The 57,671-nt window shown below is 41.2% G+C and carries 45 protein-coding genes (1 of these 45 running past the window's edge); 25 read left to right on the top strand and 20 right to left on the bottom strand.

Features of this window, described 5'->3' with window-relative positions:
* Positions 1-242 precede the first annotated feature (242 nt).
* Both ACE1AT_RS12815 and ACE1AT_RS12820 read left to right on the top strand, forming a co-directional pair.
* Positions 243-1,106 (top strand): tetratricopeptide repeat protein, encoded by an 864-nt coding sequence (locus tag ACE1AT_RS12815; protein WP_374868827.1) that lies wholly within the window; start codon positions 243-245, stop codon positions 1,104-1,106.
* 31 nt (positions 1,107-1,137) lie between these two features.
* Positions 1,138-1,500 carry a DUF2237 family protein gene (locus ACE1AT_RS12820; RefSeq protein ID WP_374868829.1) on the top strand — a complete coding sequence of 121 codons (363 nt, stop codon included), beginning with the start codon at positions 1,138-1,140 and terminating at the stop codon, positions 1,498-1,500.
* Positions 1,501-1,828: 328 nt separating this feature from the next.
* Here ACE1AT_RS12820 and ACE1AT_RS12825 read toward each other — a convergent pair whose 3' ends face one another.
* Together ACE1AT_RS12825 and ACE1AT_RS12830 are read right to left on the bottom strand one after the other, a co-directional pair.
* The gene (locus tag ACE1AT_RS12825; RefSeq protein WP_374868913.1) at positions 1,829-2,860 is read right to left on the bottom strand and encodes a hypothetical protein; all 1,032 of its coding nucleotides are present in this window, start codon (positions 2,858-2,860) and stop codon (positions 1,829-1,831) included.
* A gap of 410 nt (positions 2,861-3,270) precedes the next feature.
* Positions 3,271-4,449 (bottom strand): phosphoserine transaminase, encoded by a 1,179-nt coding sequence (locus tag ACE1AT_RS12830; protein WP_374868831.1) that lies wholly within the window; start codon positions 4,447-4,449, stop codon positions 3,271-3,273.
* Positions 4,450-4,671: 222 nt separating this feature from the next.
* On the opposite strand from ACE1AT_RS12830, the gene moaA reads away from it, so the two are divergent.
* Entirely contained in the window at positions 4,672-5,658 is a 987-nt protein-coding gene (moaA, locus tag ACE1AT_RS12835; protein ID WP_374868833.1) for a GTP 3',8-cyclase MoaA, read from the top strand.
* Positions 5,659-5,855: 197 nt separating this feature from the next.
* Here the strand turns inward: moaA and ACE1AT_RS12840 are convergent, their stop codons facing one another.
* Complete coding sequence (locus tag ACE1AT_RS12840; protein ID WP_374868835.1) at positions 5,856-6,047, bottom strand: hypothetical protein; 192 nt, start codon at positions 6,045-6,047, stop codon at positions 5,856-5,858.
* A 59-nt stretch (positions 6,048-6,106) separates the two neighbouring features.
* On the opposite strand from ACE1AT_RS12840, the gene ACE1AT_RS12845 reads away from it, so the two are divergent.
* Positions 6,107-7,240: an RNA-guided endonuclease InsQ/TnpB family protein gene (locus ACE1AT_RS12845; protein ID WP_374868837.1), complete on the top strand. Its 1,134-nt coding sequence runs from the start codon at positions 6,107-6,109 to the stop codon at positions 7,238-7,240.
* 128 nt (positions 7,241-7,368) lie between these two features.
* Here ACE1AT_RS12845 and rpsD read toward each other — a convergent pair whose 3' ends face one another.
* The gene (gene rpsD / locus ACE1AT_RS12850; RefSeq protein ID WP_016861168.1) at positions 7,369-7,977 is read right to left on the bottom strand and encodes a 30S ribosomal protein S4; all 609 of its coding nucleotides are present in this window, start codon (positions 7,975-7,977) and stop codon (positions 7,369-7,371) included.
* Between the two features lie 541 nt (positions 7,978-8,518).
* Between rpsD and ACE1AT_RS12855 the strand changes: the two genes are divergently transcribed.
* Positions 8,519-9,238, top strand: a complete 720-nt coding sequence (locus ACE1AT_RS12855) for a hypothetical protein (protein WP_374868839.1) — start codon at positions 8,519-8,521, stop codon at positions 9,236-9,238.
* A 378-nt stretch (positions 9,239-9,616) separates the two neighbouring features.
* Here the strand turns inward: ACE1AT_RS12855 and hetR are convergent, their stop codons facing one another.
* The 5 genes from hetR to ACE1AT_RS12880 form a co-directional block, all read right to left on the bottom strand.
* On the bottom strand, positions 9,617-10,516 hold the full coding sequence (hetR, locus tag ACE1AT_RS12860; protein WP_374868841.1) for a heterocyst differentiation master regulator HetR: 900 nt from the start codon (positions 10,514-10,516) through the stop codon (positions 9,617-9,619).
* A gap of 1,011 nt (positions 10,517-11,527) precedes the next feature.
* Complete coding sequence (locus tag ACE1AT_RS12865; protein WP_374868843.1) at positions 11,528-13,777, bottom strand: EamA family transporter; 2,250 nt, start codon at positions 13,775-13,777, stop codon at positions 11,528-11,530.
* Between the two features lie 368 nt (positions 13,778-14,145).
* A complete protein-coding gene (locus ACE1AT_RS12870; protein WP_374868845.1) occupies positions 14,146-15,402 on the bottom strand; it encodes an inorganic phosphate transporter in 1,257 nt (418 codons plus the stop codon).
* A 99-nt stretch (positions 15,403-15,501) separates the two neighbouring features.
* Positions 15,502-16,548, bottom strand: a complete 1,047-nt coding sequence (locus tag ACE1AT_RS12875) for a zinc-dependent dehydrogenase (protein WP_374868847.1) — start codon at positions 16,546-16,548, stop codon at positions 15,502-15,504.
* Positions 16,549-16,657: 109 nt separating this feature from the next.
* A complete protein-coding gene (locus ACE1AT_RS12880; RefSeq protein WP_374868849.1) occupies positions 16,658-19,363 on the bottom strand; it encodes a chloride channel protein in 2,706 nt (901 codons plus the stop codon).
* Between the two features lie 190 nt (positions 19,364-19,553).
* Between ACE1AT_RS12880 and ACE1AT_RS12885 the strand changes: the two genes are divergently transcribed.
* The gene (locus ACE1AT_RS12885; RefSeq protein WP_374868851.1) at positions 19,554-20,366 is read left to right on the top strand and encodes a serine protease; all 813 of its coding nucleotides are present in this window, start codon (positions 19,554-19,556) and stop codon (positions 20,364-20,366) included.
* Here ACE1AT_RS12885 and ACE1AT_RS12890 read toward each other — a convergent pair.
* Positions 20,344-21,756: a protein kinase gene (locus ACE1AT_RS12890; protein ID WP_374868853.1), complete on the bottom strand. Its 1,413-nt coding sequence runs from the start codon at positions 21,754-21,756 to the stop codon at positions 20,344-20,346. The two genes, ACE1AT_RS12885 and ACE1AT_RS12890, sit on opposite strands and share 23 nt — an antisense overlap.
* Before the next feature lie 126 nt (positions 21,757-21,882).
* Complete coding sequence (locus tag ACE1AT_RS12895) at positions 21,883-22,917, bottom strand: DUF2891 domain-containing protein (protein WP_374868855.1); 1,035 nt, start codon at positions 22,915-22,917, stop codon at positions 21,883-21,885.
* Positions 22,918-23,080: 163 nt separating this feature from the next.
* Here ACE1AT_RS12895 and ACE1AT_RS12900 point away from each other — a divergent pair, with 163 nt between their 5' ends.
* On the top strand, positions 23,081-23,986 hold the full coding sequence (locus tag ACE1AT_RS12900) for a bestrophin family protein (RefSeq protein WP_374868857.1): 906 nt from the start codon (positions 23,081-23,083) through the stop codon (positions 23,984-23,986).
* Positions 23,987-24,095: 109 nt separating this feature from the next.
* Here the strand turns inward: ACE1AT_RS12900 and ACE1AT_RS12905 are convergent, their stop codons facing one another.
* Positions 24,096-24,944 (bottom strand): M28 family peptidase, encoded by an 849-nt coding sequence (locus tag ACE1AT_RS12905; RefSeq protein WP_374868859.1) that lies wholly within the window; start codon positions 24,942-24,944, stop codon positions 24,096-24,098.
* Positions 24,945-25,059: 115 nt separating this feature from the next.
* Between ACE1AT_RS12905 and dnaK the strand changes: the two genes are divergently transcribed.
* The 4 genes from dnaK (at position 25,060) to ACE1AT_RS12925 (ending at position 29,446) form a co-directional block, all read left to right on the top strand.
* Positions 25,060-27,180, top strand: a complete 2,121-nt coding sequence (dnaK, locus tag ACE1AT_RS12910; protein ID WP_374868861.1) for a molecular chaperone DnaK — start codon at positions 25,060-25,062, stop codon at positions 27,178-27,180.
* Between the two features lie 279 nt (positions 27,181-27,459).
* Positions 27,460-28,446 (top strand): DnaJ C-terminal domain-containing protein, encoded by a 987-nt coding sequence (locus ACE1AT_RS12915; protein WP_374868863.1) that lies wholly within the window; start codon positions 27,460-27,462, stop codon positions 28,444-28,446.
* A 225-nt stretch (positions 28,447-28,671) separates the two neighbouring features.
* Entirely contained in the window at positions 28,672-29,154 is a 483-nt protein-coding gene (locus ACE1AT_RS12920) for a J domain-containing protein (protein ID WP_374868865.1), read from the top strand.
* 19 nt (positions 29,155-29,173) lie between these two features.
* On the top strand, positions 29,174-29,446 hold the full coding sequence (locus ACE1AT_RS12925; RefSeq protein ID WP_374868867.1) for a DUF3143 domain-containing protein: 273 nt from the start codon (positions 29,174-29,176) through the stop codon (positions 29,444-29,446).
* 151 nt (positions 29,447-29,597) lie between these two features.
* On the opposite strand, the gene ACE1AT_RS12930 is transcribed toward ACE1AT_RS12925, so the two are convergent.
* From ACE1AT_RS12930 to lysA, 3 genes are all read right to left on the bottom strand, one after another.
* The gene (locus tag ACE1AT_RS12930) at positions 29,598-30,347 is read right to left on the bottom strand and encodes an isoprenyl transferase (protein ID WP_374868869.1); all 750 of its coding nucleotides are present in this window, start codon (positions 30,345-30,347) and stop codon (positions 29,598-29,600) included.
* Positions 30,344-31,267 (bottom strand): diadenylate cyclase CdaA, encoded by a 924-nt coding sequence (gene cdaA / locus ACE1AT_RS12935; protein WP_016863557.1) that lies wholly within the window; start codon positions 31,265-31,267, stop codon positions 30,344-30,346. The genes ACE1AT_RS12930 and cdaA overlap by 4 nt, the downstream gene beginning before the upstream one ends.
* Before the next feature lie 131 nt (positions 31,268-31,398).
* Complete coding sequence (gene lysA / locus ACE1AT_RS12940; protein ID WP_374868871.1) at positions 31,399-32,865, bottom strand: diaminopimelate decarboxylase; 1,467 nt, start codon at positions 32,863-32,865, stop codon at positions 31,399-31,401.
* A 260-nt stretch (positions 32,866-33,125) separates the two neighbouring features.
* On the opposite strand from lysA, the gene rimI reads away from it, so the two are divergent.
* The 7 genes from rimI (at position 33,126) to ACE1AT_RS12975 (ending at position 42,185) form a co-directional block, all read left to right on the top strand.
* A complete protein-coding gene (gene rimI, locus ACE1AT_RS12945; RefSeq protein WP_374868873.1) occupies positions 33,126-33,680 on the top strand; it encodes a ribosomal protein S18-alanine N-acetyltransferase in 555 nt (184 codons plus the stop codon).
* Between the two features lie 434 nt (positions 33,681-34,114).
* Complete coding sequence (locus ACE1AT_RS12950) at positions 34,115-36,583, top strand: ATP-dependent Clp protease ATP-binding subunit (RefSeq protein WP_374868875.1); 2,469 nt, start codon at positions 34,115-34,117, stop codon at positions 36,581-36,583.
* Between the two features lie 131 nt (positions 36,584-36,714).
* Complete coding sequence (locus tag ACE1AT_RS12955) at positions 36,715-36,900, top strand: DUF3096 domain-containing protein (RefSeq protein ID WP_374868877.1); 186 nt, start codon at positions 36,715-36,717, stop codon at positions 36,898-36,900.
* 461 nt (positions 36,901-37,361) lie between these two features.
* Positions 37,362-37,754 (top strand): hypothetical protein, encoded by a 393-nt coding sequence (locus ACE1AT_RS12960; protein ID WP_374868879.1) that lies wholly within the window; start codon positions 37,362-37,364, stop codon positions 37,752-37,754.
* Between the two features lie 82 nt (positions 37,755-37,836).
* The gene (locus tag ACE1AT_RS12965) at positions 37,837-40,035 is read left to right on the top strand and encodes a HEAT repeat domain-containing protein (RefSeq protein ID WP_374868881.1); all 2,199 of its coding nucleotides are present in this window, start codon (positions 37,837-37,839) and stop codon (positions 40,033-40,035) included.
* 13 nt (positions 40,036-40,048) lie between these two features.
* On the top strand, positions 40,049-41,266 hold the full coding sequence (locus ACE1AT_RS12970; protein WP_374868883.1) for a hypothetical protein: 1,218 nt from the start codon (positions 40,049-40,051) through the stop codon (positions 41,264-41,266).
* Positions 41,267-41,348: 82 nt separating this feature from the next.
* Positions 41,349-42,185 (top strand): hypothetical protein, encoded by an 837-nt coding sequence (locus ACE1AT_RS12975; RefSeq protein ID WP_374868885.1) that lies wholly within the window; start codon positions 41,349-41,351, stop codon positions 42,183-42,185.
* A gap of 52 nt (positions 42,186-42,237) precedes the next feature.
* Here ACE1AT_RS12975 and ACE1AT_RS12980 read toward each other — a convergent pair whose 3' ends face one another.
* Positions 42,238-45,444 (bottom strand): glycoside hydrolase family 15 protein, encoded by a 3,207-nt coding sequence (locus tag ACE1AT_RS12980; protein ID WP_374868887.1) that lies wholly within the window; start codon positions 45,442-45,444, stop codon positions 42,238-42,240.
* Between the two features lie 1,121 nt (positions 45,445-46,565).
* Here ACE1AT_RS12980 and mgtE point away from each other — a divergent pair.
* The gene (gene mgtE / locus ACE1AT_RS12985) at positions 46,566-47,921 is read left to right on the top strand and encodes a magnesium transporter (RefSeq protein ID WP_374868889.1); all 1,356 of its coding nucleotides are present in this window, start codon (positions 46,566-46,568) and stop codon (positions 47,919-47,921) included.
* Positions 47,922-48,051: 130 nt separating this feature from the next.
* Positions 48,052-48,639: a PadR family transcriptional regulator gene (locus ACE1AT_RS12990; RefSeq protein ID WP_374868891.1), complete on the top strand. Its 588-nt coding sequence runs from the start codon at positions 48,052-48,054 to the stop codon at positions 48,637-48,639.
* A gap of 126 nt (positions 48,640-48,765) precedes the next feature.
* Here ACE1AT_RS12990 and ACE1AT_RS12995 read toward each other — a convergent pair whose 3' ends face one another.
* Positions 48,766-49,869 carry a helix-turn-helix domain-containing protein gene (locus ACE1AT_RS12995; protein WP_374868893.1) on the bottom strand — a complete coding sequence of 368 codons (1,104 nt, stop codon included), beginning with the start codon at positions 49,867-49,869 and terminating at the stop codon, positions 48,766-48,768.
* A 239-nt stretch (positions 49,870-50,108) separates the two neighbouring features.
* Positions 50,109-50,987: an alpha/beta hydrolase gene (locus ACE1AT_RS13000; protein WP_374868915.1), complete on the bottom strand. Its 879-nt coding sequence runs from the start codon at positions 50,985-50,987 to the stop codon at positions 50,109-50,111.
* A gap of 152 nt (positions 50,988-51,139) precedes the next feature.
* Between ACE1AT_RS13000 and ACE1AT_RS13005 the strand changes: the two genes are divergently transcribed.
* Positions 51,140-52,039: a helix-turn-helix domain-containing protein gene (locus ACE1AT_RS13005; RefSeq protein ID WP_374868895.1), complete on the top strand. Its 900-nt coding sequence runs from the start codon at positions 51,140-51,142 to the stop codon at positions 52,037-52,039.
* 108 nt (positions 52,040-52,147) lie between these two features.
* Here ACE1AT_RS13005 and gatA read toward each other — a convergent pair whose 3' ends face one another.
* The gene (gene gatA, locus ACE1AT_RS13010) at positions 52,148-53,605 is read right to left on the bottom strand and encodes an Asp-tRNA(Asn)/Glu-tRNA(Gln) amidotransferase subunit GatA (protein ID WP_374868897.1); all 1,458 of its coding nucleotides are present in this window, start codon (positions 53,603-53,605) and stop codon (positions 52,148-52,150) included.
* A 301-nt stretch (positions 53,606-53,906) separates the two neighbouring features.
* Here gatA and ACE1AT_RS13015 point away from each other — a divergent pair, with 301 nt between their 5' ends.
* From ACE1AT_RS13015 to ACE1AT_RS13025, 3 genes are all read left to right on the top strand, one after another.
* Entirely contained in the window at positions 53,907-55,262 is a 1,356-nt protein-coding gene (locus ACE1AT_RS13015) for an OB-fold nucleic acid binding domain-containing protein (protein ID WP_374868899.1), read from the top strand.
* Positions 55,263-55,446: 184 nt separating this feature from the next.
* Positions 55,447-56,058 carry a hypothetical protein gene (locus ACE1AT_RS13020; RefSeq protein WP_374868917.1) on the top strand — a complete coding sequence of 204 codons (612 nt, stop codon included), beginning with the start codon at positions 55,447-55,449 and terminating at the stop codon, positions 56,056-56,058.
* A 93-nt stretch (positions 56,059-56,151) separates the two neighbouring features.
* Positions 56,152-56,463, top strand: coding sequence for a DUF6464 family protein (locus ACE1AT_RS13025; RefSeq protein WP_374868901.1), 312 nt, complete (start codon positions 56,152-56,154; stop codon positions 56,461-56,463).
* A gap of 22 nt (positions 56,464-56,485) precedes the next feature.
* Here the strand turns inward: ACE1AT_RS13025 and ACE1AT_RS13030 are convergent, their stop codons facing one another.
* On the bottom strand, positions 56,486-57,148 hold the full coding sequence (locus ACE1AT_RS13030) for a class I SAM-dependent methyltransferase (protein ID WP_374868903.1): 663 nt from the start codon (positions 57,146-57,148) through the stop codon (positions 56,486-56,488).
* A 139-nt stretch (positions 57,149-57,287) separates the two neighbouring features.
* Between ACE1AT_RS13030 and lepB the strand changes: the two genes are divergently transcribed.
* Positions 57,288-57,671 carry the 5' portion of a signal peptidase I gene (gene lepB, locus ACE1AT_RS13035; RefSeq protein WP_374868905.1) on the top strand. 189 nt of this gene lie beyond the right edge of the window, so 384 of the gene's 573 nt are visible here — the first part of the coding sequence; it begins with the start codon at positions 57,288-57,290; its stop codon lies off the right edge, out of view.

A 57,671-nucleotide genomic window follows, 5' to 3' on the forward strand; every position in this document is an offset into this window, starting at 1 on the left:
GATAACTGATAACTGATAACTGATAACTGATAACTGATAACTGATAACTGATAACTGATAACTGATAACTGATAACTGATAACTGATAACTGATAACTGATAACTGATAACTGATAACTGATAACTGATAACTGATTCATGCCCAATGCCCCATGCCCACTACCCAATGATGCCCCAACGCATTAATATAAAATAGTGCGTGTGTCTGTAGCAGTAGTAACTGTTTGGTTGGGGCAAAAACTATGAGTCAAGCAGCAGAGGCTAAGACAGATATTCGACTGCTGATCACAAGAGATAGCAGATACTGGTATCGACAGGGTAAACGGCTTGATAACCAAGAGCAATATGCGGAAGCAGTAGCATGTTATGACAGAGCATTGGAAAGTAGCCCTAATGCTTACTGGCTCTGGTATGACAGAGGCTGCGCTTTACGAGAATTGGGTGAGTATGAAACCGCAGTAGCCAGTTTTGAACAAGCATCAGCACTGCATCCAAATGATTATTGGGCTTGCTACAATCGAGCTTGCATCTTAATAGAAGATTTAGATCAATTTGAAGAAGCGATCGCCACTCTCAATCAAGCTTTAACAATTCGCCCAAATGATTATTGGGCTTATTTTCGGCGTGGAGATGCTAAAAGGCACTTAAAACGCTACGAAGATGCAATTTTTGACTATGATCAGGCTTTGTCAATTCGCCCAAATGATTACTGGGCATGGTTGCGTCGTGGAGATGCTTGCAGGCATTTAAAATACTACGAAGAAGCAATTAAGAGTTATGAGCAAGCCCAAGCCATTAATTCCGACGATTTTTGGTCTTATTACAAACTAGCGGATACTTTTAGATACACAGAAAACTTTGCAGCAGCGCTGAAGAACTATCAAAAAGCCATCGAAATCAAACCTAATGATGAGTATGCTTGGTACAACTGCGCCTGTTGTGCAGCCCGGATTGGGGATACTCCACTGGCGATGGAATACCTAGAGTCAGCCCTACTTATCAATCCCAAGTTTCAAGAATTACTAAAGAATGATCCTGATTTGGTTGTAGTTCGCGATCGCGGATTATTAGGAGATTTGTTACGCGAAATTAATTGTTTAAACTAAAGGGAAATGAATTGATTAACAAGCTATTGCCATGACACAGGCTAAAAACGTTCTTGGAGAACCCTTAGAGGTTTGTTGTACCTCGCCGATGACAGGCTTTTATCGCGATGGAGTATGCAGCACAGGCGCGGGTGATTTTGGCGCCCATGTCGTTTGTGCAGAAGTGACAGAAGAATTCTTAGCATTTACCAAGTCAAGGGGAAATGATTTAAGTACACCTGTTCCTGCGTTTGATTTTCCGGGTTTAAAACCAGGCGATCGCTGGTGTTTATGCGCCTCTCGCTGGAAAGAAGCCCTAGACGCTGGAGTTGTACTACCTGTGGTTTTGTCAGCAACCCATGCGTCGGCTATAGAACATGTTTCCTTAAATGAATTGAAACAACACGCGCTTTGAGGGAACTGGGGATTGGGGTTCAAAGCTAGAATTTTCGGGTTCAAAACTAGAACTTCCGAGTTCAAAGCTAGAATTTTCGGGTTCAAAACTAGAACTTCCGAGTTCAAAACTAGAACTTCCGAGTTCAAAACGAGAAACTTCGAGTTCAGAACGAGAACTTCCGAGTTCAGAACGAGAACTTCCGAGTTCAGAACGAGAACTTCCGAGTTCAGAACGAGAACTTCCGAGTTCAGAACTAGAACTTCCGAGTTCAGAACTAGAACTTCCGAGTTCAGAACTAGAACTTCCGAGATTGTGAATTGATTAACAACCAACCAATAACTACTAACTAGCCTGTTTCCTGAATTTGCAAGCGGATAGTGCGTTCCCCTGCACCACCGAGTTGCAATTCCATCACTTCACTACCGAGGGGTTCTAAGCAATCTAGGAGCGATCGCAATTCTGGTGTACTTGCACCTGTATCTACGTATAACCTGTCTGCTAAATTACCGATGCGTTTCCAAGTCATGTACAATTTGCCGATTGTTTGTTCTAGCTGGGATGCTTGATTTACTAAGTCCGCCGCTATGCTTAAGCAACCAACTCTTTGTGCTTCTATGAGTGCGGTTTCGATGTCAACTTCTTGTTCGTTCAACGCTTGGACTTGAGCTGCTGCTTTGAGATATTTTGCCAGACTACGCGCTTCTGAAGTTACTTGTTTGAGAGTATCGAGGTCGGGATTTTGGGCTATTTCTTTCTGTAAGCTTTGTTGATGCGATTCTGGCAGTTTTTCCATTTCTTTTACCAGAGGCGCAATATAACGGGGAGGAAGGACGTTTTCTGCTGCTTTTTGCTTGACTGGTTCGGGTAATAAATCTGACGACATAGCTGTCCATTCGTCAGTGAGTTGACGTACTTCTCTTCTGGTAATGCGATCGCCTTTTTGTGCAGCTTCACTCACCATGATTTGCACTTCTGGCGCTGATTTGGCGGTTTCCACAAAGGCACGTTTGCTGAAATTCTTAATAGCACTTGGATCTAGCTTGCCTTCTTCTAAAAGTGTATCGGCACTATTCGCCAGCTGAATCCAAGCATAAGCCTGACTTTTACTGATTTCTCGTTCCTTGAGCCATTTGAGAAATCCTGCACCCCGTCCGTCTCCGCCCTTTTTCTCTCGATCTCGGACTGCTCTTAAAATTCGCCCCCGCCAAATTTCTGTTTGTAAATCAAAGCGATCGCACACTTGCCAAGCTATATCTAGCTGCTGTTGAAATTCCTGCTCCGGAATTTCTTCGTCTTCTGGATCAGGTATCTCAAAATCCAGGTCTGCTGGCTGTTGTAACGCAGCAGCTAAGTCATCGAAATTATCAGTTGCTTGCACGGTTGGGAAAGTAATAGTGTATGCGATCGGTTTATTATTACACAATCTGCGAACTCTGAGTGTTACGGTCAAATGTTTGACTAAAAAACTCATCAAGCACTTACAGGTAATGCTTCTGGTAGATACAGCCAAAGGCAAGTGATGTATCTTTTGTTTCCAACTAATCCGAATTAACCCAATCGATGGGGACCCTCAAGAGTTTTAGGACTTACGCAATAACTCTCCCAAACTCCTATTTCTTCGTGTCCTTTGTGTCCTACTCTACGAGAAGCCGCTTGCGCGTCTATGTGGTTCGTTTTTTCATTATTTTGCGTAAGTCCTAAGTTTGATAATAGGCATAGGCGTGATAATTAAATATGCGTCAGCCAGAATCCTGGTAGAGACGCGTGTAATTTCGCGTCTCTACTACACTACGCTGCTTCTTTCATTTGGGCTTTCACAGTCGCATATGCCCAATCCAACCAGGGTAGTAGGGCTTCGATATCTGCGGTTTCAACTGTTGCACCACCCCAAATTCTGATTCCAGGAGGTGCAGACCGATAGGAAGCGATGTCGTAAGCAACTTGCTGTTTTTCTAAGGTTTTAGCCAGTTTTTTCGCACATTGTCCCTGTTGTTCTGGATTTAACTCATTAAACCAAGCATCAACAATCTTGAGACAAATTGATGTACAAGAGCGAGTTTCCGGCTTCTCAGCTAAAAAATCTGCCCAGCTACTTTGCTCCACCCATTTAGCAATAGCTGCTAGATTAGCTTGACTACGGTTAATTAAACCAGGAAGTCCACCAATACTTTCTGCCCACTTCAGCCCATCTAATGCATCTTCTACGCACAGCATTGATGGGGTGTTGATGGTATCTCCTTGAAAAATCCCTTCAATTAACTTGCCTTTTTGGGCGAGGCGAAATAGCTTTGGTAGTGGGCGTGGCGGTTTGTAGGTTTCTAACCGTTCTACAGCACGAGGTGAAAGGACGATGACACCATGCTGGGCTTCTCCACCCAAGACTTTTTGCCAAGAATAGGTAACTACATCTAATTTATCCCAAGGTATATCCATTGCGAAAACAGCTGATGTCGCATCGCAGATAGTTAACCCGGTGCGATCGCGCCGAATCCAATCGCCATTTGAAACACGAACACCGGAAGTAGTCCCATTCCACAAGAACACTACGTCGTGGCTAAAATCCACTTGTGCTAAATCCGGTAAACTCCCGTAAGGTGCTTTCAGGATGCGGGTATCTGGTAACTGTAGTTCATCCACGACGTCCTTGACCCATTCTTGACCAAAGCTTTCCCACGCCAAGATATCTAGGGGTAGTTTTCCCAGCAGTGACCACAGTGCCATTTCCACTGCACCAGTATCGGAAGCTGGTACGATACCCAGGCGATAATCTGCGGGTACACCCAAAATTTTCTTGGATAGCTCAATTACTTCTTTTAACTTGACTTTCCCACCTTCAGAACGGTGAGAGCGACCTACATAAGCATCTTGTAAAACAGAAACAGACCAGCCAGGGCGTTTTGCACAAGGACCAGAGGAAAAATGCGGACGGTGAGGCTTGATAATTGGAGGAGTAAGATTTTCTGACATAGGTGAATTGCAAAATTGCAGATGGGGATCACAGACCCGGTTTCTATTAGAAACTAGGTTTCTATGAATATTCAATAAAAAATTAGAAACTGATGAAATGATCATCCCAGATCAAATACACGTTAGGTTAAAAGAGTATAACTAAAATTCCGAAAGTAAAATGTATTTATAAATTGACAAAATATACTTATTGTGCTTCTTACACAATAAAATTATAAAATCATGAACCAGGTAGATTACCTCCGAATTAGTTTAATTGATCGCTGCAACTTTCGTTGTCAATACTGTATGCCAGAGGGTGCAGAATTAGACTATATCCTCAAGCAAAATTTATTGACTGATGAGGAACTAATCACGCTCATTCAAGAAGTTTTTATACCCGTAGGATTTACCCGGTTTCGTTTGACGGGGGGAGAACCTTTGTTACGTCCACGTGTGGTGGAGTTGGTGAGGGCGATCGCTTCTTTTAAGGAAACACAAGACCTCTCGATGACAACCAACGGCTTTTTACTCGCCCCAATGGCGCAAAGTCTCTATCATGCAGGTTTACGGCGAATTAATATTAGTTTGGATTCTCTCGACCCTGATGTTTTTGACCAAATTATTGGTAATCGTGGTCGTTCTCGTTGGCAAGATGTGTGGAAGGGAATTCAAGCTGCTTCTAGTGTAGGATTTGACCCGTTGAAACTAAATGTAGTGGTTATCCCTGATGTTAACGACCATGAAGTTTTGGATCTGGCAGCATTGACTATTGACAAACAATGGCACGTCCGTTTTATTGAGTTTATGCCAATTGGTAATCCAGAATTATTTGGCGATCGCGGTTGGATAGCTTCTGAAGAGATTCGGCAAAGTATCCGCGAACGCTGGGGATTGACAGAAGCGCAAGTTCGTGGTAATGGACCAGCCGATGTATTTAAAATTCCAGGGGCGAAGGGGACGCTGGGTTTTATCAGTCAGATGTCGGAATGTTTTTGCGATCGTTGTAACCGGATGCGTCTTGCTGCTGATGGTTGGTTGCGTCCGTGTTTACTAAACGAAGCTGGACAAATAGATTTAAAAACAGCTTTACGAACTGGAATTAGCACCACCGAACTTCGCCAACAGGTGAGAGAATTGCTCGCCATGAAGCCAGAAATCAACTTTAAGCTGCGTAACTCAGGTGCAACAGGTGGGTATACTCGCACCATGTCACAAATTGGTGGATAGTCATTAGTCATTTGCAAAGGACCCTTACGGGTACTCTACGAGAAGCCTATGAGCGCGTCTACATGGGGGAGACCCCCATAGGCGCGCTCATAGGCTTCCCGTAGGGTAGACCGCGCTGGCTCACAAATGACCAATAACTAAGGAAAAATGACCGGGGTTGCCGTGCCGGACAAGCCCCTAAATTCTATTTATGGGGGCTAGGCGCGGGCGTTGCTTATTCGCCTTCCCCATTCCTCAACTAATTCGCTGGCACTAATACCTCTATTTTTCGCTTCCTCTTTTATCTTTTCCCAAGCTGTTGGAGTTAAAAACACAGTTCTTTTAACCTTTATTTCATCATGGTAAACTGGTTGATTTTTAATTCTTTTTAACCCTTTTTTAGTTGCCATTTCTAGAACCAACTGCCATACTAAATATAGTTTAACAAATAGAAGGGGGTGATTCAAAAGTGTTGGTACTGGAGTACAAAGCTGTGGTTAAAAAATCTCAGTCAACCGCCATAGATGAAGCCATTCGTACAAGCCAGTTTGTGCGTAATAAAGTATTGCGTTATTGGATGGATAATCGCGGCGTTGGTAAAAAAGAACTGTACCAGTACAACACTCAGCTACGAGCAGAATTTGGATTTGTTAAGGACTTGAACAGTCATGCTTGCCAAGCGTCTGTAGAGAATGTAGAACGAGCTATTAATAAGTTTTTTGATAGCTGCAAAAACAATAAGCCGGGAAGAAAAAACTACCCAAAATTTAAAAAACATAGCCGTTCTGTTGAATACAAAGTTTCAGGGTGGAAGTTGCACCCATCGAAACGACGGATAACATTTACCGACAAAAAAGGTATTGGTGAACTCAAGCTATTGGGCAAGTGGGATATTCATTCCTACCCGATTGAATTAATTAAGCGAGTTCGGATTGTGCGTAGAGCCGATGGGTGTTATGTGCAGTTTTGCATCAAAGTAGATAACCAACAAGATGCACCACTAACTACCTCCGAAATAGGTATTGATGTGGGCTTGGAATATTTCTACTCTGATAGCAATGGCTATCATGAAGAAAACCCACGATATCTACGTAAGTCCGAACAAGATATCAAGCGGGTTCAACGTCATATTTACAAGAAGAAAAAGGGGTCATCTGGCAGAAGAAAAGCTCGTGGTGTTTATGCTCGTAAGCATTTAAGAGTAACAAGACAAAGGAATGAACATGCGAAGAGACTCGCACGTAACTTATGCCTAGCTAACGCTAAGGTAGTCTTGGAAGATTTAAATGTTTCCGGGTTGGTGAAAAACCACAAACTAGCCAAGAGTATCTCTGATGCTTCTTGGTACAACTTCCGTCAGTGGCTTGAATACTTTGGTGTGAAATTTGGTCGAGAAATCATTGCAATTCCTCCCCATTTCACCAGCCAAGAATGTAGTAACTGTAGTGCTAGAGTCCAAAAATCCCTTAGCACCAGGACTCATTCTTGCCCGCATTGCGGACACGTTGAGCAACGTGATGTGAATGCTGCCAAAGTAATTTTGAATCGTGTAAAGGCAAGGCAGTGCGGTCTTGGGGAGACCCCAAGACCGCACTGCCGCTAGGGGTGGGCAACCCCAAAGTAACGCCAGTCGAGACGTTCCCTCTACTTCTATTGGTCGCAAGACCTGTAAAAGCAAGGAACGTCAGTGACGCTGGAATCCCCCGCCTTTAGGCGTGGGGAGTGTCAAAATTACGCTTGACGTGAGTAGTACTCAACCACGAGTAGTTCGTTAATACTGAGTGCTATCCATTCACGTTCAATCACACTGTTGACTTTACCTTCCATCTTGTTTTTGTCAAATTCAAGATGACTGGGAAGGTTGGCTAAACCGGGATATTGTAAGTTAGCTTCTACTAACTTCCGGGATGCTTCTTTATTTTTAACAGCAATGACTTCTCCTGGACGACACTGGTAACTAGGAATATTCACCACGCGACCATTAATTGTGACATGGCCGTGATTTACCAATTGGCGTGCTGCTGGGATAGTGGGAGCCATACCTAAGCGGAAAACTGTATTATCCAAGCGCATTTCTAGCAATTGCAGTAGCACTTGTCCGGTAGAACCAGTCACACGTCTGGCTTTCCTTACGTACCGCAGCAGTTGCTTTTCTGTCAAACCGTAGTTGAAGCGGAGTTTTTGCTTTTCTTCAAGACGGACAGCGTACTCAGAGCGCTTCTTGCGGTTCTGACCATGCTGACCAGGAGGATAAGAGCGTCTGGCGCTTTTACGAGTTAGTCCTGGCAATTCACCCAGGCGACGTGTAATTCTTAATCGTGGTCCTCTGTATCGGGACATGAGCTTCCTAATCTAATCCTAATTTCAACTTTTACCCAGACATACCATTTTGACATTCCCTGCCCAAAAGTGCTAGAGATTCTTGGTTCACAGAACGCACATTATTATTTAAATGTAAGTTGCTTCTTTTACCAAGCTTTTACTCTGATTGCTCTAGAGTCAGTTTCGGCGTGTCTCGCCGTACTGTACTTGTCGTTTTAAGCTTTTAGTTGCGATCGCGCTGTTTACCCTGAGTCATTGCTTGAGTTTCAAGCCTCTACGGCAGCGCCAATGCCAGCAGCCAAGACATTTTTCGCTAACTCCACAGGGTATTATACAAGAAATCAGGCGAAATTGGTGATTGGGGATAAGGGAGACAAGGGAGAATAACCAATCCCCGATCCCCGATCCCCGTACTCTATGAGAAGCCGCTGACGCGTCTACGCGTAGCGTCTCCTCTGGAGAATCCCCGATCCCCGATCCAAACCTTCCTGCCAAAATAGGTGAAAACTAACTTTGAAGATGAGATAGCATTACTTTGCGTGATTGGAGTAGAACGGAAATGTCATTCAACAAAAGCAGTAAGTATTTATACATAACTATGCTAAAAACTCAACAATTCTTGGGTACTGGAGTAGCTGCACCAGCGTTAATTGTGATGGGATGGTTGGGAATGAATTTTTTACCTGGTACAGATGCGATCGCTGTCACTACAGGTGATTATAGGGCTTGTGCTTCTGAACTTCTCAAAGCGGGGATCACTGCGGAAGCTGCTGCACGCGGCTGTGCAAGAGCATTGCGTCCCAGAGATTTGTCCTCTTGTGTAGCCGAAATTAGGCAGAACACAGAAATCGCAGCAGTCGATGCGCTACCTACCTGTGTACAAGCATGGCGTCCTGAAGATGTAGGCGCATGTGTAGCTGGTATTAGTAAAAGTACTGAGGATAGCAAACAAGTTCTTGACAAACAGCTCTTTAACAGAACAGTCTTAAGTAACTGTGGTCTGAGTGTATTACCACGGCGCTATGCTCAGTGTGTGGTGGGTTTGCGATTGCAAATCGACAATTTAGCTCCCACTCAGGCTTTAAATAATTGTATTGATGCCAGTAATTATGTTAGTGGCTATTTGCCTACTTTTATACCTGCCAATAGAACAAATAACACGATTTTCCAGCCCTCTTTTCAAACTCAGCCAATTCCTAACAACCAGATTCCTAACAACCAGAATCCTAGCAACCAGAATCCTAGCAACCAGATTCCTAGCAACCAGAATGCTCAATAATATCAATTATTTTGATTGATTAATTAAGATAAAAGGGTGTAGGGGTGTAGGAGGATTGTGCGGGTGTGGGTAAAAATTTTGGGGTATTTTAAAGACGTAAATCTCAGAAAAATTCTTGTTTTCTCTTACACCCTTCCACCCTTACGTTTTAGTGATGATGAAAAGCAAATAATGGTGATCCCCTATGCAGTGAAATTATGAAATTATGCATATGAGTGTCAATCTACAAAATAATGTATTTTTATTCGGCTTTAATTTATCCCACACTAAGAACAATGTACTATTCAGTACTTGTTGTATAGTGTGGGACTGTCGTCTATGGTACTAGCTGCTAATTTTGCCCAGGAAAATCTGAAGACCATACCTATTTTTGGGATTCTAGTCTTCTTTTTTACCAAATACCATCTGTAATACCACAGGGACTCCATCATCTTGATGATACTTATCTGCCCAAGCACGGATAATTTCATCCAATTCGTCTTTGGCCTGCTGCATCTTTTCGGGTGGAATATCCAACTCTTCCAATGCTCGCATGGTGTTTGGTCTTTTTTCGGCCCAATCTCGCATCATTCGGAAGAAGCGGGCGGTATCTTCGACCATGATGTAAGTACGCTCTTGGTCGTCTGCTGGTGCATAAAAAGGACGGGTGAGAGCGTAGAAGGGCATTCCCCAAGGAGAATCAATACGTGTCACCGTACCAGAGTAAAGTAAACGGCGCTTTATATGCTCCGCTAGAGCTTCACTCAAAGGCATTTGGTGTTCTTTGGGTAAATCTTCTTGCGATCGCTTGTGCAGAAATTCAATTAACTCTAGAAATTCAAACGAGGTGATCAAATGAGCATCTGGCAAATTAGAGGGTAATTTTTGCTCAATTTGTCTCTTTTCCTCGCTAGTGAGACTCGTACCCGGAATCCGGGAACGTCCTGGCCGCCAAGGATATTTTTCCATCCAGACATAGGGGAACTGAATCAGATAGCGTGGTTCTTGAGAACCTAGCATCTTTAACAGTTTGCCCTCAGTCAAGGCTTGTCTTACTTCCTCGACAATGGCTTTGACTCGTTTAGGTTCCAAGTGATGTAAATGTCCTGTCATCCGCAGGTTTTGTCCCTGCTCTAGATAGGTCATGTAAATTGCACACTTGGCTGCGGTTGCGGCTGCATCTAAAAATGCCCCATGTCTATGCCCACTTGTCCGCATGGCACTAAAAGCCAGATAAAGCATGATCTGATCCATAGCACTGGGGCCAAGACGCTTGATCAGATCTACGTCATTACTCATATAACAGGCAATTGAATAGCACGTTTACAGTAATCAGTCAATGGAAAGTATGTAGTATACACCCGACTGAAGGCGATGTCTTTACTTAGATGATCTATTATGCGTTAAGTAAGGGTGTTCTTGGTAGTCATAATTGTCATTTAGTCAGTATTTTCTGGCAAATTGGCAGAATCAACTTTGTTGGTAGAGGTAATCAACTAATTCAAGAAGGGAGAAAGCAGCTATACAGAAGGATGAATGCTATCAAGCTTAACTATGGCTCAAATTTGAGTCTATTTTTATAAATAGGAGAAAGGTTTAGAGCCGAGCCACTGAAAGTGAAATTATCCTTATATTCCAAGGAAAGTTGGAATCTCGAACCTTGTAGGCGATCTCTTTTTCTCTTTTACCTTTTATTTTTCCCTTTAACCTCTTCGGTGATTGAGGTTATTCAAGCTTTAGCTGTATTTTCTCTTATAATGTATTTGTTTCATGACAAAAGACCAGCCTACGAAGAAGAAGGTGGTATGTTTAGCAGTCTCACTAAAAACGCAGCGTATGGTGAGCTGCTCTGAAATTGCCAAGGGATGATGCTGTCCTGATAATAAATCGAATCTGCTTGAGGGAAAGTCATAGACTTCAAAATCCAAGTGATTAATTCAAAAACAAAAAATCTTGTCTTTTCTAAGAAGATTTTTGCTGATTTTAGCAACTTTTAGACAGTGCATATGTAAAAACATTTACAAATTTGCTATTTATCTGAGAAGTTTGATTGAAAAAAATCTTAAAAAAGTCGTAGAAGAAGCTTTGGAATTCAAAAATGTTAATAGAAATGGATTTTTTATTGAAATTTTGGTCAGTAAACTTTTAAGTAGAAAGCATTCCCAAAAAAATTTTGCAACTATGTATAAAAAAGTCGATCTTCCCTAATGCCATCAATTCTCTACCCTTTTGCTTTTTTCAAGTCAAGAGGCATTACTGTAGAAATTAAAAATTAAAAATTAAAAATTAAATTTATTGAAATTTTAATTTTTAGTTGCGGGAAGTAGTACCAGTTGTTTTGGTGTGATTTCGTATTTTTTCATAGCTAATAGCAGCCGCACCAAAAGTTACTAATAAAACTCCTAATACTTGTGCAGGTTGTAGTGTTTCTTGAATAATCACCCCTGTCAAAATCACGGTTAATACAGGAACAGTAGCACCGAGAATTGCCGATCGCGTAGCACCTAGTTTGCGGACACCGACATTATTGAAAACATAACCAAATAAAGTCAATACGCCTAAAATAAAGGCACTTAAAATCAATTCCAGTAATTTATTGGGATTGACTTGGAGACTCCAAGTGATGGGTAAAGGTAGGATCAAACCCACCAAAGACAACACCAGCATGGTGGCAAAATTAATTAAAGTAAAAGGCACAGGATGGAGTTTGCTTGCACAGACGCGTGTCAGAATTATATAGAAGGCAAAAGCTATTCCTGAAACTAGAGCTGCGATACTGCCTACAAAAGCGTTACCTGTACCAACACCTGTATCTCCTGCTAGGATCATCATCTGTCCGACAAAAATAGAGGCGATCGCACCGAAACGAAAAGAAGTAGGTTGTTCTCTAAGCAAAGACCATGCTAAAAGTGCGCTAATGGCTGGATAAATAAACAATAATGCGATCGCTATTCCCGTTGTGATTTGGCTAATAGCAATATAAATCAATACCTGAGACAAAAATAAAAAGCATCCACTCACTATCGACAGCAGCAATACCTGCTTGCTTTTTGCATTCGCGGTGCGAGATTTTGTTCGCAATGATTCCACGAGATTTTGCAAATCTTGCCATACCTGCGGATATAATATAGGCGCTAAAACCAACATCAATGGTACAACTACCAGCATCCTGAGCATTAAAATCAACAGAGAGTTACCAAGAGTAGGCGTCAGTAAACCCTCGACCTCAAATGCTCCAAAAATTAGCGAATTTGGGTTGAAAATCACTTTAATGGCGACGTTGTAAAGCGATATCACTCCTGTTGACAACAGAATAAACAGTAAACCCATTGGTGCGATCGCTGAATTTTTTCTCTGGGATCGCGCGGATGTGGTTACTTCTTCCCTTGGTGATACACCATTGGAAATAAATGTTGTGTCACCCTCTAGGAAAGAATTGGCTGACACCACATCATCATTAGTAAATGCAAAAACCTCAGATTCTTCTGGTAGATCAATTTGCGCCTCTCCATATTCTCGAATCCTGTTTGTTTCTAGTTCCGTTTCCACATCCCAGTCACTAGATTCCTCTTGTTGTGTTGGTTCTTCCTGATGATGTGGTGGAGTTTCCCAAAAACTTGAGTGTTGTTGTGTTGGTTCCTCAGCAGGATGCTGTTGTTGTGTTGGTTCTTCCTGATGATGTGGTGGAGTTTCCCAAAAACTTGAATATTGTTGTTGTGTTGATTCCTCAGCAGGATGTTGCTGTTGTGTTGGCTCTTCCTGATGATTTGGTGGAGTTTCCCAAAAACTTGAATATTGTTGCTCTGTCGGCTCGTCTACATAATGTAATGGTGTTTCCCCAAAACTTGGATATTGTTGTTGTGTCGGCTCTTCCTTATGATGTGGTGGGGTTTCCCAAAAACTTGAATATTGTTGTTCTGTTGGCTCGTCCGCAGGATGTGGTGTTGTTTGGATGACTGTTGGAGGAGATTGTTGTGGCGATCGCTGTGTAGTTTTTTCCAATTCCACACGTACGAGTTCACCACGTAGGCGATTTACTAACTCTGCTAAAATTTCTTCCCCTTGCTGTTGTTGCAGTGACATCTGAGACAACTGCTGAGAAATATTAGTTTGATAGTTCTTTACTTCCTGCTGAAGAGTGTGAAAAGTAATAGTGAGGGTATCATCTAAAGAGCCAAGCAGTTGATTGGCAACAGCGTTACTTTCTTCACTATCTTCAGTGGTTGATTCTACAGCTTGTTTGGCTAAGGTTTCCAGAGAAGATTGTAGTTGCGAGGATATATGACTTGCCAAAATATTAGCTAACTGACGCAACAATACTTGTAATTCGCTTAACTGGCGACCTTGAAGCAGTTCTTCTTTTTCTTCTTGTAGACGTTTGACATCATCAACTAAGCGGAGTCTTTCTGTCTGTAAACACTTGATATCTTCTTGTAAAGACTTGAGCAAAGTCCGTTGGATAATTTGCAATTCTTCAGTGACAGCTCTTAGAGCGGTATCTGCTTCTGTGAATGGATCACCTGTTCGTGAGTTTTCTGACCGCTTCTCAAATCGCCCCATTAGTTTGTTACCTCTAACCTACGGTATCCTGTCTTATCTTGTAGACTTTTGATATGGCTTCAGGCTTGGTATAATTTTTAATAATTTTTTATGTTAAGTTAATTGTTCTCTACTATAATTTGTTGTTTCAAAACATCACAGTGATTTATGTAGTCTAAATACAAAGTAATAATTTTTTTGGTAATTAAAAGTTTCCTAGAAATACATTTACCATGTAAAAATGTAAATACAATGACAGTTTGCCTACAAATCAAAAGATTTATTTTTAAGTATTTAGTACAAGTTAAAAATCTTGCGATCGCCCGAAAAGCATTTTAACAGTTATTAGGAATCAGTTGTCAGTTTTATCTCTTGGGATGCTCCCTCAGTCAAAAACCTAAAAACCGGGTAATGCTAAAGATTGCAGCACTAAGTCCCCCACTGATGGGAACTGTAACTAACCAAGCAGTAGCGATCCCTTGCAGAGTCTTAAATTTAACTGAGTTGAGATTTTGCACCAGTCCCACACCGACTACACCACCCACAAGCGCGTGAGAAGTAGAAACAGGTAGCCCCAAACGAGAAGCCAAAAGAATTGTAGTAGCGGTTGCAAGTTCAGCACAAAATCCACTACTGGGTTGTAAAGAAATAATACTTTCGCCAATAGTAGCAATGACTTTCTTACCCCAGATAGCCAAACCAGTAACAATACCAGCACCACCAAGCACTAAAATCCAGATAGGAATAGCGATCCCGCCTGTAGGTACTGTACCAGTGCTATTAATGTAAATGATCGCCGCCAAAGGAGCGATCGCATTACCGACATCATTAGAACCATGAGCAAAAGCCACAAAACAAGCACTCAGTAACTGGAATTTGGCAAATAAACCCTCAACTACGGAGAATGGAGAAGAAGACGCGGAGAGTGTGTCCCCCGTGTCCAACTGTCGCCAGCTATACAAACTAAGTGCGATCGCTGCGATACCCCCGACAAACAAGGGAAGATCATAGATCGGTACTTGCATACCGAATTCCTCAGTTAAAATTTTTGCCAGTGGTTGAGTAACTGATGGTAAAACAATCACACCAAAGATTCCCAGTAACATCACACTCAACCAGGGAATCCACTCATTCAGTTGTAATAATTGATGCGGTTGTTCTAAAATCCAGCGCTTGATCTGGCTGTAAAACAAAGCTGCGATCGCACCACTGATTACTGGGGTGACAATCCAACCGATAGTGATTTTGCCAATTGACGACCAATCGATCGCATCTACACCCAAAGCTACCCAACTAAAGCCAGCGATCGCACCGACAACTGCATGAGAAGAAGATACAGGCAAACCGCGTGCAGTGGCAAATTGTAACCACAAACCGCAACTAATTAACACTGTGATCATCCCAATCATTAACGTTTGCGGCGTACTTGCAAATAATTCAGGATTAGCAATTTTGGTTGCGATAGTTTCCGATACTTCCTGTCCAAACAATACCGCGCCTGTAAATTCTAATACACCAGCAATAATCAATGCCTGCTTGAGAGTTACAGCCTTGGAACCAACAGAAGTTCCCATCGCATTAGCAACATCATTAGCACCAAGGTTAAAGGCGAGATAAAAAGCAAGCAGAATGACTATGAGGATCATGGGGAGCGGGGAAAGCGGGACACGGGGGACACGGGGGACATGGGGGACACGGGAAGGGAGAATTATTTAACAAATCTCTTCCCGATCCCCGATCCCCGATCAAGGATAAATCAAAATTTTGTACGTTTCTGGTGTTGGTGCGATCGCTTGATCTACGGCTTGAGATAAATTTTGTAATGGATAGCGATCGCTAATTAATGCCTGTACATCAATGCGTTTATTAAACACAATATCAGCCGAAAGGCTTTGCAGGCGGTAGGATGAACTGTAGCTACCCATCAAATCAATTTCTCGACGATAGAGAATATTCGGGTTAATGGGAATTTCTACTTGATCAGGAAATTCAGCAAAAAAGAGAATTTTACCGCCTTTGCGGGTACAGTCAAGGGCTTGGAAGAAAGCTTTATCACTGGGAACAGCAAGTAGAGTGACATCCACACCCATTCCGTTGGTGAGTGCTTGAATTTTGGCTGGTAAATCAGGATCACGAGCATCAAAAGCTGCTTCTGCACCCACAGCCAAAGCTTTTTCAATTCGGGAGGGGATCAAGTCAGTGGCGATCGCTTTTCCTCCGAAATATTTCACCAACATCACAAACATTAACCCAATCGGCCCCGCACCAGTGATCAAAACCGTTTGTCCAGGTGCAATTTGGGCTTTTTTCACTGCTTTGAGACAGCAATTAGTTGGTTCAACAAAGCTTGCTTCTTCAAAACTGATCTGATCGGGGATGGGAATCAACCCACCATTGCGGACAATATGACCGGGAACCTTGACATACTCAGCAAAACCACCGCCACTAGGTGCAAATCCGGCTGTCGTACAGATGTTTTTATAAGTTTCGCACATTGAGAAATTGTCATTTAGGCAATAGTCGCACCGCATACAAGGGATGTGGTGCATTACCGCTACCCGTTGTCCAATTTGCCAATTTTTTACCTCTGTACCTAGTGCTGCGATCGTTCCCGCAGTTTCATGTCCAAAAATCCGTGGTGGTTCATACAGGGGATAACGAATTTTTTTGATATCCGACTGACACAAACCTACTACCCGCACCTGTACCAGCACTTCATCCGGTTGTAGTTCGGGTACAGGGATTTCTTCGTAGGAAAGTTGATTGACGCCTCTAAATACCTGTGCTTTCACGTTGATATCTCACCGTTCAACGATAATAGATTTAGCACTAGGGGCGTGATTTGGCTATTAATTTTGAGATTTTTGTTTGTAGTCAATCTGAGAAAAATCTGATCAAGCCTTAAGTATTTATTGCTCCCCTAACCAAAATCACGGTACTGTCTACACCAGAGGCGATCGCTTCGGGAATATTTCCTTTCATGGCTTGTTGTAGTAATCCTTCACGGGAAGCGCCCAAAACAACTACATCATAATTTTCTGTTTTAACTAAGTTGATGATTCCTTCAGTTACAGAATCTGCTTTCACGGGTGCTGCTACTACGGTGCTGGATAATTTGCGACGACGGATGAGTATCCGAATCGCTTCTTCTAAAATTCTCATGTCTGGTTCTGATTCGGATGGCTGAAACACGCGGGTGAGGCGAATTTTGGGATCATTTCCTAGCGTTACCAAAGCTGGTAGTAATTTGATCGCCGCTCTTGCATTCGGACCACCAGCCATTGGAATTAGCCAACGGTTGAATTGGGGAGGACGGAGGGGAGATGAGGAGATGGGGAGATGAGGAGAAAGGGAAAGGGGAGGAATCGAAGCAATTGGGAGTAGGCGAAACTCTGGACTCTGGATTCTAGACTGTGGACTTTTCCCTAATTTCACCAACACTATCTCACAACTCGCTTGACGAATTACCGTGTCTACAACATCGCCAAATATACGACCAGGGGTGGAAGTGTTTCCCTTCCACCCCATTAAAATTAGGTCAATGTGTCTTTCTTTGATTGTCTCTAGGATTGCATGGGCGATATCGTGGGTAACTCGTATCTGTGTATGTACTGGGATTTTCCATTTTTTGCCCAAAGCTTCAGCATCTCGGAGTAATCGCCGACTTTTAGTTGTTCTGACTGGTGTTTCGGCTGGAGAACTTTGACGAGAAACAATTATTACTTGCAGACATTCTATTTCGTAGTGGCGATCGCGAGCAATTGCTGCTGCCATTCGCAATAATGTCGCCGCTGTTTCAGGATTCGCGACTGGTACTAATAATCTACCTCTACCGATACTAGGCGATCGCGTTTGATAAACTACGTAAGAAGGTTCTGGCTGGGGTCCGTGTTCTCTAGTTTTACAGTTCAGACTATCGGCTTCTGCTCGAATAATATCAGCACGAGTGATAATACCAATAATTCTGCGTCCTTCTACGACTGGTAAACGACTGATTTGATGACGATCCAATAAATAGAGTACATTACCTAAGCTGTGGATGGGTGTGACTGTCACTGGCTGCGGTGTCATGATTTCTCGTAGCGGAGTATCTTTTGCTAAGTTGCGATCGCGTATTTTTAATAAATCGGTTTGGGTGACAATTCCGACTAATTTACTCTCTTCAACTACAGGAAATCCCCGATGATGAGAGCGAGAAAAAGCCTGTACCGCTTCTTCCACAGATATCTGTGCATCTAAGGTTTCCACCCGTCGCTGCATCACATCTTTTGCTGTGAGGTTGCTCAATGTATCCTCAATGGGAGGTGGGTTTTCAATACAGATGCCGCTTAACTCTAAAAGTTTGGTATACAGTGATCCTGGGATCAGTTTGTCAGCAACCAAATAAGATGTGACGGAGCCAACCATCAAGGGTAATACCAGATTGAAATCTGTTGTCATTTCAAAAACAATCACAATCGCCGTCATTGGTACTTTGGAAACGGCGCTAAAAAATGCTCCCATACCTGCTAAAGCATAGGTAGTAGGCGAACCTAATCCAAATAAATGGAATTCAAAAACACCGATGAGATAACCTAAACAAGAACCTAAAATCAAACTGGGAGCAAACAACCCTCCTGGCGCACCTGAACCAAATGCTAATAGTGTCAAGATAAATTGAGCAAAAAAAGCGATCGCAGCTACGGGTGCATTAGCTTCACCAGCCAGGACAAATTCTCGTAATCCAGTATTGTCACGGAAAGACTCAGGTAAAATTGCAATGACTGTTCCTGAGATAAATCCTGCCAAAGCTATCCTTAAGGGTAAACTGATATGAAAACTGCGATATATTTGAATACTTTTAATTAATCCCCGATTAAATAATGCTGCCAGTAACCCTGCTAAAATACCTAAAATCAGGTAAAAGGGAATTTCTACGATTGAAAAACTGCTCGAAGATCGAGTCAATTCTAAGTTAAGTAGCAAACTACGACCACCCAACAGACGGGAAACAACGCCACCAATAAAGGAGGCGATAATCGCGGTTCCCAATGTCAATCCTGATAAATCTTGGAGTAACTCTTCGATCACAAACAACACACCAGCAATCGGTGCATTGAAAGCTGCTGCTAAACCTGCACCTGCACCAGCTGCGATCATCTGGCGTCGATGATCTGGAGAGGTGGGAACCCAACGACTCATCCCTGCGGCCAAAGCAGCACCGACTTGTACAGTCGGGCCTTGTCTACCTAAAGTTATCCCTGAACCCAAGGTGAGTGTAGAGCTGAGTAACTTGACAAGCGCCACTCGCCAAGAAAGCTTGACAGGTACATTCGCAAGTGAAGCTTTAACGTGGGGTATACCACTACCAGATGCTTCTGGTGCAAACCTTTCCACCAATAGTCCAGCCAGAAACCCAAAGCCCAAACCAACTGCTGGTAGGAATAGCCAAGCTGGTAAAACATGGGAACCATGAACTCGCCATGTTCCTAGCCATCCCGAACCAAATTTTAAGCATACAGCAGAAAAAGCCGCAACCAGACCAATCACACAGGCCTCTGCGATCGCTAAACCTCTTCTCGGCTGCCAAACTGTGCGAATATACTGATTTAGGAAAGGGGGAGACATAACAATTAAAAATTAAAAGCAAAATTAACGGGTTAAATAAAGGACATGGTTGTCCTAATTTCACTATTTTGCAGTCGCACAGCAATTTATCCATTTCCATTTATGGATAGAGTTTGTATTTTTGATATTTATAGGGAAAATTCTAACTTTTTACGCAACTTTTAAAACTCAGAATATTTGGAGTTGGCAAATGAAATGGCACAAACTCAAGCCAGTGACACTAGCTACTGGCATGTTATTAGTAATTTGTGCATCAGCAGTATATCTCAAATATTCTGCTGACACATTCAGCAGAAATTTTGAAGCAAAAAATAATACATATACCAAGCGCTTATCAGTAGAACAAATACGGCGTACTGCTAAATTTATCACTGTAAAAGTGATGTCAAAAGAATTCTTGGGATCAGGAATTTTATTGAAAAAGCAAGACTCAATTTATACAGTTTTGACTAATGCCCATGTATTGCGTGCCGATGATCCTCCGTATCGGATTCAAACACCGGATGGTCGCATTTGGTCTGCAAATTTGCCGAAAAATGTCAAGTTTGGCACAAATGATTTAGCAATATTACAGTTTCGTAGCTCAGACAGAAATTATACTGTAGCATCTATTGCTTTTAACCCTGCTATTGGTGATGATGTATTTGCTGCTGGATTCCCCTATGCGGATGAAGGTAAAGACAAAGGCTTTACGTTTACAACTGGTAAGATCACGCTAAAATTACCGAAAGCTTTGGAAGGTGGCTATCAAATTGGCTACACTAATGACATCCAAAAAGGTATGAGTGGAGGCCCACTTCTCAATCATCAGGGTGAAGTGGTGGGTGTGAATGGAATGCACGCATATCCTTTGTGGGATGTTCCTTCAGTCTTTAGTGATGGTTCCGCAGCAGATCAAAAATTACATGAACAGATTGTTCGCCTCAGTTGGGCTGTACCTACGGAAAAATTTTCTTTTAGAACAAAAATAACTCTATTCTCTAATGAATCTCAAAAGAATTAATCATTTCATTTGCAGTATTGATAAATTGCTCATAATCATCAATTGCTGCTGTATAGGTAATTACGTATGCTTTATTGCCTTTTAAAGTCCAAACTTGCAAATTTTTTAATTCAAGGTCTCCATCTTTGCCTGTGTAAATTATCTGATTTGCTTGTTTGAACGCCAAAGTAGTTGAACTCATATCAATAATTTCAGCATCTGGCAAAGTATTTTTAATTTCATTAATAAACAGTTGTTTAGACTCAGCTAATGTACCAGAGAATTCTTCAATATCTATATTGATTTTTTCTTGAAATCTATCTGTATCATTTTGCTTAGGAGAGATAATTGTTGCTAATTCAGTCACGCCTGCAACATAAATGTCTTTAATTTGTAACTGCCAACTCTCTGGATATTTGATTTTGATTTGATATTCGGTGTTTTCATAAGGTATAAATTTTTCTTGTTTATTTCCAGGCCAAAGTCTAGAACCAAAGCCCACAACTAAACTAGCAAGTACTGCAACTATTCCTAAAGGAAATAACCATTTCCACTGTTTAGATTTAGTTTTTTTATCTGAGATTCTTCGCAGTGCTTCTAATGCTGATTCTGCTGACTGATAACGTCCACTAAAGTGATAACGTACCATCCGATCTAGAATATCAGCTAGCTCAGGACTAACCTGCACTTGATCACGCCAGATAATTTCTCCGGTTTGGGGATCTCTGGGAAGTTTGCTTCCTTGAGAAGGGTCGGGATATATACCTGTTAAAGCTTGGATACCAATGACTCCGACGGCGTAGACATCACTGCTATATTGCGGTTCACCAGCTGCTTGTTCACTCGGCATGTAGCCAAGAGTACCAATCGCCACGGTGACAGTTTGTCCCTGTTGATTAACTTCCAGACCTCTTACTTTCTTAACTGCACCAAAATCAATCAGGACTATTTTCCCGTCAGAGCGTCGCATGATATTAGCGGGTTTGATGTCCCTGTGAATCACTTTTTGGCGATGGACAAATGCTAAAACTTCTAGAATTTCCGTCAACAGTTTAATTGTCTCGGCTTCAGTTAGTCTATTAGCTAACGGAGGTAGTTCTTGCCTGAGATCGTGACCTTCAATATATTCTTGTACTAAATAAAATTCTTGATTTTCTTCAAAGTAAGCTAAAAGACGCGGAATTTGATCATGATTGCCTAATTCTTCTTGAATTTCTGCTTCTTGTTTAAAAAGGCGTTGTGCTATGTGTAGAGTATTCGGGTCGTTAATTCTTGGTTTTAACTGCTTAACTAAACACTTAGGATTACCTGGGCGGTCAGTGTCACAGGCGATGTAAGTAGCCCCAAATCCTCCTCCTGATCCCAATTGTTGGACAATTTGGTAACGTCCACGAAGCTTGTGACCCGACATTACATTCACCTTACATCCTATAAGTTAGAAGTTATGACTCAAAGCGTCTTGCGTTGATGTTATCTTGACATAATTTGGAACTCATAGCCTAAAATTACCACCAAACAGCAAAACACCCGAATTCGGTCATTTGCACAACCCACGAGTTGTTACCAAATAAACTACAAAAGTCCCTAGCCAGTGACTACTCGCATAGTGTTCACTGACAGCATCAATGATGCTATTCTGACGATGTAGAACAGCAGCAGTACGAAGTGTATTTATTCGAGGATCGGTGTTTGGTAAGCCATAAATTATCCCCTCAAGCATCCAAGCACGACTGAGATTTAAACCATGAAAATGGGATTGTAAATAGTCTTGAGGATTAGTTACTTTTACAGGTTGTAGCCAGTTGACTGACTCATCAATTGGTAATTGTGGCTGAAAATCAGTTAGCCAGTCAGCAAAATCTGTCGGTGAAAGAATTCGCCGCACGAGATCAGCTTCCGCAAGACAGGGAGAGATAAAATCATAACCGAGTGGTTCTAAATTTAACGGATAGCTGCGATCGCTCAAATAAAATTTTCGGATTTTGTTTTCAATCAAATCAATAAAGTTCTCGTTTTTGGTAATTCGCGCCCAATCTATTACTAAACCCAGCGCAAACGCCGTTTGACTATGGGTTCCTGTGCGGTTAGGAAATTCCAGATTTTGTAGCCATCGCTGAAAGTTACTTGCAACCAAGGTTTCTAGCGGTTCCAACACAGCCAGCCATTCTTGAGCTTGGTTGTCGTTCCATTCTCGCAATTCCGCAGCCAGTTGCAACAGCCATGCAAAACCGTAAGGACATTCAAAGTAAGGATGTTTATGTAAATGGGCTATTTCCCCTTGAATTTTTTCAGGTGTAAAGCTTTGAGTTAGGGCTTCTCTGAGTATAGTTTGAAAAGTGGCTTCAGGAAAATAACGGGCTAGACGTGCGAGTAACCAGTGTCCATGTACAGCCGAATGCCAATCTAAGCAACCATAGAAAGTTGGTGTTAATTCCCTTGGTGGTTTAATATCTTCATCGTTATTAAACCAATAAATACCACTATGTGGATACTCTTGCTTGATGCAGCCGAGTACTAATTGGACAAATTTTGTTGCGATCGCTATGTCAATTTCCATAGCTTTGATTTTCATGGTGACTACAACAGTAATTAGTGTTTATTTTCAGCCTCATTGTCCCACTAAAAACTTCAATAGTTCATAATCTCTAAACAAAAATGTTTTCATTAAAGTATACTTATATCTTAGTATGAGAATGGCTGCAACAGTTAATTAAATAATATTTCCAATTTCTTGCATGATCCCCGAAAAATTAAAATGGTGGCAAATAGCTTTTCAGATCAAAGGTTCAGTGATTAAATCGACTTATAAACGTGTAATTGGATTCGGATTTTTTGGGTTGATTGTCTCTATACTGTACTATTTTAAGCTTCCGGTATCGCAACCAATTTTAGGTAGTGTTATTCCTAGTATTGTCTTAGGTTTATTACTTGTCTTTCGCACAAATACAGCTTATGAACGTTTTTGGGAAGGTAGAAAATGCTGGGGCAGTATTGTGAATACAGTCCGCAATCTCGCAAGGCAAATTTGGGTATCAACACAAGAAGAATCTCCAGTAGATAGAGACCAAAAAATTGCAGCATTATATTTATTAGTAGCATTTGCTGTTGCAACTAAATTGCACTTACGCGGAGAAACTGTAAATAAAGAATTAGAAGAATTAATGCAAACATCAAAATATATAAAGTTAAAAATGATGAATAATCCACCTTTAGAAGTGGCGTTTTGGATTGATGATTATTTACAAAAACAGCATGATCGCAATTGTATGAATAGTTATCAATTAATCGCAATGCGTGAATTGTTAAATCAATTGGTGGATAATTTAGGTGCTTGTGAACGAATTCTCAAAACACCAATTCCTTTAGCTTACACCATTCATCTCAAACAATTACTCTTGCTGTATTGCCTACTACTACCTTTTCAAATTGTAGATAGTCTAGGTTGGTGGACAGGTTTAATAGTAGCTTTAATAAGTTTTACTTTGTTTGGGATTGAAGCCATTGGTTTAGAAATCGAAAATCCTTTTGGCTATGACATCAATGATTTACCATTGGATGCTATTTGTAACACTATGAAACGCAATATTGATGATTTAATTAGCTTGAGTCCTAGTACGCGATCGCACACCGAAAAAGTCTAATAATGACTAAATTATTCCCCCTCATCCTCCTCCCTTGTCCACGCCACGTGCTACAACGCTCTTAACCCGCAAGGGCGCAGTGGCTCCCCTTGTCTTCCTTCCCCAATCTTCACAACCGCCGAATTCCCTTTTCCAAACCCTGACAAACACCAGTCAAGAAATCTAAATCCAAAGTTGCAATTGTATCACTAGGTTTGTGATAGTGGGGATTTCGTAAAAATGCCGTATCTGTAATCATCATGGCTGGATAACCTGCATCCCAAAAAGGGGCATGATCACTCTGTCGAGTTTGCCTTATGATATGACCTTTATTGGGTACTGGTAGCCATTGACTTGCTACACCAACTTTACGAATACTGCGGCTAATGCTAATTAAATCTCTTAGAGTTCGCCAATTACCGATTAAACCAATAAAATCGCCACGACTAGGATAAATATGCTGTAAAGGCGGTGGGTAAATTTGGGAACCGGGGTTCGAGTCACAGTAACCTAACATTTCGAGAGAAATCATTAAGCGTAAAGATTGCTGTTCTCGTTGCAATTTAGCTACATATTCAATGCTACCTAATAACCCATATTCCTCCATATCAAAAGCTACTAGCCGCAGAGGATATTTAATAGGTTCTGTAGCAAACATGCGTGCTAACTCTAGTAAAACTGCTACACCTGTAGCATTATCATCAGCCCCTGGGGAACCAGGAACAGCATCATAATGAGCGCCAATTAAAATTGGTGGCAAGTCTCTCTTTTGTAAACCCGCAGCAGCAGGTAAATTTAAGATCAAATTTTTGCAAGCTTTACCACGCACATAAAAGGTGTGGATATCCACACTCCCCCACTGTGCAAATGAGGCGCGAATGTATTCTTGAACAAAAAAATGGCCAGCACTTGCTATGTAAGGATCGCGATCGCGGACTATCTGAGTCAGATGAGTTTCCAGTTGGTTTTTTAAATTCACAAGATTCTAGCAGCGAACCTGGTTGAAGGTGTATTTATCAACAGCAAGATACAATAAATCAAGCATTAGTTCTAAACAAAAAAACTATATAGAAATAGTAGGAGAAACGTAACGCATGGGCAAGGTAGTAGGCATCGACTTGGGTACAACGAACTCTGTTGTCGCCGTCATGGAGGGTGGTAAGCCGGTGGTTATTGCCAATGCAGAAGGAATGCGAACAACTCCCTCCGTAGTTGGCTTTAGTAAAGACGGCGAACGCTTAGTAGGACAAATGGCACGACGTCAAACTGTTCTCAACCCTCAAAATACCTTTTTTGCAATTAAACGCTTCATGGGACGTAGGTATAGCGAACTTAGTCCAGAATCAAAGCGCGTACCTTATACAATTCGTAAAGATGAAGTTGGTAATATAAAAGTTGCCTGTCCCCGCATGAATAAAGATTTTGCCCCAGAAGAAGTTTCGGCAATGATTCTCAAAAAACTAGCAGAAGATGCTAGTAAATACTTGGGCGAACCGGTAACAGGAGCAGTAATTACCGTTCCAGCTTATTTTAACGATTCCCAACGGCAAGCAACGCGGGATGCTGGTAGGATTGCTGGTTTGGAAGTTTTGCGAATTCTCAACGAACCAACAGCGGCTTCTTTGGCTTATGGTTTGGATCGCGGCCAGATGGAAACCATTTTAGTCTTTGACTTGGGTGGTGGTACATTTGACGTGTCAATTCTGGATGTTGGTGATGGTGTATTTGAAGTCAAAGCTACCAGTGGTGATACTCAACTCGGTGGTAATGACTTTGATAAAAAAATAGTCGATTGGTTAGCAGAACAATTTCTAGAACAAGAAAAAGTAGATTTAAGACGAGAACGCCAATCTTTGCAACGTTTGATGGAAGCTGCGGAAAAAGCCAAAATCGAACTTTCTGCTGTTAGCGTCACTGAAATTAACTTACCCTTCATTGCTGCAACAGAAGAAGGGCCTGTACACTTAGAAACTCGCTTGACTCGTTCCCAGCTTGAAGGCTTGTGTGACGACTTACTAGGGCGATTACGTGTCCCTGTCAAACGGGCGTTAAAAGACGCGGGACTCACCCCCAATGATATTGACGAAGTTGTACTAGTAGGTGGTTCTACACGAATGCCTATGGTACAGCAATTAGTACGGGCAATGATTGGCATAGAACCCAACCAAAACGTCAACCCTGATGAAGTTGTAGGAGTGGGTGCAGCTATTCAGGCGGGTATTCTCGCGGGTGAACTGAAGGATGTACTGTTATTGGATGTGACACCTTTGTCTTTAGGATTAGAAACTATAGGCGGTGTCAAAAAAGTATTAATTCCCCGCAACACTACTATTCCTGTACGCCGTTCGGACATTTTTTCTACATCAGAAAATAACCAAAATACTGTGGAAATTCACGTAGTTCAGGGCGAACGGGAAATGGCAACAGATAACAAATCTCTGGGACGTTTCAAGCTGTATGGCATTCCCCCAGCACCTCGTGGTATTCCCCAAATTCAAGTAGCATTTGATATCGATGCTAACGGGATTTTACAGGTAACAGCTTTAGATAGAACCACAGGTAGAGAACAAAGTATCACAATTCAAGGTGCGTCTACCTTAACTGAAAGCGAAGTTCAACAAGCGATTCGAGAAGCCGAGAAATTTGCTGATGTAGACCGACAGCGTAAAGAAAAAGTAGAAAAACGTACCAGAGCTGAGGCTTTAATTTTACAGTCCGAAAGACAACTGCGGGAAGTGGCACTAGATTTTGGTATGGCATTTGCCCGGAACCGTCGTCAACAAATCGATAATATTTGTCGGGAACTGCGCGAAAGTTTAAAAGAAAATGACGATCGCGGCATTGATCAAGCCTACGCTGACTTGCAAGATGCTTTGTACGATCTCAACCGCGAAGTTCGCCAGTACTACGCTGAAGAGGAAGATGATGATTTGTTGGGTGCAATCAAAGACATTTTCACAGGCGGCGGTGATAAAGAACGGGATAATCCTCGAGATTCTTTGCGCGATCGCGATTACTATGACAAAGACTATAACCGCGGCTACAGCAAAGATTATGACCGAAGCCCCAACCGAGACTATGACCGAAGCCCCAACCGAGACTACGACAAAAGCTATGGTCGAGACACCCGTTCCTCCGCTTTTGACAGTGGTGGTTCTTCACGCCGTTCTCGCCCCAGCTATCAAGATAACTGGGATGATGACGATGATTGGTAATCAAGTCTGCTAGGTACCGAAGATTACACACCTCACTATCCGATGTACTACTGCTGCAAAATACTGGTATTAATTAGAAAAAGGTAATGAAATTTATCTGAAATTCGGATTTAGTCATCATTAATAGGTAATGAGTAATAGTTAGTGGTTAGTGGTTAGTGGTTATTTGTTTTTTCCCAACAACTTAACTAACCGCTAACAATTAACTATTAATAACCAAAAACCAACTACCAACTATCTTAAGAAATTAAAAACTAAATTTCAAATAAACAAACGATTATGCAGAATTTGCGGAATTTTCGTGATTATTATGAAATTTTGGGAGTATCCAAAGATGCTACCAATGAAGATATTAAAAAAAATTATCGACGTTTAGCTAGGCAGTATCACCCAGACCTGAATCCAGGGAACAAAGCAGCAGAAGATAAATTTAAAGATATCGGTGAAGCTTATGAAATTCTCTCCGATCCAGCGAAGCGGGCGCAGTATGACCAGTTTAGCCGCTACTGGCAGCAAAAAGGCTTCGATAAACAAGCACAGAAGAAAGCTTGGGGTGGAGATAACCGTAGCAATGGTCGGGGTAATCAGGATGTAAATCTAGGTAACTATTCTGATTTTACTACCTTTATTAACGAAGTTATCGGTGTAAAAACTGGTAGAAATGGCACATCTACCACTACTAATACCAATAATGCCGATCCATTTCGTAGCCCCAGAACAAAAGTTGCATACACACCAAACCAACGCCCTACACGTCGAGACATCGAAGCAAGATTGTCTCTACCCCTAGAAAAAGCCTATCGTGGTGGTGTAGAAAGAATTCGCTTAGAAGATGGGCGATCGCTAGAAGTAGAAATGCCTGCTGGAATGGTAACAGGTCAAACTATTCGTCTGCGTAATCAAGGCATTAATGGCGGCGATTTATACTTAAAAATTACCGTCGATCCTCATCCACTTTTTAAAATCGAAGGTACAGATATTTACTGCCAAATCCCTATTACTCCCAGCGAAGCTGTATTAGGAGGTCAAGTCGAAGCACCCACCCTTGATGGTTTGGTAAAAATGACTATTCCTCCAGGAGTCAGGTCTGGACAAAGATTACGCCTGGCTGGTAAAGGTTATCCCACCGACAAAGGTAAACGCGGTGATCAATTAGTAGAAATTCAAATAGTTACTCCTAAAAATATTACTAAAGAAGAACGAGAGTTATACGAAAAAATTCGGCAGATGGAAACTTTTAAACCCCGCGCTGATTTATTTAGTTAGCACTATTAGTGATTGGGTATTGGGCATGAATCAGTGATCAGTGATCACTGATCAAATTAAACTGTTAACTGTTAACTGATAACTGATAACTGAGAAGTTGTCCCCCTCCCCTTTCCTTGTCCCTTCTTCCACTCTACTTAAGCCGGGAGTTGCAGAGTAAGTTTAGAATATTAGAAAAAACTTTATCGCTTAGTGAATCAAACAGCCGTGAATCAGAATGGTGCAATGTCACAAAGCTGCGAAACGACGACGTATTACACCCTGCTAGGATTGCATCCCAGTGCATCGCCAATTGAAATCCGTCGTGCTTATCGAGAATTGAGCAAACGCTATCATCCTGATACGACCAGCTTACCTACAGTTGCTGCCACTGCTAAATTTCAGCAACTCAATGAAGCCTACGCTACTCTAAGTAATCCAGAACGACGGTTAAGTTATGACCTGAAAATTGGCTATTCTCGGTTTGGAGTGATTCAAGCACCACCGGATCTAAACCGTCCCGTTTCCCGTTCTTACGACTGGTCTAAATCAGCTTATCTTGATGCTAGTGATCGCCCTCTCTCTGCGGGTGAAATTTTCGCTTTGTTTATCCTGGGTTTAACATTTTTAGGTTGCTTAGTGCTAGCGATCGCTGTTGGTTTAACTCGTGGCGAAGCTGCTTTCCAACCTGTAGGATTAATATTACAACTCTTAAGTTTTAATTTTTAATTTTTAATTTTTAATTGTTATGTCTCTTCCCCCTTCTGAAACACCACTATATAATCACCCTCTTCCCCAAATCGAGCAGTGGTTAAAACAACAAGGCTGTGAACAGGATGAAAAGCAGCTACATTGCTGGCGCGTCCAGCGTCCTAGTTGGCAAGCAGAACTTTGGCTAGACATTGAGCAAATTATAGTTCGGTATGTCAATGCTGGAGACAGTGGACAAGATATTCAACGCGCCTTTAAATATTCCTTGAGTCGGCGAGATGTAGAACAAGCCGTGTTCTCCGGGCCTTAATTGGGGCCCTTGTCCCCCTTGTCCCCGATCCCCACCCCTTCGCCCCTAATCCCCACTCCCCCAAGGGAGTGGGGACCCCGAGTTCCCCAGAGGGGGCCCCACCTGCCCCTTATCCCCAAAGGGGACCCCTACCTTCCCCGATCCCCAATCCCTACACCTTCCCAAACCGCCTTTCTCGTTGTTGATACGCACACAAAGCGCGGTGGAATTCATGGCGATCAAAATCAGGCCAGAGAGTCTCAGTTATATATATTTCTGAATAGGCTATTTGCCAGAGGAGAAAATTTGAAACTCGCATTTCTCCACTGGTACGAATTAATAAATCGGGGTCACAGATGCCCATGGTATAAAGATGACGTTCAAACGTCGCTTCATCAATTTCATCTGGCTGGAGTAAACCTTGTTGGACTTTTTGGGCGATCGCTCGACAAGCTTGGATAATTTCTTGTCTACCGCCATAATTTGTGGCGATTGTAAACTTGATCCCGCGATTATCTTTCGTTGCTTCCACTGAACGGCTAATCTCTGTTTGTAGCGATCGCGGTAAGCTGCTTAAGTTTCCCACAAACTGAATTTGCACATTTTCTTCAACCATTTCCCGCAGTTCTTGACGCAAGACTCGTTGAAATAGGGTCATCAAAAAATCTACTTCTTCATGGGGTCTTCCCCAGTTTTCTGTGGAAAAAGCATAAGCCGTCAGTGCTTCGATCCCCCAATCTTTACAACAACGAAGCAAACTTTTTAAGGCATCAACACCAGCTTTATGACCCATAATTCTGGGTAATCCTTGATGCTTTGCCCATCGACCATTGCCATCCATAATCACTGCAACGTGCTTGGGCAGTAGTTCTCGTTTCAAGTCAGGGGGCAAATGTTGCAGTTCAGTTTGTTGTGCTGTCATTTTTTGTCTCGCGATGCGGTCGATGGTAATCCGAGTAAACGTGAAACTAATGCTAAGGCCTGACTACGAATCTGACGACCTAGACTGATTAAACCAGGGGCAACAGCCTCCCGATCCACAGTTGGTGAAAATCTCATTTCTAAAGACTCTTTCAGCTTCGTAATCGTCAGTGGTCTATTTAGAGTTCCCTTTTCTGCCAAAGAAATAGAACCTGTTTCTTCAGATACAACGACACAAATGCAATTCTCGACCCGCTCAGTTATTCCCATTGCCGCCCGGTGGCGTGTTCCCAACTGCCGCGAAGCCGTACGTCCCGAAAGTGGTAATATTATACCCGATGCCACAATCCGAGAACCCCGTATCAATGTAGCACCATCGTGTAGAAGAGTCTTCGGTTGAAAAATTGTTTGTATTAGCTCTTTGGACACTTCAGCGTTCAGTTTTACTCCTGGTACAGAAAAATCCCGTTCATCAATAGGCCCAGTCGTTTCCAAAATTAGTAGCGCACCTATCCGATTTTTCGACAGTTCTCTGACTGCTTCGACTATTTCATCAATTACACTATCAGATTTAGGAACTGCCAAACGGGACGGTTGAAATAATTGCCAGAATTCACCACGTCCCAATTGTTCTAAAAATCGCCGAAACTCGGATTGGAGAGCAACCGCCATGGCGACAGCACAGCCAATGACTAACTTTTCCAGTACGAAATTTAACAACTGTAGCTGCAACTTACCACTGATGGCTGATGCCAGCATCAGAATAATAAAACCTCGCACCATCCAAAGTGTCCGGCGCTCACTAATAATAACTAGTATCATATAGGTCAGCGCCAGTACTAAAACAATATCCAGTGTCTCAAGCAGCAAAGGCTGAGACCATCCTTGGTTTATCAGCCATTGCTTCCACCAATCTCCCATGACATCTGGCGTGAAAGTATGAAGTGTGAAATCTGAAGGATGAAGTATGAAGTATGAAGTCTTGAAATATTAAGTATAAAGTATGAATTTTTCATTCTTTATTCTTCATCCTTTCTTCATCACTTCAACCTTTATTCTTCATCCTTTTTAAGTCTCTCTGGTAAGCAATCCTGTCGAATCAAATCCTGATAAGTTTCGCGTTGCAAAATCAAATTTGCTTCGCCATTCGCTACTACAACAGCAGCTGGTCTAGGCAAGCGGTTGTAGTTAGATGCCATACTGTAATTGTAAGCACCTGTAGCCATAACTACGAGAATATCTCCAGATTCAATTTTCGGTAACTGAGCATTCTTGATCAGAATATCCCCAGATTCACAATGCTTACCAGCAATAGTTACCGTTTCTGTCAAAGGCTCAGACATGCGGTTAGCAACTACAGTACGATACACTGACTGATAAGTAATTGGACGGGGATTATCAGACATGCCACCATCAACTGCTATGTAGGTGCGAATATCAGGAACAACTTTAGAAGAACCTATAGTGTAAGCCGTGATACAAGTTGTGGCAATTAGCGATCGCCCTGGTTCAGACAATAATTTTGGTAGTGGTAAATTTTGCTCGGCACAAGCTTGTTGAATTACTTCACAAATTGGTTTGACCCACTCTTCTATACTAGGGGGATCATCCGATTCTGTATATTTTATTCCCAAGCCTCCGCCAACATTTAACTCTGTCACGCTTAAACCGTAACCAGCAGCTTTACTCATCCACTGCACCATCACAGATGCTAAATCCTGATGAGGTTGGCGTTCAAAGATTTGAGAACCAATATGAGCATGTAAACCGATACAGTTTAATACAGATTGCTGACTGACAAAAGCAAATAATTCATCTAAATCATTGGGATCAAAGCCAAATTTACTATCCAAGTGTCCCGTACGAATATATTCGTGTGTGTGGCATTCAATACCTGGTGTCAGACGAAGCATGATCCGGATGGGAGATGAAGACAACGAAGAGGAGGAAAACAACAAGGCAAATTCCCCCTTGTCCCCCGCTTCTTTTTTGTCCTCAAGTATCTCCACCAAAGTCCGCAACTCATACCAGTTGTCCACAACAATAGTGCAACCAGACTTAATTGCCAAAGTTAATTCTTCTGGCGACTTATTATTGCCGTGGAAGTAAATCTTATCAGGACTGACACCTGCACTTAAGGCTGTATAGAGTTCGCCTCCTGATACCACATCAATTCCTAAACCTTCGGAAGCGGCGATCGCACAGACTGCCAAACAACTCCAGGCTTTGGAGGCGTATAATACTTGAGATTCACCCTTGTAATGGCGCTGGAAACTTTCCCGATACTGGCGGCAAGCTGTTCGCAGGGTTTCTTCATCCAAAATATATAGAGGTGAACCGAACTGCTGCACAAGAGTTGTTACATCACAACCCCCTATTTCTAGGTGATCTTCTTCGTTAACTTTGGCACTCAGTGGTAAAAGTTCTTGATTGGGTGAAAGATTTATGTTATTGCTAGCTGATTGCGGTAAATACTGTCTACCAGAAAGTTGAACCCCAGCAGGGTGAGTCGATACCATAAATATTAAGAGTTGTCCTTAGTTCTAATTACAAGCGACGAGCGGATATGCCGATTCCCAGTTTACCGAATAACGTGCTTGTTCGTCCCTGTCTTTTGCAAGAGCTAGGGAGTGGGGAAGGTGGGGCCCCCTCTGGGGAACTCGGGGTCCCCACTCCCCCAAGGGAGTGGGGATTAGGGGCGAAGGGGCAACGGGGATCGGGGATAAGGGAGAATTTATTTCAATGCCTACAATGACCAATGACCAATGACCAATGACCAATGACCAATGACCAATTAAAACTAAAACTAATAACAGCAGATGATTTGAATCTGGTCTTAGAACTAGATCAGGCGTGCTTTAGTGGTCTTTGGACGTTGGATGGCTATAAGCGAGAGTTAGATAGTCCTAACAGCGTTTTACTCGGTTTATTTACACCTTTATCTCCCGTAAAATTGCTGGCAATGGGTTGCTTTTGGTCAATTTTAGAAGAAGCCCACATTACTATTTTGGCGGTTCATCCCCAATACCAGGGTCAAGGGTTAGGACAGGCTATTCTTTATTTTTTGCTTAAAAATGCTCACGAACTGGGCTTGGAACGAGTTACCTTGGAAGTCCGAGTTTCTAACACAGCAGCAATTTCTCTATATCAAAAATTTGGTTTTAAAACAGCAGGACAGCGAAGGCGTTACTACACAGATAACGATGAAGATGCTCTAATTCTCTGGTTAGGAAATATCCAATATCCAGAATTTCAAGATTATTTGGAAAAATTGCGGCTCAAACTGAGCGATCGCCTCAGTCAATTTGATTGGTCAATAGTCGTTTGTCAATAGTCATTTGTCATTGGTCAAGGGTTGTTAATTACCACTAAGCACTTCCAGCAACAAACAAGCAACAACCAAATTCATGAATTTTATTTAAATTTTTATTACAAAATTTTAAATTTTAGGTGATTTTACTACCTATAAAAATTTTTCATAGTGTTCAATGTCAAATTGACAGTTACCAAAAAATATGATAAATATTTTTGCTTGGGATTGGCATTAAAAACTTGCAAACCCAATTTTTATTTGCTTGTCAATCTCTACAAAGACGGTAAATTCAGGCTCCTCAATACACAGTCAATAAAAAGTAATAAAAAGTTAGCAATTTCCCATCAACGCTGGGTGATCCCGATTGAGTGTCTATTTCTTTATACAGACATTCAATCTATTTGCCTGTGCTAAAATCAGCGTACCGGCACGACGCAGGTGATGGGAAAAATGCCATGTTTGAACGCTTCACAGAAAAAGCCATTAAGGTAATCATGTTGGCCCAGGAAGAGGCACGCCGCCTGGGACACAATTTCGTTGGTACCGAGCAGATCCTCCTGGGTCTGATTGGAGAAGGTACCGGAGTGGCGGCTAAGGTGCTGAAATCCATGGGTGTCAATCTCAAAGACGCTCGGATTGAAGTAGAAAAAATCATAGGCCGGGGTTCGGGCTTTGTCGCCGTGGAAATTCCGTTTACGCCACGGGCAAAGCGAGTTCTGGAACTATCCTTGGAAGAAGCGCGCCAATTAGGGCATAACTACATTGGCACCGAGCATCTGCTGTTGGGCCTGATCCGAGAAGGGGAAGGTGTAGCAGCCAGAGTGCTAGAAAATCTGGGTGTAGATCTTTCAAAGGTAAGAACTCAAGTTATCCGGATGCTGGGAGAGACCGCCGAGGTTACACAAGGTGGTCCATCACGCGGCAACAAAACCCCGACCTTAGATGAGTTTGGCTCGAATTTGACCCAAATGGCAGTTGACGGCAAGCTCGATCCAGTGGTGGGACGCGCCAAAGAAATTGAGCGGGTGATTCAAATATTGGGTCGCCGCACAAAAAATAACCCAGTTTTAATTGGGGAACCAGGAGTTGGTAAAACCGCGATCGCCGAAGGTCTGGCACAGCGTATTGCCAACAAAGATGTCCCGGACATCCTGGAAGACAAGCGCGTAGTCACTCTGGATATCGGTTTACTTGTAGCAGGTACAAAGTACCGGGGTGAATTTGAAGAGCGCCTGAAGAAGATCATGGATGAGATTCGGCAGGCTGGCAATGTCATTTTAGTCATTGACGAAGTACACACCCTAATTGGTGCAGGTGCGGCAGAAGGGGCAATTGATGCAGCAAATATCCTCAAGCCAGCCTTGGCTAGAGGTGAATTACAGTGCATTGGTGCCACAACCTTAGATGAATACCGCAAGCACATAGAGCGAGATGCAGCCTTGGAACGCCGTTTCCAACCAGTGATGGTCGGTGAACCTTCGGTTGATGAGACAATCGAAATTTTGCATGGTCTGCGCGATCGCTACGAACAACACCACAAGCTCAAGATTTCCGATGAAGCTTTGATTGCGGCGGCAAAATTATCTGACCGTTATATTAGCGATCGCTATTTGCCAGATAAAGCTATCGACTTAATCGATGAAGCTGGATCTCGCGTCCGTCTAATTAACTCCCAATTGCCACCCGCAGCCAAAGAGTTAGATCGAGAACTGCGCCAATTATTAAAAGAAAAAGATGATGCAGTTCGCGCCCAAGACTTCGACCGAGCCGGAGAACTACGCGATCGCGAAATGGAAATCAAAGCCGAAATTCGCGCGATCGCTCAAAGCAAAACCGGTACAGGTCGCCCAGAAGGTGAAGAACCAGTAGTTACAGAAGAAGACATTGCCCACATTGTCGCTTCCTGGACAGGTGTACCAGTCAACAAACTCACCGAGTCCGAGTCCGAAAAACTGCTGCACATGGAAGACACCCTGCATCAGCGCCTAATTGGTCAGGAAGAAGCTGTGAAGGCTGTTTCGCGGGCAATTCGTCGCGCTCGTGTCGGCTTAAAGAACCCCAACCGACCCATTGCTAGCTTTGTCTTCTCCGGGCCTACCGGTGTCGGTAAAACCGAGTTGGCAAAAGCATTGGCATCTTACTTCTTTGGTTCAGAAGAAGCGATGATCCGCCTAGATATGTCCGAATACATGGAGCGCCACACCGTCTCCAAGTTAATCGGTTCACCTCCAGGCTATGTTGGTTACAACGAAGGTGGTCAGCTCACCGAAGCAGTACGTCGTCGTCCATACACCGTGGTGCTATTCGACGAAATCGAAAAAGCCCACCCCGATGTTTTCAACATGCTGCTGCAAATTTTGGAAGACGGTCGTTTAACTGATGCCAAAGGTCGCACCGTAGACTTCAAGAACACCTTACTGATTTTGACTTCCAACATCGGTTCCAAGGTAATTGAAAAAGGTGGCGGCGGTATCGGCTTCGAGTTTGCTGAAGACCAAAGCGAATCGCAGTACAACCGCATTAAGTTCTTGGTCAACGAAGAACTGAAGAACTACTTCCGTCCAGAATTCCTCAACCGTCTGGATGAAATTATCGTTTTCCGTCAACTGAACAAGCAAGAGGTAATGCTAATTGCCGACATTATGCTCAGAGAAGTATTTGGTCGTCTCACCGAGAAAGGAATCAATCTCGAAGTGAGCGATCGCTTCAAAGAGCGTTTGTTGCAGGAGGGTTACAATCCCAGTTACGGTGCAAGACCCCTACGTCGAGCCATTATGCGCCTACTAGAAGACAGCCTCGCAGAAGAGATTCTGTCTGGTCGCATCAAAGAAGGCGATACCGCCATTGTTGATGTCGATGAAAGCGGTAATGTCACGGTCAGAGGCGAACAGCGCCGGGAATTGATGACACCTGGAGTTGAGTAAGATTTTGGGTTGAATCTTAGAAATTTGAAAAGGTAGAGGGGTTACAGCCTCTACCTTTTTTGTTTACAAAATTTAGTTTTTTCTTGATTGCAATAATATTATAAATAAATTTATATCGTATAAAAAAATTTATGTTTGACATACCAATTTTGCTTGCCCAAACAACTAATACTATTCAAGTAGGTATTAATATTAATGGCGTTGTTGCACTCATCGCAGGAATATTGATTCTGATACTTCCCAGACTGCTTAACTATATAGTGGCAATTTATTTAATAATTATTGGACTAGTGCAGGTTTTTAATTTACGGATTTGATTTTAAGACAGATCATTAAATATGCATATGTAAAAAATTTTACTTTGTAACTTATTGATCTAATTGTCCAAAATTATTAACAGTTTGATTTGTTTAAAGCAGTATTTAAGACACAAAATTATAGTTAGTGATATAGATTTTACTGTAAAAACCTGTAAGTAATTACCGAAATTTACCAAAAAATTACATAAATATGAAGAATAGGTGAGTGTTATTGCTGAGTTGGCACTATCAAGTTACATTATGCTTCATATATAGTAAAATACATAAATTTATCATATTAATATCTTGCAGCAAGCATTAGAAGTCGTGTCTACACACATAAAACCCACTCCCACGGGTTTAAACAGTTAGTCTGTTTTGGCGATGAAACAGTACGTTGAAGGTGTAAAAAATTTTAAATAAGCGAAATTTTATAAATTATTGTTTAGAATTTGTATTTAATTTCAGGAGATGAGGTAATGGAACCGATTAGTTTGATTGTTGGCGCACTAGCCGCAGGTGCTGTAGCTGGTACAAAGGCAATTGCAGATGAAGCCATTAGAGATAGTTATCAAGGTTTGAAAATACTTGTTCAACAAAAGTTTGTAGGGAATCCATCAGCAGAATTGGTGTTAGCTGAACATGAACAAAAGCCAGAGATTTGGCAAGAACCACTAAAAGCAAAACTAATAGAAGCTTCGGTTCACAAAGATCAAGAAATTATCAAGGCAGCCGAAAAACTCATCACACTGATAAATCATACTCAAATCGGTTCACAAACTATTGATAACCGTAGTGGTGGTGTTTACTTTGAAAAAGAGACCAAGATCACAGGAGATGTGGTTGGCGGTAATCAAAATAAGTTCAGCTAGCAAATACCTGGTTAAGGTGTTCTTTGGAATGTAACTAGGTGACTGATTTACCATCTTGAGGATCTCAGAGGAAAATAAGCCAATGAGTGATGAACTCGAACAGGCTCCCTCATCTATAGAAGAAACTGATGAGAAATTAGAGGAGGCTGCTGAAAGTCAGAATACAAAAGCATCAAATACCACCAACTCAGTAGAAGATTTAATCAAGGACTTTGCAGGGAAAGATAAAGCCGAAGACATTTCTGATTTAGTGCGATCGCTTGGTGTTGCCAATGTATATATTGACGCTCGCAGTGGTGGTGCTTATTTTACAGATCAAGTAGATATTACTGGTGATGTAGTCGGAGGTAATCAGACTAAAAGGACTAAACGCAGTTCTGTAAAAGAAGTTGCGGGACAAATATTGAGTGCGAATATCGAAAAAATACGTAGTGTTTATGTAGAAACTGATAGCTATCAGCACGTAAAAACTATTTTAGACGAGAAACACCTACTTATTCTCCAAGGACATAGGCGGTTTGGCAAGCAAACTACGGCAATTCACCTACTTTCTACTTTCAATGCAGAAGAGATTTTTGAAATCGACCCAGCTATTACAGACCTGAGTTCATTCCAGTGTGAAGCCAAGCAAGTATATTTAATTGATACATTGGCTGTTGATAGCGCGGAGAAACTCAATGGTTATGTATTGAATGGTCTGAGTCGGAAACTCAAACAACAACAAAGTCATCTTGTCATCACCCTAGAAAGTCACCTTTCCATTTCTCAAGAAAGTTTGGGAGGATATCTCTTTCATTGGAAGGACTTACCATCTACTGACAAATTGTTAGAAAAACATCTGAGATGGTACATCACAGATCAAGCAATGCTTGATAGTGGTTATTCTGTAGCGCAGTCAGATGCTGTGCGTCAACTACTCGCCAAGCAACTTTTACCGAGTGAGATTGATACATTAGCGTCACTCTTAGCCAAGGTAGCAAGCCACGAACTACACCTTGAAGAAGCATTGGCCCGTTTTGGCTATAGCGCCTACGAGCAAGTGAAAAACTGGTTTGAGCAAGACAAGCGAGAATTCAGCCAACGCATCTTTATGATTACTCTGGCGGTTCTCAGTGGAAGTAGCTATCAAGCAGTCAAGGATGCTAGTCAACGCTTGCAATTGCTCGTCCAACCCCCATCAAAAAAAGACGAGGAATCTGATCCTACACCAGTATTTTATCAAACACGTAGTCAATTACTCAAAGAGGTTTTTGCTAATTTAGTCCCAGGATACGAAAATACTGAGTTTGGACGCACTCCTGTCGAACTAGTTGAATTTAAGAATCCGACATTTCAGCCTGCTGTTATATCTTATGTTTGGCATGAATATGACTATCTACGCGAACCATTGCTGATCTGGTTACAGGAACTTGGTTCCCATGGTGATTCTGAAGTTCGGATTAGAGCCGCAGCCGCAATTGGCGAACTGAGCAAGTATGCTTTTAGAGATGTTCTCAATCAGGTATTGCGACCTTGGGCAAATAGCCAAAATAGGAGTTTGCAAAAATTAGCAGCCTTAGCTTTAAGTGTTCCAGTATTTGAAAGCAATCTTGCTCCCCAGGTACTGGGATTGTTGCATTCATGGAGTACTTTAAAAAATAATTCTAACTTGCGTTGGACTGCGACATCGGCTTATGGCGGGTATGTCGGACTGCGCTTTCCAGATGCTGCACTGCGTGATTTATTTGCCATAACTTCCTCTGGAGAAGCATCTTTGTTTTCCGCAGTTATCGAAAGTATAGTCAATCTGTTTGCAAGCGGCAAATTTTTACCAAATCAATATTTCAACATCCTTAGTGCTTTGCAAGAATGGACAGCACAAACCAAAATAACCACACCCAACCAATTAGGTTTACTCATTTTTTGGCGACTGATGCGTGAAGACAAAGTTCGCGTGGATGTGACAGAAATTAATAATAATCATGTACCAACACTATTATGGCTGGCACAAGAAAACCAGATATATGAAGACTTAATTGTTTGCTTATTACGACGTGCTTTAAACTTCAAAGCCACACGTGTATCTATACTCAATGAAATTCACAACTGGCTGAAATTCGTTGATTATGACCACAGATTCAAGCGAGTATTGGGACGAATAATTTACACATTAGTAGTTCAAGGAAACGAGCGTGAGCGAGAAAGAATCCTTTACAAGCTCAACCAGTGGGCTTTGATAGAACCGCCCAACTCTGCAAGTGAAATTTTATCAGTTATTAAAAAGCATTTACAAATTTACTAACGGAGGTAATAAAGTGACGGAAATCTACAACCCTATCCTGATTAGAGAAGAAATTTCACGTTGGCGAATTTTACAGTCACGTCCAATTCCAGATCCAGGAACTGCGCTAGTTTTTGCGGCGGAAGGACAATCTTTACTTACTATTAAACAAGGTGAAAAAGGCCCTACCAGTGGGGAAATGCTGTGGGGTAAATATCATTTGGTTTACAAAGTAGACATGACCGAACATCCGTTACGGTTTGTGTGCAACTTACCTTGTAAAACAGATGCTTTTGATTTTCAAGCAGATGTTAAGTTTACTTATGCGGTGCGTGATCCAGAAATGATTGTCAAACGCAGCGTTACTGATGTGCGCCAAGTTCTAGAACCTTTAATTACTGAGGTGATGCGAAACATCAGTCGTAAATACGAGGTTGAAGAAAGTGGTGCTGCGGAGCGAGAAATCAGCGACCACATCAAAAAGGCTATATATGATGAAGGTTTCTCCCTTTATCAGTTCACAGTTTCTCTGTTTTTAGAACAGGAAGCCCGTGAGCGAATTAGAGAGAAAAAACGCTTGCAAGATGAAATTGAACGAGAAAAAATCCGCCAAGCTTTAGAAAAGCAGAAAGCGCAATTAGCAATTGAACAACAAAAACAAAGAGAGCAACTAGAATTAGAGCGAATTCGGCAACGTAATCAATTCCAACGGGAAGAAGAAAAAACCCACATTCAGTCAGAAATAGAGTTACAAAAGCTTAAGCAAGATTTAGAAATAGAAAAAACACAGTTTGATATTATCCAGACGCGGCAAAAAGAACAACTAGAACTAGAATTACGCAGACAGCGTGAACAATTTGAACTTGAGAGTATGAAAATCAAGATGGAGTTTTACTCTCCATTGTTGCAAGGTGGAAACTTTCAGTTGCTTGCACTTCAACTAGCACAACGCCCTGAAGATGTGACAGTAATTTTACAAGCGCTTAACCAACAAAAGCAAGGTGAAAGAGAACATCAGGTCAAAATGCTAAAAATGTTGCTAGATGCAGATGCACTTGAAGGTTCACAAATTAATGAAGTTGGAAAAAACCTTCTGCGACAGTTAGTCGGATTAACAGAACAATCTACTGCTGTGTTGGAAAGTCGTTCCGTAGATATCTCAGAAACGCAAGAAGCTTTACCAGAAGCAGACAGCCAAGAGAACAATAATTCTACATCTGATATTCCCGAAGAATTTCGACGAGAAGAGTAGTTTTAGTATTTTATGACATTAACAAATAGTGATGATAAGTGAGTTGATTCAGGGTATAATTAGACCTATTTGGGAACCACTTGTGGTTGTACCAATGCCATGGCGAGCGATAGTTGTTGTGCTTGTTTTAATGCCGATCTTCTCTTGGTTTTTTTGGCGAATATTTCCATGGCTACTTGTTAAACTTTTACAATTAGTTTCTGTTGGTTCGGAATTATTAGCAAATATGCTACTTTTCGGAGAATATTTGCTGACAAAAAATCTGAGAAAAAAGGGACGTCAACCACCAGAATATGTCTATATCTTTGCTGATTTTCTTCGTAACATAGTTAGTTTTTTATATCTATGCAGCCAAGAATTGGATAAAGTTCGCCAGAAGGCATTAAAAAAACGATGGCTTCCACGCAGAATCTGGTTAATTATCACAGGAATAATCATTTTATTAACATGGTATGCACGTCCTGTATTTGGAGAGACTACTGTTGGTAAATTCATTGACAATAGTGTCATTTTTTGGTATTCATTTGATAGCTGGGTAATGACTCCTCAATCAAAGTTATCGACTTTAAATAGTTATTCACCGACAGAATTTGTCAAAGCTTATTATTCAACTATTAATAAACGTCAGTATATTGCTAGTTGGAATTGTCTATCGCCCAAATTTAAAACTAAGAAATCAAGTTTGCCAAGTGGTTTTATTTCTTATGTCAGCTGGTGGGAACAACAAGTAGAGCGAATAGAGATTACAAAACAACCTAGCGTAGAAGAACAAAATAATAATTCTGCAATAGTAAAAGTTCAACTGCAATACTTGCTGAAAAATCAACAAAAGTTATCTGAGCCAGAATCTGTACGTTTATGGCTGGTGCGGGACGGTAAAACTAAAAGATGGATGATTAGTCATTCAAGGGTTATTTAGCTAAAGGGTGCGTTAACCGAGTGTCATGCACCCTACAAGATTACTACAAAATTTACAATTCTTGCACAAACTCCGTCAAGAACCTAAACGCTTTCACTACATAACTAGCGCACTCTTTGGGAGAAGTATTGTAAAACGATCGCCACGCACTACCTTTGTCTTCATCATAGCGATCGCCTCTTTCTGGATGTCCATCTAACCATGCTAATCTCACAGCATGACCGATTAATACATCTAAAACTATATATTCTTCGATTTGCAAATCAGGGTTATTGGATGCGATCGCAGCTAATTCCATTAATGTTTCGATATTGACTTGGCGATATTCAGGAGCCTCTATTTTATTTAACAGATGTTCTACTTGCAGGGCAAAGTTCTTTTCTCCGGCTGTCATCTCCGAAATCATCTCTTCACTTTCTAAGCGGTTGCGGCGCTCTAATTTGTCGCCAATTACCAAACCCTTACAATGATGCATTAACAGCCAAACTTGTTGATAAAAGTCTTTGGGTGTGCGTCCAGTTGCACCTTCAGCTTGACGGAAACGACGCCAACCACCTGGTTGAACTTCGATGTCCTCGAAAATAATTGGTTGTACCACCCACTCAATATCACTTTCTTTTTGCTTGACGTGCAAAGACTCTTGCTGGCGTAATAATTTACTCATGTCTGAGTACTCACCTAATACCTGGCTTAACCGGGTTTTGACTTCAAATGGTGAAAGTTGCATCAGGGTTTCGTAGGCTTCATCTTGAGTCAGTTTAAACTCTTGTGCAAGTTCACTGGTAAGCAATAAAATGAGATAACCGACTCTGAGGGTGAGTAGTCCTTTAAATAACTCTGGTTCTGATTTAATTAAAGTACTCAGATAAATCAGGATTTCTTGAGTTAAAACGCGATCGCGTATATCTTCGCGACAAAAATGATTGATTTTCTCGACAATTTCGTTGTGGGAGAGGGGTACAGTCATCAATGAAGCTTCACTGTAAGCTTTCCCAACTGCAATTTGTTTACCCCGGACGATAATACTGGTAACTACATCTGATAAAGCAATATACGCCATTTGCCGCAACCCTGCTGCCCGTCGCACAACCGCCCAAATTCCTAATTCTGCGGCTTTAGTGTAAACTTCATCTAGTAAATCCCCGACTGTCACAAGATTTTCTGGATCACCAAAACCAGTATCAAAATCTAGCCCTTGTAAACGCGTCAACGTCTGCAACAATTCTATTTGTTCGTAAATATTTTCTGAGGAACGCAAGTAACCAAGCAATAACCCAAAGTTGGTTTCGTATTCTACTTGGAATTCTTGAGTATGTCTCAAAGGCCAGTTTTTATCTGGATGCAGTGCTAAATAAATGCAGCGAGGTTTAGCATCTTTGACGGAAGACAAGGTAAATTCAAACTCTGGCAGAAAATCAATTCGTTCGATCGCAGCTGTCAACATCAACTGATTCAGCCGTCCTAATTTTACCCGCACACCGTTACAAATACCATCTTTGAGTTCTTGCATGAGGTTTAGTAACGCCTCGGAACCAGTTTCCAACATCGTGCGTGTCAACATTAAAGTTAAGATCGGACGCCCGAAATCACTCCAATATTTTTGAATATAAGCAAGTTCACTGCGTAATTGCGCGATCAAAAAATGATAATCCAGAGTTAAATAGAATTGCTGAGGATCTAAAAATGAAGGTAAAAATACAACTGTTTCCCTACCAATACGAAATATTCTTGATGTGGTTAAACTACGAGGACGACGGGGTTGACGTCCAGTTAAACCGAGTTTGTCACTGCGTCCAATTTGAGCATAAATGCTGATAAAATCATCAGCTTGGCGGATTTGAATTGGTTCTACTTGCTTGGGTGTTTGGGTTTCAATCCCGTAAACTTCTAGTTCTGCTTGTAAATCTTCATCTTCTGCTAATAAAGCAATTTGCACTAGAGGATCTCGGTGTTTATCCATGCGTAAGTGTCGCCCCAAGGGATCAATATCTCCCACGGCAATTAATTTTTCACTTAGCATTTGACCAAGATAATATAAACTCTGCGCCCACACTAAAGGCACATTTTCATTAGGTAAACGTGGCTGAGTTGATGGTGCAAGTTTTTCTGCTTCGACAAATTCTGCACTCACATAATAAAGTTCTGGTAATAAATCCAAGCCATCTTTTTCTACAACTAAAAATTCTAAACGTTCTTGGTAATATTTAGCTTGTTCTTCGTTGCCACAAAATAACCCATCTAAAAATAAATAGGTGAAAAACAAAGGCCATTCACATTCAATATTTTCAAATTGTTTAAGTTCCCAAGGTTCGTAGTGCAAGCGTTTGTTGTCTTCCAAAACAGTTTGGTGTCCATCGCGTAAAAAACGCTTACAGCCGTATTTACCCTCTAGTTTTGTAATAATATCATTACGAGTGCGATCGCGTAGTTGTATATCTTCAACTGCAAACGCCGGAAAACTAATCACACTCAAAATTGCCGCATCTATTTCTTTAGAAGCAGATTCTCTTGGTAGTAGAGATTCAAGAGTAATTCTGGCACGGGCGATTTCATCTGGTAATACATGAATTACTGATGCTTGACTACCACCTATACCAAATAAATCTAGTCCATCAATTGCTTCTAAAGCAGCTTTGGCCATACCAATAGAACTAGCATTTAATTCTGCATTCCCATGATTTATTTTATTACCTCTTTCCCAAATTCCATAATCGGGTGTACGATAAGCCCTACCAATGTAGTAAACCAAATTCTGCACAAAGTTGACTTCATCCAGAGTAAAAATAATCTGTAATCCTGAAGAAGTCATTTGTGCCAAAATCAACAAAAATATTGATGTTGCATCTAGTTGTAAATGTCCCCATTCTTCATCACCAACAACAATATCTCCGGTAGCGGTATTGTATTTGGCATGTAAAGCATCTAAAGGTGACTGAGTATGTTTAAATTTTTCTACTTTATGCGCCTGTCGCATCATTGCAAACAACAAACCCCGCATTAATTTGACGACGCTGTGTTCTAATTCATAGGTGCGTCCTTTGTCTTCATCAACCTTACGGTATGCTAGCGCTAACCCCCAAACTGCCAAAATACTGTAAACATTATCACGTACCCAAGCATCAGTGTAATCACCATGAGCAGTGATTGCTGTACTTGCAGGTAATAAACCAGTAATTGGATTTTGCCGTGCTAAGATTATTGTCTTGATTTGCTGATAATAATACTCTAGACGTTCTGGCAATTGGGAAGCTTTTTTCATATTGAATTTAGACAGTAGATTCTGGAAAATAACCCTGTGACTTTGTATTTAATTATGTCAAGCCAACCAAAAAAACTAATTAATAATAACATTATATAGCAACCCTAAATCATTTGTAAAAATCCTTATTTTCTCCTGCTTTGTGTCCTTTGTGTCCTTTGTGGTTCGTTCATTAGAAGCATTTATTACAAGTCATAAATTAACTGCTATAATTTGAGTCAAGCAGTTAATTTATGAACTATTTATTATGCATAACTTAACACAATTATGATTTTCTCAAACTTTTATTATACAGCCGTCTTATATAGAGCTAGGAACATAATATTTATTTAACGTAGACACGGTAGCGGCTTGCCGCAGGCTAGCACAAAAGACACATAGACGCGCAAGCGGCTTCTCGTAGAGTAGAACACAAAGAATCGAAAGAGAAAATAATAAATGACTGATTTACAAACAATTTAGGTTGGTTGTAAAGAAAAATATTATGCATATGTTATTATGTTTAACAATACCCAAATATTAACTATCCTCCAACACTAAAGTTAAAAGCTATCTGCTGATTAATTATTGAGCAGAATCGTTGAAAATGCTGTTCGGTAGTTGTATCTAAAACTTGCTCAAAGGAATTAATACGAGTTTTATAACTTCGTTGACTGCCAGCTTTCAGGTTGATAACAGTAGCAATTGCTATCAGGCAAACTAGTAGTGTCAGCTAGGATTGTCTAACTTCTGCCTATGAATGCCTTGAAAGTACCTTGAAATAATCACTAATTCTAAAGTAGTAATTATTTTAACTTCGTAAAGTTGAAAAATTAATCCTGAGAGAAGCTTGACACATTTGCTAACAGTAGTAGAATCTACTCAAAGTAATCAAAAAATCAGGGTAGCTAAGTGGGTTGCTTGTGTGTAGCATCACAGAATATCCACTTTAACGCTTAAGCGTTCACCGGATGCTTAATAGTTCCGGGTTAGTATGAGATTGAGCGATGCCTTGATTGGTCATCGATGTTGAGTTCCAGAGATTTTATGGACCAAAGTCCACAAGACGGTAGTACTATCCTCCTCTAAGCTGGCGAGTTTGTCTCCCAGCGCGGGGGAGGCAATTGGGAGGTTATAAATAAATGCTTGTACAGGACGTTCGCAATTCTGTCATTGACGTTGCTGACTTGAACCAGCTGAAATGGGATTTAAACCGTTTACAACCGGTTGATGTGGGAGAGTACATTACCCAATTACCCAGTCAACAAAGGGCGATCGCATTTCGTCTACTTAACAAACATCAAGCCACAGACGTTTTTGAATATCTACCTCCAGACGTGCAAGAAGAATTAATCAATTCTCTGCATGATGTGCAGGTTGTGCAAATTGTTGAAAACATGAGTCCCGATGATCGGGCAGAATTATTTGATGAGTTACCCGCAAAGGTTGTCAAACGCTTATTACAGCAGCTGAGTCCAGAACAAAGACAAGTAACAGCGACAATTCTCGGTTATCCTGAAGGCACTGCTGGTAGGGTAATGACCACAGAATATGTACGCTTGCAGGAAGGATTAACTGTAGGTGAAGCTTTGAGCAAAATTCGTCGTCAAGACGAAGACAAAGAAACGATTTACTACGCCTACGTGACTGACGACAACCGCAAGTTGGTGAGTGTTGTTTCTCTGCGACAATTGTTATTTACTTTTCCTGATGTTTTGATCGGAAATATCGCTAGCGATCGCGTTGTCAATGTCAAAACAGAAACGCCCCAAGAAGAAGTCGCCCGCATCATGCAGCGTTACGACTTGATCGCTTTACCTGTGGTTGATCGGGAAGAGCGACTAGTTGGTATTATCACCATTGATGACGTGATTGATATTCTTGAAGAAGAAGCCACAGAAGATATTCAAAAATTAGCAGGGGTGAGTGGTGGTGACGAAGCTACTTTGTCTTCTCCATTGATCACGCTCAAAAAACGTTTACCATGGCTATTTGGAGTGATGCTGCTGTATATTGGAGCATCCAGTGCGATCGCACCCTTTCAGTCTACGATTTCGATGGTCCCAGTATTGGCTGTAATTATGCCTCTATTCTCCAATACGGGTGGTACTGTTGGCATTCAAGCTTTGACAGTGACAATTCGCGGACTTGGTGTGGGAGAAGTCACACCCAAGGATACCTTGAAACTTCTGCGTAAAGAACTGACAGCAGGACTGGGTACAGCCTTAGCTCTGGGTTTGACAATGATTTGTCTTTCCTTAATTTGGGCGCCTCCTCAAGAACGTTGGGTATCATTGATTGCTGGAACGGTAATGGCGATAAATACCCTTGTCGCCGTCACTTTAGGGACTTTGTTACCAATGGTTCTAAAGCGCCTTAAGCTTGATCCAGCACTAGTTAGCGGGCCATTAGTGACAACTATGCTGGATGCGATCGGGTTTGTTATATTCTTAACTCTAATTTCTAGTGCTTTGCATATATTCCACTTGAAACCCTAACTTTTACTATTTTTTAGTTATTTTTCACTCATAATCCCTCATTTGATTGGGGGATTATTTATGTTAACTTTTATTAACGATATATCGTGATATATCTATAATCGAAATAGAAGTATGCAAGAGAAAAATTATGTTTTTAGGTCTTCCTAGACATCCTCATTTTATGGGTAGGTTTTTGGGTGTTCCTATGCACCCTGATTTTTTTGAATCAGGATGCGACGATAGACCCCGCAGAGGTAGACATCACCGCTCCTCGAAATGGGATTGGAAAGATGAGCAACGGACACCGCGTGGTGATATCAAGTACATCCTCCTATCGTTGCTAGCAGAACAACCCCGACATGGATATGATTTGATCAAAGAATTAGAAGCACGTTACGGTGGGTTTTGGAAGCCTAGCCCAGGTTCCGTTTATCCCACACTCCAGCTACTTGAAGAAGGGGGTTATCTCATTTCTGAGCAAGTAGAAGGTAAGAAAGTATACACAATCACAGAAAATGGTAGACAATTATTAGCCGAACGGGGTGATCCTCAAGACTGGATGACAAGAAGAAACAAACCCCAGCAGTGGATGGAATTGGGAAATGCGATCGCTGATTTAGGTGGAATAGTAATGCAAGTTGCTCGCAGTGGTAATGCAGATCATATAAATAGAGTACGTGAAATACTCCATCGAGCTAAACGTGAAATCTACACCATCTTGGCACAAGAGGATTGACACATTTTGCTCAAGGGGAATTGGGGATCGGGAAGAGACTTGTTAAATAATTCTCCCTTGTCCCCCTTCCCTTGTCCTCCCAGTCCCCCATGTCTCCCTTGTCCCGATCCCCAATCCCCTTTCCCTCTACAACGCTTCTGGTGGTGAAATATCTGGTCCGACAGTCACCCCAGCATTGCTAGACTTGATTCCCGGTATAATTTTAGATTCATTATGCTTGAGTGAGCCTGAAACAGAAGAAGAGGTAGGAGCAGGAGTAACTGGATTTTGATTCACCAGTCTGCTAGTTTCTCCTTGTTGAGAAATATAGGATAATCCGCTTATAGCACCAGCGACCAGAGCAGTGTAGCCCACATATAAATGCATGGGGCGAATTTCCAAGCCTAGTTGTTTAGAAGTTTTTTTAGACTCACCCCAGGAGGGTAAAACGGATTTTGTTGTTTCTGGTGCTGGTAAAGAAGCGACTAAAGTTGTTCCATTGAGTCCTAAAACATTTGCCATTGTACGGATAAAACCGCGTACAAATACATCTTCTGGTAATAACTCCCAGTTCCCATTTTCGATCGCTTCCATTTGATGAACTGAGATGTAAGTGTAAACGCAGAGTTGGTCAAGAGAAAGACCTCTAGACTCACGAGCTTGGCGGAGTTGTTCCCCTATTTGACGCAGACTTTCTGTACGTTGTTGTTCTGTGGTTTGCTTTGTGACTTCTGTTTGGGAAACTGTTTTATTTTTGAGCCACACTAAAGGTGTTTTTACTGGCGTAATATTTTCGTCGTTAGCTATATTTGCTACTAATTGCTGCTGAGGTGCTAAATTTTCTGTTTTAGTATTTTCTTGGTTTTCAATGGGATGAAATTTTACGTTTGTTAAACACTCTGATAAGTTATTGTAATTATTTTGTTGGATTTGTGGCGTAAGAACAGTAGTCTCTGCTTGTGGTTGATTATCTATCAATTTTTCTAGAGGTTTTTCAACTTGTTGATACTTTTGAACTAATTGTTCAAATGCTAAACCAATCGCTTCTCTAGCCACGGCTTTGATCAACATTTTGCCTTGGTCAGCAGAGTCACCAAGTAGTTTTTGTATAGTAGCTAATGCACGACGGTAAACAAGAGAATTATGCAGTTCTGCTTCTATTTTTCCTAAAAGCGATCGCAATTCATCTTGAGAAATTTCAATAGTGGGATTCTCTAATATTTGTGAAAAGCACACAGGTGTAGTAACCATTACTATAAGTCTCTTTAGTAATCAAAGCAAAAAAAGTTATACCTGTGTCATTTATTCTAAAGTTATGTTCACATATCCGGATTGTTAAGTATAAAATTATCACTAAATTGAAAAGCAAAAGCAAGTAAATTTGATAGTATTTTCAACAATATATTTTTTATTTTTTATACATCAGTATTTACTTAAGTTACTATTAAAAATCATACTTTAAATTGAAAACTTATTTAAGTTTTATTTGTTTAATCTTCTCCCTGAGAAAGCTGGTTCCATAAGCAAAGTACTGCTTGTAAATACTCAACAGGAGCTACTTCTGCTACGTTATTATGTCCAGCATCGGCAACCAGGAGCAATCTTTTCGGTTCAGGAGCAGCAGCATATAATATTTCACTCATGAAAGCAGGGATAGTAATATCACTGATACCATGAATGAATAAAACAGGTATTTTTAACTGAGGTACTTTTTGAATTGATTCAAATCGCTGTGTCAATACTAAATTGACAGGAAACATCCGAAAAATGTTCCGGTAAGCCACCACTTGGCGAATTGAGGTAAAAGAGCTTTCTACAATCAATCCAGCAGCATCTGGCTGTTTAATAGCTAGATCAATAGCGATCGCACCTCCCAAAGAATGACCGTAGATAAAAATTTGACTGGGTGCAATTTTGCGTTGATGTACTAAATAATTCCAAGCGATCGCTGCATCTTCACATACTCGCCTTTCATTGGGAAAACGACCTCGACTGTTACCATAACCTCGATAGTCAATTAATAATACCGAAAACCCTAATTGATAAAATCTACTGGCATTGGTAATATTTGCGCCAATATTTATACCATTACCATGTAGATAAAGTAGAATTTTCCCATTCGATTGATTTGCTATGAGCCACCAACCGTGAATATATTCGACCTGATGCGATTGAATTTGTATAGGTATCCAAACTTCTTCGTAAGGTAAATTTAAAAACGTTGGTGTTGTTTCAATCATAGAAGATGGGAAAAAGATAAACCGTGTTTGTTGTAAAAAAAGAAGTATACATACAGCACAGTAGGCGAGTACTGTAAGGATTCCAACCCAAACTAAGATATTGGTGAACAATTGTATTTTATGTTGCAGCTTAATCTGTTAAATGCCAGTATTTATGTATACAATATAATCGCAAAAGCTTGTAAATTTAGTATTTGCCAATTAACATTGTTGATCAAAAAAATTATGATTTAAAAGTTTAATAAATAAAGAATAGTAGATTATTCAGTAGATTTTGGGAGATGACAGTGACGTCCTTTAATGAGGCTCAACAAGAGCAGCTCAAGGAAATCGGAGCATATTTACGACAGATACGCCAAGAGAAATCCGTGCGTCTAGAACAAATAACTGCTCAAACCCTGATCAGACAAGCATTTTTAGAAGCATTGGAAGAAGGTCGATATGAAGACTTACCAGAGCCAATTTTTGTACAAGGGTTTATCCGACGCTACGGTGACGCATTAGGACTTGATGGTGTATCATTAGCCAAAAATTTTGCAATTAACTTTTTCCTGCTCGACTCTGGTAATGATGGTAAGAAAGCACAGAAAAGCTCAAGTATACATATCCCTCTTGCTGTTCCTTATGTAGTATTATTAGCAGTTGCTTCTTTTATATTGTTTTTTCGTCTCAATCCCAAAGCTCCAACCGATTCTGTTGCTCAGGATCAAAAATCCAAAGCTTCCCCACAAACAACATTATCTACAACTGTAGCAGCGTCACCAACACTATCCCCATTTACCACACCAACAACTACAACTCCATCACCAGCAGCATCCCTAGCAGCGTCACCAACACTATCCCCATTTACCACACCAACAACTACAACTCCATCACCAGAAACACCTCCTTCCACTCCAACAGCATCTCCCGTTGAAGTGACACTAGAACTGCAAGGGGAATCATGGGTGCGAGTCAAAGCCGATGGTAAAACTATGTTTGTGGGGACTTTAAAGAAGGGAGATCGAAAAACTTGGACAGCAAACAAGCAATTGACTATACGTTCTGGAAATGCAGGTGCTGTATTAGTTTCTGCTAACAAAAGTGAACAAAAACCTCTCGGAGGTTTAGGAAAGCCGAAGACAGTGACTTTTACTCCTGAAACTGTCAATAATCAAGAGTCCATAGTCAATAGTCAATAGTCATTCAACTTTGGATTTTGGATTGACTTCAATGGTGAAATCTGCTTGCTCTGTACGATCAAATAAATATCGGTCAACAGTTTTTGACCATTGACCATTGACGAATAACTATACTTGTGGCATATGTAAATGCCACTGAGTAGATTGTTCATAAGCGTAAGCCACTTGAAACAGTTGGTCTTCTCGTAAAGGCTTACCAATTAACTGTAAACCAATCGGTAGTCCACTGTCATCAAAACCACAAGGTACACTTATACCTGGTAGACCTGCTAGATTCACGGGAATAGTCATCAAATCAACTAAGTACATACTTAGAGGGTCAGCAGTTTTTTCTCCTGCTTTGAATGCTGTGCTAGGAGCTGTGGGACAGGCTAAGACATCAACGTGTTCAAAAGCTCTTTCAAAGTCTTCCTTAATTAGGGTGCGTACCTTTTGTGCTTTCAAATAATAGGCATCATAATATCCTGCTGAAAGAGCGTAGGTTCCCAACATAATCCGACGTTTGACTTCTGTACCGAAACCAGTTGCACGAGTACGGGTGTACATCTCAATCAAGTTTTCCGCTTCATCAGCACGATAACCGTATTTAACGCCATCGTAACGAGCTAAGTTTGCGGAAGCTTCCGAAGGAGCAATAATGTAATAGCTAGGCAAACCATAACGGAAGCGGGGACAGGAAACAATATGAATTTCTGCACCCAGATTTTGCAGTTGAGCAAGTGCTACGTTAATAGCCTCTTCAACTTGCGAATCTAGACCTTCACCAAAGGTTTCTTTGATCACACCAATTTTGAGTTGTCCTTTCGGTTTGAGGTCTGGCTGTAAACTTGCGGTGTAGTCGGGAATAGGAACTTTTAAGCTAGTAGAATCTTTCGGATCGTGACCTGCGATCGCTTGTAATAATGTTGCTGCATCTTCCACAGAACGAGCAAAGGGGCCAATTTGATCCAAAGATGAAGCAAACGCGACTAAACCATAACGTGAAACTAGTCCATAAGTCGGTTTAATCCCCACCACACCACAGAAAGAAGCAGGTTGACGAATTGAACCCCCAGTATCAGAACCCAGAGAAACAGTACATTCTCCTGCTGCTACCGCGGCCGCCGAACCACCAGAAGAACCACCCGGAACTCTCGATAAATCCCAAGGGTTAGCAGTCAAACCATAGGCTGAAGTTTCTGTGGAACCACCCATAGCAAACTCATCCAAATTGGTTTTACCCACCATCACAGCACCAGCTGCTGCCAACTTTTGTGTTACCGTTGCCTCATAGGGTGGTACAAAGTTTTCTAAAATCCGGGAAGCACAAGTAGTGGTAATTCCCTTTGTACATATATTGTCTTTAATACCGATGGGAATACCTGCCAATAACCCAATTTCTTCGCCTGCGGCGATTTTAGCATCCACAGCTCGCGCTTGTTCCAATGCCCGTTCGGCAGTTACGCACAAAAAACTGTGTAACTTTGGCTCTACTGTTTGAATGCGGTCTAAAGCTTCCTGAGTAATTTCTACGGCAGAACGTTCTTTTTTAACTAGCTGTTTGTGCAACTCGCGGATGGATGCCATGATTGCTTCCTTAGTGACTCAAATCATTGATTCTAGTACAGTTTGACAATTTATGATCAGGGATCGGGGATTCTCCAGAGGAGACGCTACGCGAACGGGGATCAGGGATCGGGGACAAGGAGGACAAAACAAGTCAAAAGTCAAAAGTCAAAAGTCAAAATTAAGAACTTGTTGCCCAATGCCCAATGCCCAATGCCCAATGCCCAATGCCCTGACATCCTTAACTAGATTAATATGTATTCCATGCTGAACAATTTTATAAAATTAATTAATTCTCAAGACTTAAATATATTAGAGAGCAATGGTGAAAATTGTAACACGCAAATTTTTAGGTATACAGAATGTATATGACATTGGAGTAGAGCAAAACCATAATTTTGTGATTAAAAATGGTTTAGTGGCTTCCAATTGTTTCAATAAATCCCACTCTACAGCTTACGGTTATGTAACTTATCAAACTGCGTATTTAAAGGCTAATTATCCTTTAGAGTATATGGCAGCACTGTTAACGGCTAACAGTGACGATACAGATAAGGTGCAGAAATATATTGCTACCTGTACAAATATGGGTATTCAGATCGATCCACCCGATATTAATCGTTCTGGGATCGATTTTACCCCCTTGGACGGGAAAGTTCTGTTTGGATTGTCGGCGGTGCGGAATGTCGGACAAAATGCGATCGCTGCAATTTTGGAAGCGAGAGAATCCAAAGGCGAGTTTAAGTCTTTATCTGATTTTTGCGATCGCGTTGATTTGGGTACTGTGAACCGTCGCACTTTAGAATCTCTGATTTATTGTGGAGCTTTTGACAAAATTGACTCCAATCGTAATCAATTACTTCATGATTTGCCTTTAGTTTATGACTGGGCGCAATCCCGCGCCAAAGATAGAGCTACAGGCCAAGGTAATCTCTTCGATTTATTAGGCGGTGGATTTGCTAGCAATCCTAATAAAAATAATATCCAAAATAGTTTTGATAGCGCTCCTAAAGCTAAACCAGTTCCTGATTTACCTCCCCAAGAAAAGTTACGTAAAGAGAAAGAATTATTAGGCTTTTATGTATCAGATCATCCGCTTAAATCCGTACGGAATTCAGCGCGAGTCCTTGCACCAATTAATCTTTCTCAATTAGGTGAACAAAAAGAGGAATCAATTTTATGTGCAGTAGTAATGCTCAATAATGTCAAAAAAGTTATCACCAAAAAAGGTGATCCCATGGCAATATTGCAAATAGAAGATTTAACTTCCCAATCAGAAGCAGTAGCATTTCCTAAAACCTACGAACGCATTAATTCACTTCTGCAAGTTGATTCCAGATTAATAATTTGGGGTAAAGTAGACCGACGAGATGACCAGACTCAATTTATTGTTGAAGATGCAGAAGCTGTAGAAACAGTACAAATGGTGATGGTAGAGTTAAATGCTCAACAGGCAGCTACCATTGAAGAACAGCATCGTTTACGAACAATTCTACAAGAGCATTCTGGGGATAAAGAAAAAGCCAAAGTCCCAGTGATTGGAATTGTTCAAGCTGAAAATTCTCGTCATCTCGTCCGTTTTGGACGCCAATTTTGGGTACAGGATTCTCGCAGTGCTGTTTTGGCTTTACAAAATGCTCGATTCTCTGCTCATGCACAATTACTTACTAACACTTAGATGTCTTTGTAATAAAAATTAATCTATGTTTATGTTTTAAAATAACAGTATTTTCTGTGAAAACATTTCCATGGAATATTAATAACAATTATACTTGTTTTCACTTTATAAGTATAAAACCGTAGCTATTAATGTAATAGCTGTTTTTTTAGTTACTTCTGCGGATGATGCTCTCCTGGTAAAAATGGTATCTTTTGATGCCATGAGGATAAATGCAGCAACCAGGGTAAGGAGCAAATACTTGGTAACGGCAAATGCGATAGGTCACTTTGTTGGATATTGCAAAAAAATCCAACCCCAATCTCAAGAAGAAATTAAAATTTTTTTTGAGGGGGTTGTTGGGTTTCCTTATGATCAGGAACTCCTATTACAAGCATATTTATTTCTAAATATCAACAAATTATTTCCAATCTGCACTGAATTGCTGTTATTTGAAAAGTCTCCTATTGCCGACTATACAGATTTAGGTAAGTGTGATTTTGTCTACCTTACTTCTCAAAATAAATTGTTTTTAATTGAAACAAAATTTATTGATACGGAAGCAACAGGAGCAACCGAAAGAAAAAGAAGAAACAAACATAGGAACAAAGTATTTGAACAGGTTATTACATTAAAACACCGATTCAGTGAATATTGGAATATAAAATTGGAGGAATTAGAATGTGGTGTTTTTACAACTGATGCAGAAATTGACTGGAGAGGAAATGACGTGAATGTCATAACTAAATCAGTGCCGATTAATAAACTTCAATACTGGCGAAAACACTATAAGGTAGAAGGGGAATTAATGAAATAAGATTAAGGTTAAATATATTTCCTCCTGACTTCTTTCTCAAGAGTGAATATGTAACACTAGAGAGGAAAAGCGCACACAAGAGGTATAAAGAAGGTGTTTAGAATACTTTTGGTGATTACCATTGGTTTCTTACCATCGCTACTTTCCCTGTGGTTAATGCGTAAAACCCAGGCGCGAATGCGATCGCACCTTAGACGCGTGGCGAGAAATTTTCCCAGAGAACCAATATCAATAGACACTAGACCAGACCTAAGCGATCGCTACTATCTAGAAGGAGTAGGTTATCTCATTGGTGACGTCAGCTGTCGGTATAATGCTCGTTCTGGCTATTTACGCTGTGCCGTCAATCCTAGTGGCCCCTGTGAAGGTTGTCGTTACTATGAAGCCAAAGAATTTACTAACTAGACGTGCCATGGCACGTCTCTACTTACCAATTCCAACGCTTCTGTGCTGTCCAGTGGCGATCGCTTGATTGATAAACCTCGACTGCTTGCAAACCTACCTGAGAAAGTAAATCTTTCACTTCATCTATAGTTAAAGCAGCGTGCAGAGAATCACGAAATAATTTTTTTTGATGTTCATTATATTCAGTACCAATACTATCAACTAAAGCATCCATTGTTACTTCATCACGCGGTCGAAATAAATCACGAATAAAAATACCACCATTGGGTTTCAATACACGCTTTAGTTCTCGGAATAAAGATAAAGGATCGGGTAAATGATGAACAAGACTATTTGATACAACTATATCAAACTGTTCATCTGCATAAGGCATATGTTTAACATCTACCAATTCCAAACGAATTTGGTCTTGCAAACCAGCTTCTTGAACATGAGAAGAAGCAATTTGTAGCATACTTGCAGCTAGATCAATCGCAACAACTTGCCAATTAGGTCGCATTTGACACATCAATATCGGAATTCGAGCCGTACCAGTACCAGCATCCAACACCACAGCTTGTTCTGACGACCCCAAAGCGATCGCTTCTTGAGCAAAAGCACTATTGACCTCAGTAAAGTCCATTGCATCATACTCAATAGCCTCTTCGGCGCTATCCATAACTTCTGGTTCTAATATTCTTTCCATATTTAGTTGATTATTTTTCTCCCTTGTCTCCAATCCCCATTTTCCAGATAGGTACCCGCAGGATTGTCAATAAAAGATATATTTAGCGTCAAGATAAGTAGAGTGTTCGTCTAATTTTGGAACCAAATAGTTAACTTCTATGACCCCTCAAAAAAGTAATACACAAGACGCTTCTGCGTCGTCAGGAGTATGGCGCAGTGTGCGGGAAAATTTGGGTTTGATTGCTATAGCTTTAGTTTTGGCATTTTTGATCAGGACTTTTATTGCTGAACCTCGCTACATTCCCTCAGATTCAATGGTGCCGACTCTACATACAGGCGATCGCTTAGTAGTAGAAAAAATTTCTTATTCTTTTCACTCTCCACACTTGGGCGACATTATTGTTTTTCAGCCTCCCGAAACACTACAACAAAGAGGATACCCAAAAGACCAAGCTTTCATTAAGCGTGTAATCGGTGAACCAGGTCAAACAGTAGGAATTAGTGGTGGCAAGGTTTACATTAATGGAAAACCCCTACAAGAA

This window comes from Pelatocladus sp. BLCC-F211, from assembly GCF_041928655.1.
Taxonomy (GTDB): domain Bacteria; phylum Cyanobacteriota; class Cyanobacteriia; order Cyanobacteriales; family Nostocaceae; genus Pelatocladus.

Coding starts and splice junctions, on each gene's coding strand:
- mgtE (WP_374868889.1), top strand. CDS start 46,566: ATGCTTGTACAGGACGTTCGCAATTCTGTCATTGACGTTGCTGACTTG.
- ACE1AT_RS13030 (WP_374868903.1), bottom strand. CDS start 57,148: ATGGAAAGAATATTAGAACCAGAAGTTATGGATAGCGCCGAAGAGGCT.
- ACE1AT_RS12865 (WP_374868843.1), bottom strand. CDS start 13,777: ATGGGGCGATTTGAGAAGCGGTCAGAAAACTCACGAACAGGTGATCCA.
- ACE1AT_RS12925 (WP_374868867.1), top strand. CDS start 29,174: ATGTCTCTTCCCCCTTCTGAAACACCACTATATAATCACCCTCTTCCC.
- ACE1AT_RS12960 (WP_374868879.1), top strand. CDS start 37,362: ATGGAACCGATTAGTTTGATTGTTGGCGCACTAGCCGCAGGTGCTGTA.
- ACE1AT_RS12880 (WP_374868849.1), bottom strand. CDS start 19,363: ATGTCTCCCCCTTTCCTAAATCAGTATATTCGCACAGTTTGGCAGCCG.
- hetR (WP_374868841.1), bottom strand. CDS start 10,516: ATGAGTAATGACGTAGATCTGATCAAGCGTCTTGGCCCCAGTGCTATG.
- lysA (WP_374868871.1), bottom strand. CDS start 32,865: ATGGTATCGACTCACCCTGCTGGGGTTCAACTTTCTGGTAGACAGTAT.
- cdaA (WP_016863557.1), bottom strand. CDS start 31,267: ATGGGAGATTGGTGGAAGCAATGGCTGATAAACCAAGGATGGTCTCAG.
- dnaK (WP_374868861.1), top strand. CDS start 25,060: ATGGGCAAGGTAGTAGGCATCGACTTGGGTACAACGAACTCTGTTGTC.
- moaA (WP_374868833.1), top strand. CDS start 4,672: ATGAACCAGGTAGATTACCTCCGAATTAGTTTAATTGATCGCTGCAAC.
- ACE1AT_RS12885 (WP_374868851.1), top strand. CDS start 19,554: ATGAAATGGCACAAACTCAAGCCAGTGACACTAGCTACTGGCATGTTA.
- ACE1AT_RS12950 (WP_374868875.1), top strand. CDS start 34,115: ATGTTTGAACGCTTCACAGAAAAAGCCATTAAGGTAATCATGTTGGCC.
- ACE1AT_RS12900 (WP_374868857.1), top strand. CDS start 23,081: ATGATCCCCGAAAAATTAAAATGGTGGCAAATAGCTTTTCAGATCAAA.
- ACE1AT_RS12965 (WP_374868881.1), top strand. CDS start 37,837: ATGAGTGATGAACTCGAACAGGCTCCCTCATCTATAGAAGAAACTGAT.
- ACE1AT_RS13015 (WP_374868899.1), top strand. CDS start 53,907: ATGGTGAAAATTGTAACACGCAAATTTTTAGGTATACAGAATGTATAT.
- ACE1AT_RS12820 (WP_374868829.1), top strand. CDS start 1,138: ATGACACAGGCTAAAAACGTTCTTGGAGAACCCTTAGAGGTTTGTTGT.
- gatA (WP_374868897.1), bottom strand. CDS start 53,605: ATGGCATCCATCCGCGAGTTGCACAAACAGCTAGTTAAAAAAGAACGT.
- ACE1AT_RS12840 (WP_374868835.1), bottom strand. CDS start 6,047: ATGGCAACTAAAAAAGGGTTAAAAAGAATTAAAAATCAACCAGTTTAC.
- ACE1AT_RS12980 (WP_374868887.1), bottom strand. CDS start 45,444: ATGAAAAAAGCTTCCCAATTGCCAGAACGTCTAGAGTATTATTATCAG.
- ACE1AT_RS12870 (WP_374868845.1), bottom strand. CDS start 15,402: ATGATCCTCATAGTCATTCTGCTTGCTTTTTATCTCGCCTTTAACCTT.
- rimI (WP_374868873.1), top strand. CDS start 33,126: ATGACCAATGACCAATTAAAACTAAAACTAATAACAGCAGATGATTTG.
- ACE1AT_RS12830 (WP_374868831.1), bottom strand. CDS start 4,449: ATGTCAGAAAATCTTACTCCTCCAATTATCAAGCCTCACCGTCCGCAT.
- ACE1AT_RS12915 (WP_374868863.1), top strand. CDS start 27,460: ATGCAGAATTTGCGGAATTTTCGTGATTATTATGAAATTTTGGGAGTA.
- ACE1AT_RS12855 (WP_374868839.1), top strand. CDS start 8,519: ATGTCATTCAACAAAAGCAGTAAGTATTTATACATAACTATGCTAAAA.
- ACE1AT_RS12815 (WP_374868827.1), top strand. CDS start 243: ATGAGTCAAGCAGCAGAGGCTAAGACAGATATTCGACTGCTGATCACA.
- ACE1AT_RS12920 (WP_374868865.1), top strand. CDS start 28,672: ATGTCACAAAGCTGCGAAACGACGACGTATTACACCCTGCTAGGATTG.
- ACE1AT_RS12895 (WP_374868855.1), bottom strand. CDS start 22,917: ATGAAAATCAAAGCTATGGAAATTGACATAGCGATCGCAACAAAATTT.
- rpsD (WP_016861168.1), bottom strand. CDS start 7,977: ATGTCCCGATACAGAGGACCACGATTAAGAATTACACGTCGCCTGGGT.
- ACE1AT_RS12930 (WP_374868869.1), bottom strand. CDS start 30,347: ATGACAGCACAACAAACTGAACTGCAACATTTGCCCCCTGACTTGAAA.
- ACE1AT_RS12890 (WP_374868853.1), bottom strand. CDS start 21,756: ATGTCGGGTCACAAGCTTCGTGGACGTTACCAAATTGTCCAACAATTG.
- ACE1AT_RS12995 (WP_374868893.1), bottom strand. CDS start 49,869: ATGGTTACTACACCTGTGTGCTTTTCACAAATATTAGAGAATCCCACT.
- ACE1AT_RS13005 (WP_374868895.1), top strand. CDS start 51,140: ATGACAGTGACGTCCTTTAATGAGGCTCAACAAGAGCAGCTCAAGGAA.
- ACE1AT_RS13020 (WP_374868917.1), top strand. CDS start 55,447: ATGGTATCTTTTGATGCCATGAGGATAAATGCAGCAACCAGGGTAAGG.
- ACE1AT_RS12955 (WP_374868877.1), top strand. CDS start 36,715: ATGTTTGACATACCAATTTTGCTTGCCCAAACAACTAATACTATTCAA.
- ACE1AT_RS12990 (WP_374868891.1), top strand. CDS start 48,052: ATGTTTTTAGGTCTTCCTAGACATCCTCATTTTATGGGTAGGTTTTTG.